The sequence below is a fragment of the Proteus faecis genome (assembly GCF_030286765.1).
GTDB lineage: Bacteria > Pseudomonadota > Gammaproteobacteria > Enterobacterales > Enterobacteriaceae > Proteus > Proteus faecis.
The window spans coordinates 1-57,671 of the sequence record NZ_JASVWV010000015.1 but is presented as its reverse complement, the minus strand read 5'-3'; the positions used below and the strand labels follow the sequence as shown (position 1 = coordinate 57,671).

Annotated in this window: 50 protein-coding genes and 10 tRNA genes (1 of these 60 running past the window's edge); 44 read left to right on the top strand and 16 right to left on the bottom strand. The window is 37.7% G+C overall.

The window, feature by feature from the left end:
* From zipA to QSH13_RS15885, 4 genes are all read left to right on the top strand, one after another.
* Positions 1 to 598, top strand: partial view of a cell division protein ZipA gene (gene zipA, locus QSH13_RS15900; protein ID WP_109396406.1) — the 3' portion only. It extends 431 nt beyond the left edge of the window; the window shows 598 of its 1,029 coding nt (coding positions 432-1,029); the start codon falls outside the window, past its left edge; the stop codon is at positions 596 to 598.
* A gap of 182 nt (positions 599 to 780) precedes the next feature.
* Positions 781 to 2,808: an NAD-dependent DNA ligase LigA gene (gene ligA / locus QSH13_RS15895; RefSeq protein WP_286039353.1), complete on the top strand. Its 2,028-nt coding sequence runs from the start codon at positions 781 to 783 to the stop codon at positions 2,806 to 2,808.
* Positions 2,809 to 3,036: 228 nt separating this feature from the next.
* The gene (locus QSH13_RS15890; protein ID WP_109396408.1) at positions 3,037 to 4,221 is read left to right on the top strand and encodes a NupC/NupG family nucleoside CNT transporter; all 1,185 of its coding nucleotides are present in this window, start codon (positions 3,037 to 3,039) and stop codon (positions 4,219 to 4,221) included.
* Between the two features lie 170 nt (positions 4,222 to 4,391).
* Positions 4,392 to 4,607, top strand: a complete 216-nt coding sequence (locus tag QSH13_RS15885; protein WP_023581656.1) for a DUF3820 family protein — start codon at positions 4,392 to 4,394, stop codon at positions 4,605 to 4,607.
* A gap of 2 nt (positions 4,608 to 4,609) precedes the next feature.
* Here the strand turns inward: QSH13_RS15885 and QSH13_RS15880 are convergent, their stop codons facing one another.
* Complete coding sequence (locus tag QSH13_RS15880; protein ID WP_109396410.1) at positions 4,610 to 5,050, bottom strand: MarR family winged helix-turn-helix transcriptional regulator; 441 nt, start codon at positions 5,048 to 5,050, stop codon at positions 4,610 to 4,612.
* Positions 5,051 to 5,234: 184 nt separating this feature from the next.
* Between QSH13_RS15880 and QSH13_RS15875 the strand changes: the two genes are divergently transcribed.
* Positions 5,235 to 5,987 (top strand): SDR family NAD(P)-dependent oxidoreductase, encoded by a 753-nt coding sequence (locus QSH13_RS15875; RefSeq protein ID WP_109407174.1) that lies wholly within the window; start codon positions 5,235 to 5,237, stop codon positions 5,985 to 5,987.
* A 60-nt stretch (positions 5,988 to 6,047) separates the two neighbouring features.
* Here the strand turns inward: QSH13_RS15875 and QSH13_RS15870 are convergent.
* The 3 genes from QSH13_RS15870 to gltX form a co-directional block, all read right to left on the bottom strand.
* Positions 6,048 to 6,123, bottom strand: a tRNA-Ala gene (locus QSH13_RS15870).
* A 27-nt stretch (positions 6,124 to 6,150) separates the two neighbouring features.
* Positions 6,151 to 6,226: transfer RNA gene (locus QSH13_RS15865), tRNA-Ala, on the bottom strand.
* 157 nt (positions 6,227 to 6,383) lie between these two features.
* Positions 6,384 to 7,802 (bottom strand): glutamate--tRNA ligase, encoded by a 1,419-nt coding sequence (gene gltX, locus QSH13_RS15860; RefSeq protein WP_109407173.1) that lies wholly within the window; start codon positions 7,800 to 7,802, stop codon positions 6,384 to 6,386.
* A 318-nt stretch (positions 7,803 to 8,120) separates the two neighbouring features.
* On the opposite strand from gltX, the gene QSH13_RS15855 reads away from it, so the two are divergent.
* The 8 genes from QSH13_RS15855 to QSH13_RS15820 all read left to right on the top strand — a co-directional run bounded on the left by QSH13_RS15855 (position 8,121) and on the right by QSH13_RS15820 (position 11,350).
* Positions 8,121 to 8,196 (top strand) — tRNA-Val (locus tag QSH13_RS15855).
* Positions 8,197 to 8,235: 39 nt separating this feature from the next.
* Positions 8,236 to 8,311, top strand: a tRNA-Val gene (locus tag QSH13_RS15850).
* 43 nt (positions 8,312 to 8,354) lie between these two features.
* A tRNA-Val gene (locus QSH13_RS15845) sits at positions 8,355 to 8,430 on the top strand.
* A 41-nt stretch (positions 8,431 to 8,471) separates the two neighbouring features.
* Positions 8,472 to 8,547: transfer RNA gene (locus QSH13_RS15840), tRNA-Lys, on the top strand.
* Between the two features lie 38 nt (positions 8,548 to 8,585).
* Positions 8,586 to 8,661 (top strand) — tRNA-Lys (locus tag QSH13_RS15835).
* A gap of 41 nt (positions 8,662 to 8,702) precedes the next feature.
* Positions 8,703 to 8,778, top strand: a tRNA-Lys gene (locus QSH13_RS15830).
* A gap of 14 nt (positions 8,779 to 8,792) precedes the next feature.
* Positions 8,793 to 8,868, top strand: a tRNA-Val gene (locus QSH13_RS15825).
* A 2,179-nt stretch (positions 8,869 to 11,047) separates the two neighbouring features.
* Positions 11,048 to 11,350 (top strand): helix-turn-helix domain-containing protein, encoded by a 303-nt coding sequence (locus QSH13_RS15820; protein ID WP_109396412.1) that lies wholly within the window; start codon positions 11,048 to 11,050, stop codon positions 11,348 to 11,350.
* Between the two features lie 887 nt (positions 11,351 to 12,237).
* Here the strand turns inward: QSH13_RS15820 and phsC are convergent.
* The 4 genes from phsC to QSH13_RS15800 all read right to left on the bottom strand — a co-directional run bounded on the left by phsC (position 12,238) and on the right by QSH13_RS15800 (position 17,556).
* On the bottom strand, positions 12,238 to 13,017 hold the full coding sequence (gene phsC, locus QSH13_RS15815; protein WP_196544369.1) for a thiosulfate reductase cytochrome B subunit: 780 nt from the start codon (positions 13,015 to 13,017) through the stop codon (positions 12,238 to 12,240).
* A complete protein-coding gene (locus tag QSH13_RS15810) occupies positions 13,014 to 13,592 on the bottom strand; it encodes a 4Fe-4S dicluster domain-containing protein (RefSeq protein WP_109407171.1) in 579 nt (192 codons plus the stop codon). Before QSH13_RS15810 ends, phsC begins: the two co-directional genes overlap by 4 nt.
* Before the next feature lie 14 nt (positions 13,593 to 13,606).
* Positions 13,607 to 15,886: a thiosulfate reductase PhsA gene (gene phsA, locus QSH13_RS15805; protein WP_196544370.1), complete on the bottom strand. Its 2,280-nt coding sequence runs from the start codon at positions 15,884 to 15,886 to the stop codon at positions 13,607 to 13,609.
* A gap of 863 nt (positions 15,887 to 16,749) precedes the next feature.
* Positions 16,750 to 17,556, bottom strand: coding sequence for a sulfite exporter TauE/SafE family protein (locus QSH13_RS15800; RefSeq protein WP_109396416.1), 807 nt, complete (start codon positions 17,554 to 17,556; stop codon positions 16,750 to 16,752).
* 104 nt (positions 17,557 to 17,660) lie between these two features.
* Between QSH13_RS15800 and QSH13_RS15795 the strand changes: the two genes are divergently transcribed.
* The 3 genes from QSH13_RS15795 to mlaA all read left to right on the top strand — a co-directional run bounded on the left by QSH13_RS15795 (position 17,661) and on the right by mlaA (position 19,987).
* Positions 17,661 to 18,431 (top strand): AraC family transcriptional regulator, encoded by a 771-nt coding sequence (locus QSH13_RS15795; RefSeq protein WP_109396417.1) that lies wholly within the window; start codon positions 17,661 to 17,663, stop codon positions 18,429 to 18,431.
* Positions 18,432 to 18,632: 201 nt separating this feature from the next.
* Positions 18,633 to 18,707: transfer RNA gene (locus QSH13_RS15790), tRNA-Arg, on the top strand.
* A gap of 542 nt (positions 18,708 to 19,249) precedes the next feature.
* The gene (gene mlaA, locus QSH13_RS15785; RefSeq protein ID WP_109396418.1) at positions 19,250 to 19,987 is read left to right on the top strand and encodes a phospholipid-binding lipoprotein MlaA; all 738 of its coding nucleotides are present in this window, start codon (positions 19,250 to 19,252) and stop codon (positions 19,985 to 19,987) included.
* A gap of 80 nt (positions 19,988 to 20,067) precedes the next feature.
* On the opposite strand, the gene fadL is transcribed toward mlaA, so the two are convergent.
* A complete protein-coding gene (fadL, locus tag QSH13_RS15780) occupies positions 20,068 to 21,423 on the bottom strand; it encodes a long-chain fatty acid transporter FadL (RefSeq protein WP_109396419.1) in 1,356 nt (451 codons plus the stop codon).
* Between the two features lie 345 nt (positions 21,424 to 21,768).
* Here fadL and QSH13_RS15775 point away from each other — a divergent pair, with 345 nt between their 5' ends.
* The 4 genes from QSH13_RS15775 (at position 21,769) to sixA (ending at position 26,624) form a co-directional block, all read left to right on the top strand.
* The gene (locus QSH13_RS15775) at positions 21,769 to 22,065 is read left to right on the top strand and encodes a YfcZ/YiiS family protein (RefSeq protein WP_006533378.1); all 297 of its coding nucleotides are present in this window, start codon (positions 21,769 to 21,771) and stop codon (positions 22,063 to 22,065) included.
* A 234-nt stretch (positions 22,066 to 22,299) separates the two neighbouring features.
* Positions 22,300 to 23,604 carry an acetyl-CoA C-acyltransferase FadI gene (gene fadI, locus QSH13_RS15770; protein ID WP_109396420.1) on the top strand — a complete coding sequence of 435 codons (1,305 nt, stop codon included), beginning with the start codon at positions 22,300 to 22,302 and terminating at the stop codon, positions 23,602 to 23,604.
* Complete coding sequence (gene fadJ / locus QSH13_RS15765) at positions 23,604 to 25,763, top strand: fatty acid oxidation complex subunit alpha FadJ (RefSeq protein WP_268842970.1); 2,160 nt, start codon at positions 23,604 to 23,606, stop codon at positions 25,761 to 25,763. Before fadI ends, fadJ begins: the two co-directional genes overlap by 1 nt.
* A gap of 387 nt (positions 25,764 to 26,150) precedes the next feature.
* Positions 26,151 to 26,624, top strand: coding sequence for a phosphohistidine phosphatase SixA (gene sixA, locus QSH13_RS15760; RefSeq protein ID WP_185901020.1), 474 nt, complete (start codon positions 26,151 to 26,153; stop codon positions 26,622 to 26,624).
* Between the two features lie 101 nt (positions 26,625 to 26,725).
* Here the strand turns inward: sixA and smrB are convergent, their stop codons facing one another.
* A complete protein-coding gene (gene smrB / locus QSH13_RS15755) occupies positions 26,726 to 27,268 on the bottom strand; it encodes an endonuclease SmrB (protein ID WP_109396422.1) in 543 nt (180 codons plus the stop codon).
* Between the two features lie 633 nt (positions 27,269 to 27,901).
* Here smrB and prmB point away from each other — a divergent pair.
* From prmB to QSH13_RS15720, 7 genes are all read left to right on the top strand, one after another.
* Positions 27,902 to 28,780: a 50S ribosomal protein L3 N(5)-glutamine methyltransferase gene (gene prmB / locus QSH13_RS15750; protein ID WP_235376248.1), complete on the top strand. Its 879-nt coding sequence runs from the start codon at positions 27,902 to 27,904 to the stop codon at positions 28,778 to 28,780.
* Positions 28,781 to 28,864: 84 nt separating this feature from the next.
* The gene (gene aroC, locus QSH13_RS15745) at positions 28,865 to 29,950 is read left to right on the top strand and encodes a chorismate synthase (protein ID WP_109396424.1); all 1,086 of its coding nucleotides are present in this window, start codon (positions 28,865 to 28,867) and stop codon (positions 29,948 to 29,950) included.
* 168 nt (positions 29,951 to 30,118) lie between these two features.
* Positions 30,119 to 30,919 (top strand): sulfite exporter TauE/SafE family protein, encoded by an 801-nt coding sequence (locus tag QSH13_RS15740; protein ID WP_109396425.1) that lies wholly within the window; start codon positions 30,119 to 30,121, stop codon positions 30,917 to 30,919.
* An 18-nt stretch (positions 30,920 to 30,937) separates the two neighbouring features.
* Positions 30,938 to 31,492, top strand: coding sequence for an elongation factor P hydroxylase (locus tag QSH13_RS15735; RefSeq protein ID WP_088495095.1), 555 nt, complete (start codon positions 30,938 to 30,940; stop codon positions 31,490 to 31,492).
* Between the two features lie 153 nt (positions 31,493 to 31,645).
* Positions 31,646 to 31,918: a YfcL family protein gene (locus QSH13_RS15730; RefSeq protein WP_006533359.1), complete on the top strand. Its 273-nt coding sequence runs from the start codon at positions 31,646 to 31,648 to the stop codon at positions 31,916 to 31,918.
* Positions 31,919 to 32,246: 328 nt separating this feature from the next.
* Entirely contained in the window at positions 32,247 to 33,143 is an 897-nt protein-coding gene (locus tag QSH13_RS15725) for a hypothetical protein (protein WP_109396427.1), read from the top strand.
* A gap of 109 nt (positions 33,144 to 33,252) precedes the next feature.
* Positions 33,253 to 33,801, top strand: a complete 549-nt coding sequence (locus QSH13_RS15720; protein WP_286039354.1) for a GNAT family N-acetyltransferase — start codon at positions 33,253 to 33,255, stop codon at positions 33,799 to 33,801.
* A gap of 94 nt (positions 33,802 to 33,895) precedes the next feature.
* Here QSH13_RS15720 and mnmC read toward each other — a convergent pair whose 3' ends face one another.
* A complete protein-coding gene (gene mnmC / locus QSH13_RS15715) occupies positions 33,896 to 35,944 on the bottom strand; it encodes a bifunctional tRNA (5-methylaminomethyl-2-thiouridine)(34)-methyltransferase MnmC2/FAD-dependent 5-carboxymethylaminomethyl-2-thiouridine(34) oxidoreductase MnmC1 (protein ID WP_109407166.1) in 2,049 nt (682 codons plus the stop codon).
* A 205-nt stretch (positions 35,945 to 36,149) separates the two neighbouring features.
* Between mnmC and fabB the strand changes: the two genes are divergently transcribed.
* Positions 36,150 to 37,361 (top strand): beta-ketoacyl-ACP synthase I, encoded by a 1,212-nt coding sequence (fabB, locus tag QSH13_RS15710; RefSeq protein ID WP_109396430.1) that lies wholly within the window; start codon positions 36,150 to 36,152, stop codon positions 37,359 to 37,361.
* 562 nt (positions 37,362 to 37,923) lie between these two features.
* On the opposite strand, the gene QSH13_RS15705 is transcribed toward fabB, so the two are convergent.
* Positions 37,924 to 38,844, bottom strand: a complete 921-nt coding sequence (locus tag QSH13_RS15705) for a DMT family transporter (protein ID WP_109407165.1) — start codon at positions 38,842 to 38,844, stop codon at positions 37,924 to 37,926.
* A 120-nt stretch (positions 38,845 to 38,964) separates the two neighbouring features.
* On the opposite strand from QSH13_RS15705, the gene QSH13_RS15700 reads away from it, so the two are divergent.
* From QSH13_RS15700 to QSH13_RS15650, 11 genes are all read left to right on the top strand, one after another.
* Complete coding sequence (locus QSH13_RS15700; protein ID WP_286039355.1) at positions 38,965 to 39,747, top strand: AraC family transcriptional regulator; 783 nt, start codon at positions 38,965 to 38,967, stop codon at positions 39,745 to 39,747.
* 149 nt (positions 39,748 to 39,896) lie between these two features.
* Positions 39,897 to 41,039 (top strand): 4-phosphoerythronate dehydrogenase PdxB, encoded by a 1,143-nt coding sequence (gene pdxB, locus QSH13_RS15695; protein ID WP_109396432.1) that lies wholly within the window; start codon positions 39,897 to 39,899, stop codon positions 41,037 to 41,039.
* 48 nt (positions 41,040 to 41,087) lie between these two features.
* Positions 41,088 to 42,098, top strand: a complete 1,011-nt coding sequence (locus QSH13_RS15690) for an aspartate-semialdehyde dehydrogenase (protein ID WP_109407163.1) — start codon at positions 41,088 to 41,090, stop codon at positions 42,096 to 42,098.
* Positions 42,098 to 42,982: a tRNA pseudouridine(38-40) synthase TruA gene (gene truA, locus QSH13_RS15685; RefSeq protein ID WP_228407178.1), complete on the top strand. Its 885-nt coding sequence runs from the start codon at positions 42,098 to 42,100 to the stop codon at positions 42,980 to 42,982. The genes QSH13_RS15690 and truA overlap by 1 nt, the downstream gene beginning before the upstream one ends.
* A gap of 24 nt (positions 42,983 to 43,006) precedes the next feature.
* Positions 43,007 to 43,708, top strand: coding sequence for a DedA family protein (locus tag QSH13_RS15680; RefSeq protein ID WP_098942343.1), 702 nt, complete (start codon positions 43,007 to 43,009; stop codon positions 43,706 to 43,708).
* Between the two features lie 169 nt (positions 43,709 to 43,877).
* Positions 43,878 to 44,840: an acetyl-CoA carboxylase, carboxyltransferase subunit beta gene (gene accD, locus QSH13_RS15675; RefSeq protein WP_072063195.1), complete on the top strand. Its 963-nt coding sequence runs from the start codon at positions 43,878 to 43,880 to the stop codon at positions 44,838 to 44,840.
* Complete coding sequence (gene folC, locus QSH13_RS15670) at positions 44,833 to 46,131, top strand: bifunctional tetrahydrofolate synthase/dihydrofolate synthase (RefSeq protein ID WP_286039356.1); 1,299 nt, start codon at positions 44,833 to 44,835, stop codon at positions 46,129 to 46,131. The genes accD and folC overlap by 8 nt, the downstream gene beginning before the upstream one ends.
* Positions 46,121 to 46,771 carry a cell division protein DedD gene (gene dedD, locus QSH13_RS15665; protein ID WP_196544383.1) on the top strand — a complete coding sequence of 217 codons (651 nt, stop codon included), beginning with the start codon at positions 46,121 to 46,123 and terminating at the stop codon, positions 46,769 to 46,771. The genes folC and dedD overlap by 11 nt, the downstream gene beginning before the upstream one ends.
* Positions 46,772 to 46,956: 185 nt before the next feature.
* Positions 46,957 to 47,448, top strand: a complete 492-nt coding sequence (cvpA, locus tag QSH13_RS15660; RefSeq protein ID WP_023581692.1) for a colicin V production protein — start codon at positions 46,957 to 46,959, stop codon at positions 47,446 to 47,448.
* A gap of 30 nt (positions 47,449 to 47,478) precedes the next feature.
* Positions 47,479 to 48,996, top strand: a complete 1,518-nt coding sequence (purF, locus tag QSH13_RS15655; RefSeq protein WP_109396436.1) for an amidophosphoribosyltransferase — start codon at positions 47,479 to 47,481, stop codon at positions 48,994 to 48,996.
* 119 nt (positions 48,997 to 49,115) lie between these two features.
* Entirely contained in the window at positions 49,116 to 49,697 is a 582-nt protein-coding gene (locus tag QSH13_RS15650) for a UbiX family flavin prenyltransferase (protein ID WP_109396437.1), read from the top strand.
* A gap of 113 nt (positions 49,698 to 49,810) precedes the next feature.
* On the opposite strand, the gene QSH13_RS15645 is transcribed toward QSH13_RS15650, so the two are convergent.
* Both QSH13_RS15645 and QSH13_RS15640 read right to left on the bottom strand, forming a co-directional pair.
* Positions 49,811 to 50,716, bottom strand: a complete 906-nt coding sequence (locus QSH13_RS15645; protein ID WP_109396438.1) for a TIGR01777 family oxidoreductase — start codon at positions 50,714 to 50,716, stop codon at positions 49,811 to 49,813.
* A 66-nt stretch (positions 50,717 to 50,782) separates the two neighbouring features.
* Positions 50,783 to 51,397: a glutathione binding-like protein gene (locus QSH13_RS15640; RefSeq protein WP_109396439.1), complete on the bottom strand. Its 615-nt coding sequence runs from the start codon at positions 51,395 to 51,397 to the stop codon at positions 50,783 to 50,785.
* Between the two features lie 198 nt (positions 51,398 to 51,595).
* Here QSH13_RS15640 and yfcD point away from each other — a divergent pair, with 198 nt between their 5' ends.
* On the top strand, positions 51,596 to 52,138 hold the full coding sequence (gene yfcD, locus QSH13_RS15635) for an NUDIX hydrolase YfcD (RefSeq protein WP_099073791.1): 543 nt from the start codon (positions 51,596 to 51,598) through the stop codon (positions 52,136 to 52,138).
* On the opposite strand, the gene QSH13_RS15630 is transcribed toward yfcD, so the two are convergent.
* The gene (locus tag QSH13_RS15630; RefSeq protein ID WP_109396440.1) at positions 52,135 to 53,181 is read right to left on the bottom strand and encodes a LacI family DNA-binding transcriptional regulator; all 1,047 of its coding nucleotides are present in this window, start codon (positions 53,179 to 53,181) and stop codon (positions 52,135 to 52,137) included. The two genes, yfcD and QSH13_RS15630, sit on opposite strands and share 4 nt — an antisense overlap.
* A 227-nt stretch (positions 53,182 to 53,408) precedes the next feature.
* Between QSH13_RS15630 and QSH13_RS15625 the strand changes: the two genes are divergently transcribed.
* The 4 genes from QSH13_RS15625 (at position 53,409) to alr (ending at position 57,003) form a co-directional block, all read left to right on the top strand.
* Positions 53,409 to 53,852: a PTS sugar transporter subunit IIA gene (locus QSH13_RS15625; protein ID WP_109396441.1), complete on the top strand. Its 444-nt coding sequence runs from the start codon at positions 53,409 to 53,411 to the stop codon at positions 53,850 to 53,852.
* 29 nt (positions 53,853 to 53,881) lie between these two features.
* Positions 53,882 to 54,169, top strand: coding sequence for a PTS sugar transporter subunit IIB (locus QSH13_RS15620; protein ID WP_069367973.1), 288 nt, complete (start codon positions 53,882 to 53,884; stop codon positions 54,167 to 54,169).
* Between the two features lie 10 nt (positions 54,170 to 54,179).
* Positions 54,180 to 55,436 (top strand): PTS ascorbate transporter subunit IIC, encoded by a 1,257-nt coding sequence (gene ulaA, locus QSH13_RS15615; protein ID WP_006533327.1) that lies wholly within the window; start codon positions 54,180 to 54,182, stop codon positions 55,434 to 55,436.
* 343 nt (positions 55,437 to 55,779) lie between these two features.
* Positions 55,780 to 57,003 carry an alanine racemase gene (alr, locus tag QSH13_RS15610; RefSeq protein ID WP_109396442.1) on the top strand — a complete coding sequence of 408 codons (1,224 nt, stop codon included), beginning with the start codon at positions 55,780 to 55,782 and terminating at the stop codon, positions 57,001 to 57,003.
* A 72-nt stretch (positions 57,004 to 57,075) separates the two neighbouring features.
* On the opposite strand, the gene QSH13_RS15605 is transcribed toward alr, so the two are convergent.
* Positions 57,076 to 57,219, bottom strand: coding sequence for a Hok/Gef family protein (locus tag QSH13_RS15605; RefSeq protein WP_071788551.1), 144 nt, complete (start codon positions 57,217 to 57,219; stop codon positions 57,076 to 57,078).
* Between the last annotated feature and the right edge of the window lie 452 nt (positions 57,220 to 57,671).

Genomic DNA, 57,671 nt, shown 5'->3' with positions numbered 1-57,671 from the left:
GGTTGATGTTGCGAGTGAAATAAAATCACACGTTAATACAGAAAACCCATCCGCAGGCTTTGAGCCTTCAATTTCAGAGACAGCGGCTCATGTGACTCCTGTTGAACCTGAGGTTTCGCATCATGCTCCTGCTGAAGAGTCAATAGTAGAATCAGCTCCGCAAGCATCAGAAGCAGAGAAAGAGCTGGTTATTGTTCTAAACGTAAGTGCACATCATGGTCAAATGCTGGATGGTGAAGTGTTAATGCAAAGTATCATTCAAGCTGGATTCCAGTTTGGTGAAATGAATATTTTCCATCGTCATCTTAATCCAACAGCTAATGGGCCTGTGTTGTTTAGTTTAGCGAATATGGTGAAACCGGGAACATTTAACATTGATACAATGGCGGAATTGACGACACCTGGTGTATCAATGTTTATGATGGTGCCATCTTATGGTGATGCTAACCAAAACTTTAAATTGATGTTACTTACAGCTCAACGTATCGCATCTGATGTAGGTGGTGTTGTGCTGGATGATGAACGTAAACTCTTAACGCCACAAAAAATTGAGCTTTATAAATCTAGAATTCGCAGGACGTTGGATCTAAATCAATAGCTTTATACTCGTCATACTTCAAGTTGCAGCGTTGTTGACTACGTTCATTCGCACTAGTCACATACTGATGTATGCTCCTAGCGATTCATTTACTTGTCGCCTAGCTGCACTTCGAATTATTTAGAGTATATATCTGTAAAAATACCCCCGCTTGCGGGGGTTTTTCTTCTTTGGTGATAATCATGAATAAAAACACTCAACAAAAAATTGATAAACTTCGCGTTACTCTACGTCACCATGAATATCTCTATCATGTCATGGATGCTCCTGAAATACCTGATGCTGAATACGATCGCTTAATGAATGAGCTAAAAGCATTAGAAGCTGAATATCCCGAATTAATTACCTCTGATTCGCCTACACAGCGAGTTGGTGCCTTACCTCTAACGGCATTTGAGCAAGTGAGACATGAAATTCCGATGCTCTCCTTAGATAATGCTTTTGATGAAACGAGCTATCTGGCTTTTGATAAGCGCTTACGTGAGCGTTTGAAAAATAGTGAAGAGATCACTTTCTGCTGTGAATTAAAATTAGATGGATTGGCAGTCAGTTTACTTTATGAAAATGGAATATTAGTGCAAGCTGCAACGCGTGGTGATGGTACAACAGGGGAAAATATCACTGAGAATGTGAGAACGATAAAAGCCATTCCACTACGCTTATATGGCGAAAATATTCCTGCTCGTATTGAAATTCGTGGCGAAGTCTTTATGAATGAAAAAGGGTTTGAATATTTAAATGAGGAAGCTCGTCGCACAGGTGGAAAAGTTTTTGCTAACCCTCGTAATGCTGCTGCTGGATCATTAAGACAGCTCGATCCCCGAATTACAGCAAAACGTCCATTAACCTTTTTCTGTTATGGTGTTGGGGTACTCGAAGGTGGAGAATTACCAACAAGCCACTATGCGCGTCTACAACAATTTAAAAAATGGGGATTGCCCGTTAGTGACGCTGTAAAACTTTGCACAGGTAGCAAGGCAGTACTTGATTTTTATCACCACGTAGAAGAGGTTCGCCCTAATTTAGGTTTTGATATTGATGGTGTTGTTATCAAAGTTGATGATATTGCACTGCAAGAAGAGCTCGGTTTTGTATCAAGAGCGCCACGTTGGGCCATTGCTTATAAATTCCAAGCTCAAGAGCAAATGACAATCATTAAAGATGTTGAATTCCAAGTAGGGCGCACTGGTGCTATTACACCTGTTGCACGTTTAGAACCTGTTCAAGTTGCAGGTGTTGTCGTGAGTAATGCAACATTACACAATGCTGATGAAATTGAACGCTTAGGGATACGCATTGGTGATACGGTAGTTATTCGCCGAGCAGGTGATGTTATTCCTCAGGTTGTTAGTGTGATTGAAGAAAAGCGCCCTAATGATGCTCAAGAAATTGTCTTTCCGACACATTGTCCGATTTGTGATTCTGATGTTGAGCGTATTGAAGGTGAGGCAGTTGCTCGCTGTACAGGTGGCTTAATTTGTGGAGCGCAACGTAAAGAAGCGCTTAAACATTTTGTTTCACGTCGAGCTATGGATGTGGATGGAATGGGCGATAAAATTATCGACCAACTGGTTGAGAAAGAATATGTCAAAACGCCAGCGGATCTGTTTCGTTTAGATGAAAAAATCCTATCGGGTTTAGAGCGAATGGGTGAAAAATCAGCTAAAAAATTGATCACTGCTTTAGACAAGGCTAAATCGACGACATTTGCGCGTTTTATTTATGCTCTTGGTATTCGTGAAGTTGGTGAAGCAACTGCAAGTGGATTGACAACACATTTCTCAACTCTTGATGCATTACGAAATGCGGATGTTGAAGCGCTAAAATTAGTCCCCGATGTGGGGGATGTCGTGGCTAAACATGTCGTTAATTTCTTCCAAGAGGAACACAATCGAACGGTTATTGATCAATTGATCAATGATGCTGGTATTACTTGGCAAGCACCTATTATTGTGACTCATGAAGTGGGTGAAAATCCTTTTGTAGGTAAAACCGTCGTGTTAACTGGCTCACTTTCACAGTTAACCCGTGATGAAGCAAAAGATAGATTAGTCGCGTTAGGTGCAAAAGTGAGTGGAAGTGTTTCTAAAAAAACTGATATGGTGATTGCGGGTGAAGCAGCTGGCTCTAAGTTAGTGAAAGCTAATGAATTAGGGATAACTGTTATCGATGAAGATGAGATGATACGATTACTTGAACAATCGAAATAATCATTCTATTATTTAATAAATGCTACTGGGAAACCGTCCTAGTAGCATTTTTCACTTAAGCTAAATTTACATTTAATGTTCCTTAAGTAACTTTAAAAGTGTGATCAACCTATCTTATTTAACAATTAGTGTGTATGTGGTTTCATGGTATTGTGACAAAAATCACATCCTAATGTTACGCGTTACATAAAATGCTCTACAAGATTTATTTTTATTTTTGGAGCATGCATGTCTTCTATCATTCACTTCGTTTTAGCACTCGCCGTTATTGGCGCATTAGCATTCGTTGCGAGTAACAACCGCAAAGGGATCCGTCTGCGTTATATTGTGCAGTTATTAGTTATTGAAATCGCATTAGCATGGTTCTTCCTCAACTCTGATGTTGGTGAAGGTTTTGTTCGTGGATTCGCTGGATTATTTGATCACTTATTAGGTTATGCCGCACAAGGTACTGAGTTTGTATTCGGTGGCATGATGAAAGGTGGCTTAGCATTCTTCTTCCTGAATGTTTTATGTCCAATTATCTTTATTTCTGCATTAATTGGTATTCTCCAACATATCAAAGTATTACCTTTCGTGATCCGTATTATCGGTACAGTGCTTTCTAAAGTGAACGGTATGGGGAAACTGGAATCATTCAACGCAGTGAGCTCACTGGTTCTCGGTCAATCAGAGAACTTTATTGCCTATAAAGATGTATTAGGCAAAATGTCTCAGCGTCGTATGTACACAATGGCGGCAACAGCAATGTCGACAGTATCAATGTCGATTGTTGGTGCATACATGACAATGTTAGAGCCAAAATATGTCGTTGCTGCTCTAGTACTGAATATGTTCAGTACTTTTATCGTCCTTTCTGTGATTAACCCATACTCTGTTGAAAATGAAGAAGACATCCAAATGGGGAATCTGCATGAAGGCCAAAGCTTCTTTGAAATGTTAGGTGAATACATCTTAGCTGGTTTCAAAGTTGCATTAATCGTTGCTGCAATGCTGATTGGTTTTATTGCATTAATCGCTGCAGTAAATGCGATTTTCAGTATGATTTTTGGTATTAGTTTCCAAGATTGCTTAGGCTATGTTTTCTATCCATTAGCATGGGTTATTGGTGTTCCAGAGCAAGATGCATTACGTGTTGGTAGTGTTATGGCAACTAAACTGGTGTCTAACGAATTTGTTGCAATGGGTAGCTTACAAGATATTGCGGCTGAAATTTCACCACGTTCTGTTGGTATCTTATCTGTATTCTTAGTTTCATTTGCTAACTTCTCTTCAATCGGGATTGTTGCAGGTGCGATTAAAGGTTTAAACGAAGTACAAGGAAACGTTGTTTCTCGTTTCGGTTTAAAATTACTGTTTGGTTCTACATTAGTAAGCTTTTTATCCGCAGCTATCGCAGGTCTGTTTGTTTAATCTCGAAAGATAAAATAGATAGGTAGCATGTGAATAAAATAACAATGTAAACTGCATCACTTGTTAAGCAAGTAATAGAAAATTAAGCAGTACCTTTTGGTACTGCTTTTTTTATCATTAAATTACCCTATAATTAACTCCATTCCTTCGATGACAATGTGGTAGAGAACATGTTAGAGAAACAGCACCTTATCGATATAGCAAACACACAAATGCCATTTGGCAAGTACAAAGGGCGTATGCTGGTTGATTTACCGGAAGAGTATTTATTGTGGTTTGCAAAGAAAGGCGAGTTTCCTGAAGGTAAGCTTGGTCAACTAATGGAGATGACCTTAGCAATTAAGATTGAAGGTTTAGAAGGGTTATTAAAGCCATTAAAGCGGTAATGTTAATTATTATCTATACCTGATTTTTCAGGTGTTAATGCATTAATAATTTTCTGACTTAATTCAATAAATAATGTTTGTTCTCCGAGTGTTAAACATTCACTTATTTTTTCTGCATTTTGTTTTCGACCTAATGCTGCTCTTGCTAAAAAAGCGCGACCCTCATCAGTTAAATGGGTAATAAATTCACGCTTATCTTTTTCAGAACGATTTTGTGCAATAAATCCTAAGGATTTTAATCCCCGCATAAATTTCGACAAATTTTGCCTTGAAATAGCTAAAGAATCACTCAATTGAGAAGGGGTTAAATCACCTCGTAAGCGTAATAATTCTAAAATATCATATTGACTCCACGTGACTTGCTCTGGGGTATAACGAGTTCGCTGCGCGACTAATGTACATTGTAATAATGACAATGCATTTTCTAATTCACACTTTTCCATAGCTACGCCACCTCATGAATAATATTAACTAAAGTTAATATTATCAGGTCATTCACTGCGAATAAACTTTATATTGATTAACCAAAGTTAATCAAATAGAATGATTATATAGTTAACTTTAGTTAACTACTTTTGGGGCATCTGATAAAATGCGATGCCATTGTTAAGAGGTAAAGTCGAAATGATGGACTACTTTAAAAATAAAGTGATTTTAGTTACAGGTGCAAGTACAGGTGTAGGTGAAGGTATTGCACAATTACTATTTCAACGTGGTGCAACGGTTTTTATTACAGGTCGGCATTTAGAGGAAATAACAAAAACAGCACAGTCAATTGATATAACAGGCAAGAAAGTCATTGCTTTACAGGCTGATATGACTTCTTTTTCTCAAGTTGAAGAAATGATTGAAACTATTATTGCTCAAGCGGGAGCATTACATGGCTTGGTTAATAATGCAGGGATCACGGGGCCTCACAATACATCTATCGTGGATTATGAGATTGAAGATTGGAAATCAGTAATTGATACAGATATCAATGGCGTATTTTATGGGTTGAAATATGGCATACCGGCAATATTAAAAAGTGGTGGCGGAAGTATTGTGAACCTTTCTTCATCTAATGGTATTGTGGGAATTGCGGGTATTTCAGCATATACAGCGGCTAAACACGCCGTGTTAGGGATCACTCGTTCAGCTGCGCTTGAGTTCGCAGACAAAGGAATTAGGATCAATGCCATTGGGCCTGGGTATGTTGATACACCAAGGATGCAGTTGTTACCAGATGAAGTACGTGAATGGATGGCGAATACACATCCAATGAAAAGGATGGCAACCAGAGAAGAAGTTGCTAAAACGGTTGCTTTTTTACTTTCAGATGAGAGCAGTTTCTCAACAGGGGCATTTTATGCCATTGATGGTGGTTACACTGCACAATAGAAATAAATAAAGTGAGAAAATAAAAAATCCCGAAGATTTCTCTTCAGGATCTTAAAATTCTGGTGGAGCTAAACGGGATCGAACCGTTGACCTCTTGCATGCCATGCAAGCGCTCTCCCAACTGAGCTATAACCCCACATATTGGATTGTTCTAGAAGTATATTGGTGGAGCTAAGCGGGATCGAACCGCTGACCTCTTGCATGCCATGCAAGCGCTCTCCCAACTGAGCTATAGCCCCAACATACTGGAACGGGCTTGATAATAGGCAACAAGCACAATACTGTCAATCAGTTAATCTCACATTATTTATTGATTGCTGAAAAAGAGTACAAAAAAAAGATACATTCCTTATTTTAGGGATGTATCTTTCTTGATAAGCAAGATTAACGAGTAAATTAAGCTTGGTTTTCTCTTTCAGTAATAAAGTCTAATGCTTTATTAATACGTGCAACGCTACGAGTTTTTCCAATCGCGTGAACGGTAACATCTAATCCTGGAGATTGGCCTGCACCAGTTACAGCAACACGTAATGGCATACCTACTTTACCCATACCTACTTCTAATTCATCAGCAGTATCTTGAATAGCTTGGTGAATATTTTCAGCTGTCCAGTCTGTAATTGCTGATAATTTATCGCGAACAACTTCTAATGGTTGACGAGCAACTGGGCGTAAATGTTTTTTCGCTGCTGTTTCTTCAAAGGTTTCGAAATCAACATAGAAGTAATGGCAACTTTCAGCCATCTCTTTTAATGTTTTGCAACGTTCACCTAATAATTTGATCAACTCAACTAATGATGGACCATTACTAGTATCGATATTTTGTTGTTTGATATGCCAATCTAAATGAACTGCGACTTTCTCTGCTGGCAGTGTATTGATGTAGTGATGGTTTAACCAGAGTAGTTTATCAGTATTAAATGCGCTTGCTGATTTACTGATAGCTTCTAAAGTAAAGTGTTCAATCATTTCATCAATAGTAAAGATCTCTTGGTCGCCATGAGACCAACCTAAACGCACTAAGTAGTTTAATAGTGCTTCTGGTAAATATCCTTCATCACGATATTGCATTACGCTGACAGCGTTATAACGTTTAGATAATTTTTTACCATCATCACCTAAAATCATTGATACGTGAGCATATTCAGGTACAGGCGCACCTAATGCTTTGAGAATATTGATTTGGCGAGGAGTGTTGTTGATATGATCTTCACCACGAATAACGTGAGTGATTTCCATGTCCCAGTCATCAATAACAACACAGAAGTTATAAGTTGGAGAACCATCAGTACGACGAATAATCAGATCATCAAGCTCATGGTTACTAAATTCAATTGGGCCACGAATTTTGTCATCAAAAATAACAGAACCTTCTTGTGGGTTTAAGAAACGCACAACATGAGGCTCATCAGCAGTGTGATTATGGTTACCACCACGGCAACAACCATCGTAACGCGGTTTTTCACCTTTTGCCATTTGATCTTCGCGGAGTTGTTCTAAGCGCTCTTTAGAGCAATAACAACGGTATGCAGTACCCGCAGATAACATTTGATCAATCACTTGGTTATAGCGATCGAAACGTTTAGTCTGATAATAAGGACCTTCATCCCAATTCAGATTTAACCAATTCATACCGTCCATGATTGCATCGATGGCTGGCTGTGTAGAACGTTCTAAGTCGGTATCTTCTATACGCAGTACAAATTCGCCCTTATTGTGACGGCTATATAACCAGGAATAAAGTGCGGTACGCGCACCACCAACATGTAGATAGCCAGTAGGACTTGGTGCAAAACGGGTTTTTATTTTACTCATTGGGATTGCCTTTGTACGTCTTACTTAATAGATAAGTAATCGTGATTATCAAAAAAACGAAATGGTTATCTTATTTTATCACTGGATGTTAATTCCTCAATGGCATTAAGCCTTTAACAGAGATAAAATTTTCAAATTGATGATTTTTTGTTTGACGAAGAGTATCCGTAGGATTATTTTGGTTAATTGCTGTGTCACTTATGGTGCTAAAAAAAGCATCTTGACTAAAAATAAAACGAACGATCATTTTCACAATAAAAAACTGATAAAAATCGTTGACTCATAGCGCAGTATCCCTATAATGCACCCCATCACGACGGGCGGTTAGCTCAGTTGGTAGAGCATCTCCCTTACAAGGAGGAGGTCGTTGGTTCGAGCCCAATACCGCCCACCATTATTTTCGTCGTGATAAGTTGTATGATTTAGTGTGATTGGGCGGTTAGCTCAGTTGGTAGAGCATCTCCCTTACAAGGAGGAGGTCGTTGGTTCGAGCCCAATACCGCCCACCAATTACACTAAAGCGTGGTAGTGAGAATTTAGTCATTATGAAGTGGGCGGTTAGCTCAGTTGGTAGAGCATCTCCCTTACAAGGAGGAGGTCGTTGGTTCGAGCCCAATACCGCCCACCACTTCATCCGGTTATTTCGCGCAATATCACACAGTTAGGTATGGGTCGTTAGCTCAGTCGGTAGAGCAGTTGACTTTTAATCAATTGGTCGGGCGTTCGAATCGCCCACGACCCACCATTCCTAAAAATACAACATAAAGTAGTGAACATTGTGACGGGTCGTTAGCTCAGTCGGTAGAGCAGTTGACTTTTAATCAATTGGTCGGGCGTTCGAATCGCCCACGACCCACCATTCACAAAATCACTTACAGATTTACGCAAAAATTATTAAATGGGTCGTTAGCTCAGTCGGTAGAGCAGTTGACTTTTAATCAATTGGTCGGGCGTTCGAATCGCCCACGACCCACCATTTAATAGTTCAGCGGGCGGTTAGCTCAGTTGGTAGAGCATCTCCCTTACAAGGAGGAGGTCGTTGGTTCGAGCCCAATACCGCCCACCACTTCTTTTTATACCTTCTTCTTTATTTTCCTCACGTTTCTCTAAGATAATCGATAAAAGCCATTTAGTTTTTAATAACTGTATGATGAAATCTAGTTATACTTTTAAACCTTAATTTTTCTCTCTCTGTGTCTGCTGCCTTATTACTTTGCTGACCGTCTTATCATGACTGTGTATTCCTACACGTGTATGCTTTCCTCCTCCTTATATTGAGCTCATTCCTTTATACCAAAGCAATACTTAGCTACTGCTCTTGTTTCTTTTGATCTATGAGTTACTAAGATTGTTTTAACTTGTTATTGCATTGTGCTTTCTGTGAAAAGAGAGCATAAGCCGGATTCTTTATTATTGCTTTTTTATCCAATCATGTTTTTAACATTTAAATTGGAGCGCTTAAAAAGAAGTTATTCTTTTATTGTTAAGTTAATCATTTTAGATCAGAGAGTTAACTCAGTAGAAGATATGTATTTATTTTTGAGTAGAGAACAAATTTTGAACTGAAAATATAAAAATAATGACTCTAATTGAAAAAGAAATATCTACTCCTTTTTAGTGTAAATATAGGTTTTTCCAGTTTATTCGTAAAATTAAACAACCTTAAATACACTGTTATCAATTATTTGAGCATTTTTTATGAGCAATATCTCTCATAAAATGAGTAAGTTAAAACATTTTAAGTCATCATATGAAAAATATGTGGTACACCTTTTTTAGGGAAAAGTTCAGAAGATGAAAAGACAAAAATTGGGTTTTATAGTTAATCTTTCTTACTTTTTATAACTCATTGAATGGCACTACCAAAAAGAAAGATTAATTATAATGATATTTTATCTTCTTTTTTAAAGATACGACAGAATGAGAGAGTTTACTTAACGTTTTAATTTAAAAGAGATTAGATTTAAAGTTTGATGTTTATCAATGTTTACATCATAATGCGCTGGATTATATATGATATAAAGCAAAAATCGCTTATTCCATCAGTAATTGATTTGTCCTAGAGTGGTTAATTTCATTTTTTACGAAAAATGGAGAAATTTGTGCATTTAGCAGGAATATAAATTATATAAAAATATTAATGTTTATTTTAGTCTAAGAATAACTCTTATATGGAATAGGTATAATTACTTAGGATATGAAATGGTTGATTTTTGTTTTTTTTAACAAAATTAGATCATGCTAAAGCTGATATTTAATAGTTCATTCCCTTGATGATTTGACTTAAGGTGTGATGATTGTTCTTTTTTTGCAATGTACCAAATGTGTGTATTTGAGTGAAAAAGAAAGAATAATATTGTGTCGTCATAACAAGAGCGGTTTTTATGATAATAAGTATGCTCTTCGAATAACTTACTGATAAAACAAAATATTTATATTAACACTCGACGTTTTTCTATTTCATAAAAAAGATTTTCAATCTAATTGAAAATTAAAATAAGTTATTCATTAATAAAAATTCAAAAAAAATGAGTAATTAGATCTATTCTTTATTTATTATAGTGTAATAAGGAATTGAGGAGCATGAAATATATTTAGCTGAAAGAGTAAGTGTTTATGCTTATATAAATTAATTAACAAATGTTTAAAATGTGATTTATATCTATATTTTAGTGTAAATCTCGTAACCTAATGATATTAAAGTGTAATATTGATTTTTTATAAACTTATCAGATTTCATTGATATTACTTAAGCTATTTAATAAAAATAAAAAAATCGTTACCTTTATGAGGTTAATTTATAATTTTAAATAAATTAGACTGACATAACTTGATTTATTTTTACACAATACCAATAATCATACTTTAAATTAATATAATTATAGATAATAATTCTAACTAATGAGTAAAATTTAAGAAAAAAAAAGCGTGATTTTATAAGTAAAATATTTTAACTACATGAAAATAAAGATAATATACCATTATCCTAAGTATTATTTACTAGTATGAGTAAATCATCTCACCTGTACTGTCTTTTTTTGACTGGTTGAAAGTGTTTGAATGCGTAGTATATTATTTACATATGATAAGTCATGTTTTGAATTGTAATATTTCTTATCTACTAAAAATAATATTTTATTAAAACAAAAAGGTGTCATCAATAATATATGTTTTTATATATTATTGCGCAGGAACACACCATTATAAATTAGATATCAATCAAAGTGAAAAGCGAGAACAATATTATGAGTAGCAAGTATCCAGTCGCTTATGCAGTTGGACAAAAAATTAAGTCATTAAGAAAATCTCAAGGTTATACTGTATTTCAGTTAGCAAAAGAGATTGATATTAGTGAACAACAGTTATTTCGTTATGAGCGTGGTGTAAACCGTATTGATATTGATTGCTTAGTTAGAGTACTTGAAGTACTAGGCGTTAATATTGGTAGCTTCTTTGAAGAAGTAACAGCTGGAATGTCTCAAGAAACTGAGCGTAATGAACAACATATTCCAGCTCATTTCGATAGCAAGGCTCTTTCTATTTTCTAATAATATTCTTAAATTAGAAAGTAACTCATTTTAGAATAGCTAATTTGAGTAAGATAATTCTTATATAAGTGTTTCTCTTTAGTTAGTTAATAATAAGAATTTTCTTAATGAATAAATAAAGCCTCTATATGAATTAAATGCCCTTATTAGGGCATTTTACGTTTATAGAGATAAATGTTTTTAATTTTCACAAAAAAAAGAATAAATTTATTGCAAATGAACTGAAATCTTTATGTTTAGAGAAATATATTATCATATTTATTTGTATGAGAAAAAAACAGCTAATTAATGCTTGTTTAGAATAAGCATCTCATAAAATTACCTCTTATATAACCCACCACTACTTTACTTCCTGATAACATTTTTAAAGCTATTAAACGTATAACTTATGTTTTTCACACCAATAAATTTAAAAAGAGTCCATTTAATATGATAAATGCAAAATATAGGTATTGCTGAAAATAGGTTATCAGATCAAAAGTCAAGTATTATCATTAAATGACTATTTATGATAATGGTAGTTAATATCATATCAGGATGGATTATTGTTTCCTTTTGTTCATGATTAAAAGGTAGTAACAATGAGTCTTTGAGCTATTTAAGAATATGTTTTAATTGCTGGTCGGTGTGGGGATATTAAAAATGCTAAGATCTCTTCTGTAGTGTTACGACATAGCCAACTTCAGCCTTTACGATTTGTATAAACTCGGTTTTTATGAATCGCAGTAATAGATAGCCATTTAGGCATATTTTTTAGCGCTGTGATTTGTGCATTAGATAGTTTTCTTGTTACAAAAAAAGTTATGAAATTCTGAATTAGGATAAAAAAATGCCCGTTTAAACGGGCATTTTAGGAAATAAAACGTAACAGAAGGGATATTGAGAAATTAATGTTCTGTTTTTTCTGCTACGGAACCATGATCATCATGTTTCTGATGACGATGATGACCATCGATCATGCTACGGAATGTTTGAGTAAACGTATCACCCAGTGTACATAAGTAGAAGTGTGCACAAATAAACATTAATGCCACGATCCCTAATACTAAGTGCGCTTTTAGCATCCAATAACCTTCACCAAGTACTTCAGGATATAAACATAATAATCCAGTAATAAGTAACAGTGGTACTAAACCAAACATCACACCTAAGTAAGCGAGCTGTTGAAGTGGATTAAATTTATCAGTTTCTGTGGCCGCGAAAGGATGTGGCTCGCCTTTCATTATACCGTAAAGATAAAAGCGGGCTTGTTTGATACAACGACCAATTAATCCGTTAAATCTTACTTTGTAATGTACGCCGTTACTGGTCGTTAGATTGATAAGAATAAAACCAATCCAGAATGCGATAAGAATAAAACCACAGATCTTATGTAACAGCACCATTGATGTAACATTACCAATAGAGAAATGCCCTAAAAAGCCACTTAATAGCAATAGGATAAACAGTAAAGCATTACCCCAGTGCCAAAAACGAATTGCTTTAGAGTATAAATAAACACGCTCTTCTTCATAGTGACCAGCGTGTTTTGGTGCAAGGGCGTAGCGTAGTAAGCCATGAATAACTAATACTGCTATCATAGCAACGATTAATAAACCAGCTGCCATTAACCATACAGGCCAATAATCTGGCGTATAATAGAGTTCTGCTCCCCAGATACTAGTCATGCTTTATCTCCCTGATGGATTTCTTTACGACGGAATAAACTTGGTTTTCCGACATTATCTAATTGGTATTGATAAACGGATTTTTGTTTGATCCAAGCCTGAATTTCAGGTGAGTCGATACGACCAAAAGCAAGTGCATCTGTTGGGCATACCGATACGCATGCAGGTAATTCCCCTTCAGCTAATCGAGTGTCAGAACAGAAGTTACACTTGTCTGCGATATGCGTTACTGGGTTGATATAACGAACATGGTAAGGACAAGCACCAACACAGTAATCACAGCCGATACACAACTCTTTTTTCACCTGAACGATACCGTTTTCATCAATGAAAGAAGCACCAGTAGGGCAAACAGAAACACAAGGCGCATCTTCACAGTGTTGGCAAGAAACACGGAAAAATTGGTAATGTGGATGGCCTGCTTCATCGTCATGAGGACCTTGTATTTGGACTTGAAGTCGGCTAAATCCTTCTGGAATGTCATTGATGACTTTACATGCAACAGTACAAGCTTGGCAGCCAATACAACGTTTCTCATCATGTAACATGACAAATTGTTTATCATTATTGTTCATCGTTATTTTTTTCCTTAAGCCCGACTAATTTTGACACCTGATGTATGCACATCAGTACCTGATACAGGGCTAATTTCATGATGTAATAAGTTGCCACAGTGAACGCCTGTTGTTGTCGCGGCTGTTTTCGCACCTGCTTTTGCACCTGATCCCATATAAACAAATACGGTGTCAGGGCGAATGCCTTCAGTGATCAAAGCATGTGCTTTTTCTTTACCAATACTGTTTTCTAGAATGATTTCATCACCATGTTTAATACCATGATTTTTAGCTGTTTCAGGGTGAAGCCAAACAGGGTTTTTCCACATTAATTCAGCTAATAATGGTACGTATTGTGTTGCACCATTAGTGTGAACGGCGACTTTTCCTTGGATAAAATAAAGCTCGTCTTTTTCTTTTAATGGGAAATTGTGGAAGCGTGGAATACCGTAGTTTTCTAAACGGCTTTCTAATTCTTCAGAGTAGATTTCAATTAAGCCACTTGGTGATTTAAATGACAGTGATTTTTCCATCATATTATTGCCATCTACATGCTTGATAGCATCAGGATATTGCTCAACAAAAGCTTTTACATAAGAAGGCTCACGCAAAAGTAATGGGATACCATAGGACAAATAGCCTTTTTTATGGATTTCCTTATACAGCGCTTCATCACCATTGACTTGATATAGCTGACGAACTCCCATATTTTCCCATGGGAAATATTGAGCTAGTCCCAGTTTTTTCCCTAATTCCATCCAAATTAACCAGCTTGGTTTTGTATCACCAATTGGTTCGACAACTTGTTGACGTAATGCATAAGCTGGGTTTAAACCTGAAACATCAGAAATCTCTTCATCGCGTTCTAAATAAGTTGTTTCAGGTAATAGATAATCGGCATAGGCGGCGCTTTCGCTTAAATAAACATCACAGCTAACAATTAAGTCTAATTTTTGTGCTGTTTTTTCTAGCTCAGGGCGACAACTTACTGTTTGAAATGGGTTATGGCGAGACATAATCCATGCTCTGGTTTGATACGGCACACCGTTTAATGTTGAATCAATAATAGATTGAACGATACCACCACCTTTATTGATATATTTAAATTGAGGTGCAGTAGCATCAATACGTTTTGCTGTAATTTCAGGCATTCCCTTAACGCTCGGTTTAGCGAGTTCAGGTGCAACATTAATACCCGCAAGTTTATTGTATTTTGATGCTGCTTTTTTCTGATACATGCCACCTTCACGTTCAAAGTTACCGAGCAATGCATTGAAGGTGAAGATCATTCTGCGCATATTAATTTCTTCTTTATTAAAGGTTGCGCGGTGACCTGGCATAATCAGTGCGTGAGGTGCTTGAGCTGCAATCTCACGGGCAATACGAGCAATATCTTTAGCTGGAACATCAGAATGTGCTTGAGCCCATTCTGGAGTTGTATTTTGTAGAACTTCTTTTAATTGTGGAAAACCAACTGTAAATTTCTCAATGAAATCTTTATCGTAAAGATCTTCTTTAATTAATATATGGCACATTGCCATTAGAACAGGTAAATCCCCGCCTGGGCGGATCGCGTACCACTCATCAGCTTTACTTGAAACAACAGATAAACGAGGATCAAAACTTACTAATTTCGCACCGCGTTCTTGTGCTGTCATTAGTTCATGAGTTTCTGCAACTTCAATACCCTCATAAAGATTATGACCAAAAGAGAGAATATATTTTGAATTTGCGAGATCCATTTTAAGATCGCCACCCATCATAACGGATGCTGCAATAGCTTTACCTGCAGGGCATGTTGATGCGTGTGTAAACGTATTGGGTGAGCCAAATGCAGCCGCTAAATGGAAAAGATGAGAAGAGAGCGATCCAGATTTTGAGGAAAAAGAGATGCTTTCTGCGCCATAGTTTTGTTTTATGGCATTCATTTTTTCGGCGATTTCGCTATAAGCTTGTTCCCAACTTATCACTTCCCATTCACCCGCACCTCTTGGACCTTTGCGCTTCATAGGTTTGACAATACGGTTTGGGTCATTAACTAGGCTAACGCCACTTCCGCCTCTTGCACAAACTCGGCTACTTTGGTGTTCTGCATTTCTATTTCCTTGGATAAAAACAGTCTTATTGTTAACAACCTGAGCTTCTATTGGACAACGATAAGAACACATTTCACACAGACTAGGTGTTAATTTTGACTGACCCTTAAGAGAATCTACAGGATTAAATGCAAGCGCACCTGGTGGTAAACTACTCACGGTACAACCCACACATCCTATCCCCATCCCCTTAATGAAAGAACGACGACTAATACTCATATAACCTCCAGTTTCTTCTTATAGCTAAATATTATATACGGACGGTTAAATAAATATTTGAAGGCGTCTCCATTTTATTAATCCATAAGTGATGAGTTAGTTGTAAATAATAAATAATAGAGAATAAGAAGTTAATAAATATCACTAAATAAATTAATTAAAATAGACAAAATCAAATGATAATTATTTTCTTCTCTTGAATGCTATTATAAAGTTTTGGAGAAGGAATAGAGGTTTTTTATAGATATGGTAGCTATAAATTGTTCTTTTAAATTCACTGGCTTATGTTATTAATCTATTTTATTAAAGTGTATTTTAAATATATGATTAATAATAATTATAATTTGACAAAAAAGCCTATCGATATATATATTATTATATATCGAATTTTGTTCACATTGTAATTAATTTGTTATTTAAAAATCAGGATAAATAATACTTTTGATGCTATTTAAATTTAGTTTTTCTTAAATTATCTTCTTGTGAAAAATAGCTAACTTATTATTTTGATAATAAATAAAATAGAAAAATAAATGAATGAGGTGTGGTACAAAAAACGTGCAGTTAAACATGATCAGACTGAGACTAAATATGAGACAGTTTATAAATTATTATTCATTATGTTTAAATATTAATTAATCATATTAATAGTTATGATACTGTGTCGTGATTGTCAAAATGAGATGTTTTTTGTTTTATGTGTCTTGATAGCATTAAAGCTAAGTGAAGGCGCGTAGGAAAAAATGGGGCGGAATGTTAAAAAATGGCGACTTATTGAATATTCAATGCCACCATTTTATATGTAGTCATTATTGTTTTTCGTTGTTTGTTACCTGTCTATTTTCTATATAAGAAGAAAGGATTTAAAACAACATGACAATTAAAACAAGGATCAGTAACAGAGGGTAAATTCTTGCATGCCATTTGTCAGGAATACGAGATAAAAAGCGTTCAGAGATCTTTAAACCAACCCAGGTGCTACAAATCAGAATAAGTGCAGCTTTTAGCCAAATATAACCAATAAAACCAGATTCACTATTTAAAGGTGAAGTAAAAGAAAGGGCGACGTAAGTGCATGTTGCTGTGAGTGCTAAAGGTAAGGTTAATGCATTTGCCATTGCTGCTGATTGTGCCATTGGTGTTCCTCTACGGCGCAATAGAGGAACAGTCATCACGCTTCCACCCACCCCAAGAAAAGTGGCAATAATACCGATCACAGTACCATTAATGCTCTCTTTTGCTTTGGTCACTTTTTTTGCATTGTGAGTAGTAGGAGCCATAAAACCGGGGCGAAAATAGCAGTCTAAAATAGTGACAAAAAGATAACCAATAAAAAACCATTTGATCCATGTACCTTCAACCGTTAAGGCGAGAAGAGCACCTACGATCCCGCCAAACGCGATACCAATAAACAGAATGGACATGATACTCCAATTAAGTCTTTTTGCTTTATGGTGTGTAATGGTTGTGACTGTCGCAGAAAACAACATAATTAATGCTGAAGTAGCAACGGCGATTTGCATAGCATGCTCAGCCGGTAAACTGTCTATTCCCCAGAGTGTTAAAATAAGTGTGTAGAGTAAAGGAACAGTAACAAAGCCACCACCAAAGCCAAATAACCATGTTGTAATGCCTGAAATTAAACCAAAAGAAATCAGCCAGAGTGTCATTTCAAATCTCCTGTTGAGTCAGGAGATTAACAATATAGAATAAAATGATGGCTAGCCCACGCGATAATGACAAGTTTATACGAATTTAGGACAATTTAATTATTATGCGTAATATCGATATCAACAGTGTGGATAATCTTCCTCGTGATATTTTGGCATTAGGCTCTGATTATCCTTATGACACATTACTTGAAGCTCACCATCATCGGCGAGCACAATTTTTATATGCCCCTAATGGTGTAATGAAAGTTAAAACAGAAGACGGTCAATGGATTGTATTACCTTACAGTGGCGTGTGGATCCCTGCAGAAAAAGTACATCAGGTGTTAATGTTGGGTAGTAGTACTTATAGTCTCTATATTGAGCCGAATAAAATTCCTCGTCACTCAGAATATTGTGAGGTTTTACAAGTTTCACCTCTGCTTCATCAGCTATTACTTTCAGCTAATGAGCTTCCTTTACTTTATGATTTAGGAGGACGAGACAGTGCATTATTAACTTTGCTTTGCCATGAATTAGCTCAGGCAAAGCCATTACCTTACTTTACGCCATTACCACAACATGCTTTATTAGATGAATTGTGTACTGAATTTATGTCAAAACCCAATATTCGCACGAGACCAGAAATGTGGGCTGAAAAATTAAATAAGAGCCTACGTACTTTTACCCGTTTTTTTCATAAAGAAACAGGCCTTTCTTTTCGAGATTGGCGACAAAAAGCGTGTTTAATGTATGCGTTAACTGCTTTAAAGAAAGGTGATTCAGTCACTGAAGTTGCTTTAGAACTGGGTTATGAAAATCCGAGCGCCTTTAGTGCGATGTTTAATAAAGAGATGGGATATTCACCTAAAGTGTTTTTAAAACAGTTGAAATAGTTTTAATAAAATAGACAGATATAAGCAAAAACATAATCATTGATTCTTGTATATATTAGGTGGTTTTTAAGTTAAATCACATTGTTCAAAAAAGAAACAAAAAAATTCCTTCCAATATCAGTGCGTTAAAACTTGATTAATAGAGAGTGAGGGAGGTAAAATATAGCCCGTCCATCAGTTACATTTGATTTTTCTACGTATGTTCCCTTAGTTAAATGGATATAACAAGCCCCTCCTAAGGGCTAGTTACAGGTTCGATTCCTGTAGGGAACGCCATCTATTACCCATGCTGTAAATCTAAACACTCCTCCTAGTGCTGTGCTTATTCAGTTCACGCTATTATGGTTATTATTTAACTTCCTTACTCAATGTTCGATAATAAATATAGGTTTTTATATGGACATAAAATCAATTAATAATATTTGATGTTTAAAGTTTTTATTACTTATGAGTGTATTAAGTGAACATATTGCCGTTTTTCTTAACGCTGGATATATCGTTGTTATAGATTTTCCTGCGAATACACCGAAGCCGAAAAATGATTAAAACCATTAGCAGATAATACGTGAATGTCTTATTTACTTGATGTATTGAAAGTAGAATATAATTAAATAACATCATATATTTTTATATTTCCCCATAATATCGGGTTAATATTTTAAATCAGCTCGATAAGGTAATCACAAAAACCGAATTATCTTATAAGATCAAAACCTAATAAAAGTACCACTTATTATACATTGACAGTATTATGTCTAGAATTTATGAATATGCGAACTATGATGCTGCTCATCATAAGATAATTAGCGGAGAACATTATGAAGTATCGCCTGTGCGGTGTTGCTCTTTCAGTTGCCTTACTTTCAGGATGTGCAAGTACCTCTAATAATGGGGAAGGGCGCTCAGACCCATTAGAAGGGTTTAACCGCCAGATGTTTGATTTTAACTACTATGTGTTAGACCCTTATATTTTACGTCCAGTTGCTGTTGTTTGGCGTGATTATGTGCCACCACCAGCAAGAAATGGTTTATCTAACTTTTTAGGTAATTTAGAAGAGCCAGCAAGTATGGTGAACAGTGTATTGCGTGGTGATTTTGAAAAAGGGGCTAAACATTTTGGTCGTTTCTGGATCAATACCGTTTTTGGTATGGGTGGCTTGATAGATGTTGCTGGCATGTCTAAAGAAACGATGGAAAAAGAAGTGCCAATGCGATTTGGTAGCACATTAGGTCATTATGGCATGGATTACGGCCCTTATGTTGTTGTACCAGGCTATGGTAGTTTTACTGTCCGTGAAGAAGGTGGTGATTGGGCTGATTTAACCTACCCTATGTTGAGCTATTTAACATTTTGGATGTCAGCGGGTAAGTGGGCATTAGAAGGCATTGAAACACGCGCGCAATTGCTCGACTCTGATGCGATTTTACAAAACTCATCTGATCCTTATTTAATGATGCGTGAGGCTTATTTCCAAAGTAATGACTTCCAAGCGGGTATAGTGAAAGAGAACCCTAATGCGAAAGCCATTGAAGATGATTTAGATTCCATTGATTAGTGAATTATCTTTTTTAGCTTAATAAATAAAAAAATGGTCTTAAAAAAGACCATTTTTTGTGTAGAACGTGCAGTGAGAAATTAGAAGCGGTAATTAAAGTTCATACCGTATAACCAGGCTTTACCTGATGATTCAAATTCGTAAGCCGGTAATGGTAAATCTTCAGATAATTTCTCTTTGATTGTGACTTTTTTACCGTGCATATACGCTAAGCCGACATCAACAGACATATCTTTGTTAAATGCATAAGTTGCCCCTGCACTTAACCAGAAACGATCTTGGTCTGGAATAGAAATAGAACGTTTATCTGCAGGAACTGGGCTATCATCGAAAGCGATACCGGTACGGAATGTCCAGTTATCATCGTGATAATAGGTTGTACCTAAAGCCACACGCCATGCATCACGGAAGCCTTCTTCTTTCTTGAAGAGTTGCTGACCATCACTTTTACGAGTGGCTTTTAACTCTTCGAATGCACTCCAGCTTGTATAAGCGAAATTATAATGAACAGCCCATTTTGGTGCTACACGGTGATAAGCGGCAAATTCCCAAATTTCAGGCAAGTTAAGGTCAAGTTTACCTTTAATGGTTTCGCCGTTAGTGCCTACAATACCCATTCCTTCAAGTTGTGGGATTGAACGCAAGTCACTTTGATAATCGCCATCTTTAAATTTCACTTTTACTTTAGAGCGATAAGTGAAACTCACACGATTATCTTCATCAAACTCATACAGTAAGCCCGCATTCCAGCCAAAGCCCCATGCATCACCTTTTAATTGAGCAAAGCGAGCATTTGCTGGCAGACTTGATAAATAACCACCTAATTGTTCCATACCAGGCTTTTTAGATAATGCGCCACCTAACACTTTACCCGCTTCACCAACATGTCGAGTAATTTCAGCATCAGCATAAAGAGCATTTAGCCCCAAACCTACGCTAAATTGGTTATTCACACGGTAGCCCGCACTTAAGTTTAGGTTCATGGTTTTCAAATCAGTTTTACCGCCGATAAGACCAGCAGGATAATCGTCTGGGAAATCTGTTGCTAAACCAAAGTTTGTTGTACCTGATGCACCGATAGCCCATTTATCATTAATTGGTGCTACAAAGTGGATATTAGGGACTAATGCACTGGGTGCGATATCTTTTGCAGTGGTATCCGTACCGGTAAGCGGTGATTTACCTTTAACATCAACGCCTGGGTTAATAAGGATAGCACCAACAGAAAACTCAGGGCGATCGAACATTGTGAGTGCCGCTGGGTTACGGCTACCTACGCTGGCGTCATCAGCAATAACGCCTTCCCCTGAAAATGCACGCCCTAGTGCTGAAGTAGAATATTCATTTAACTGAAAACCGGCAGCGCCTGCTTGAGAGGAAATTGTTCCTACAATGGCAGCTAGTGCTGTGCGAGTAAACAGGTTTTTACGGTTCATGACCTAAACCCTCATAATTTTTTTAAGTTAGTAACTTCTGATTAGAAGCGCTGGATTTTAGGTGCGGTTGTCGTTATGACAAATCAGACCAGTTGATTAAGTATAAAGTTGATTACCCTGAATGTTGCAAGTATGTTTTACAAATATTGCCATTTGGATTCAATAATTGGGATTTGGTTAACATATTTTTTACAAAACATCCCAATAAAGGTGTTTTTGATTGTTAAATAAACAGGGTAATCAATTATTTTTGTAAAATTGTAATAAAATTTGAGCTAAAGCAGTTTATTTTATTTTTTTGCGATTATGATAGATAATTAACATTTCTTTCGTTGGGAGACTAAAATGGCAGACGCAATTAATCGTTGTAGTGCAGAAGAAACCGCTGCTTGCTGTTGTGTAGATGTGGGTACTATTATTGACAATAAGAATTGCACAGCGTCATATCAGCATGTCTTCGCTGATAAAGTACAAGCGCAAGCAATGTTAGATCAACTTAGTGCAAAAGCACAATCTATCGCTTCAGAGCCTTGCAAAATCAATCAACAATTTGCTGATGTTGATGGTGGTGTTCAACTCACCGCTGATTTTACATTCTCTTGTGAAGCAGAAAACTTAATCTTTCAGTTGGGATTACGTTAATCCGCTGAAATGAATAGATTTAAGGCTGTTGAAATTCAACAGCCTTTTTTATATCCCTTCATCACGTTATTATCTTTTCTATCATTATTGTTAAGTTTCAGACATTTCATCGAAATATTGAGCGCTAACTCCCACTTCTTGTAAAATGACGTTTCTGAAAAGTGAATTTTTTGTTAACACTATTATCAGGTCAGACCTCTTTGGTGTTAGGAAATCATTTTGTCAGGAGCCGTTATGAAGTCATCAACGAACAGTGCTATGAAAGATCGCATCGCTATTGTCAGTGGGCTACGTTTACCTTTTGCTAAACAAGCGACTGCGTATCGAGGAATACCTGCGGTTGAGTTAGGGCGTTCAGTGGTTCAAGAATTAGTGACTCGCAATGAAATTCCTCCTGAAATTATTGATCAACTTGTTTTCGGGCAAGTGGTTCAAATGCCAGAAGCACCGAATATTGCTAGAGAAATTGTGCTTGGCGCAGGATTAAGCGTAAAAACAGATGCTTATAGTGTAACAAGAGCATGTGCAACAAGTTTTCAGGCGATAGCTAATGTTGCTGAAAGTATGATGGTCGGACATGTTTCTGTCGGTATTGCTGGTGGTGCAGATTCGTCTTCAGTGTTGCCTATCGGTGTGAGTAAAAAGCTTGCCGATGTTTTATTAAGCCTAAATAAAGCCAAATCATTAGGTCAACGATTAAGTTATTTAAGCCAATTACGATTTCGTGATCTCCTTCCTGTAGCACCAGCCGTTGCTGAATACTCAACTGGATTACGTATGGGAGATACGGCGGAACAAATGGCAAAGACGTACCATATTTCAAGAATAGCTCAAGATGAATTAGCGCATCGCTCTCATCAATTAGCAACGAAAGCATGGGAGATGGGTAAATTAGACGATGAAGTGATGACTGCGTTTTTTCCACCTTACAAAGAAGGCTTTCATCAAGATAACAATATTCGTAAAAACTCTGTTCTTGATTCTTACGCCAAACTCAAACCCGCTTTTGACCGTCGCCATGGTAGTGTCACTGCCGCAAACAGCACGCCATTAACCGATGGCGCAGCCGCTGTATTAATGATGAAAGAATCTGTTGCTAAAAGTCTTGGCTATCAACCTTTAGGTTATTTACGCAGTTATGCTTTTACAGCGACAGATGTCTGGAAAGATATGCTATTGGGGCCATCATATGCCACCCCACTTGCACTTTCTCGCGCAGGCCTTGCATTAAGTGATCTAACACTAATTGATATGCATGAAGCTTTTGCCGCACAAACACTCAGTAACTTGACACTGTTTGGTAGTGAGCAGTTCGCTAAAGAGCAACTAGGATTATCCAAGGCGATTGGAGAAGTGGATATGGATAAATTTAATGTGCTAGGTGGTTCTATTGCTTATGGACATCCATTTGCTGCAACTGGTGCAAGAATGGTCACACAGACACTGCATGAGCTTAAACGACGAGGGGGAGGGTTTGGATTGACTACTGCTTGCGCAGCAGGTGGATTGGGTGCAGCGATGATTTTGGAGGTGGAATAATGGAACAACAACAGACAACACTAGAAAAATCATCTGTTTTTCAGTTCTCAGTCCGCAATGACAAAGTGGGGGTTATCACGATTGATGTTATTGGTGACAAAGTAAACACGCTAAAAGCAGAGTTTGTGCAACAATTTCAAGATGTTTTAAAGCAAGCACAGCAACACTCTGGAGTAAAAGGATTAATTATCACCTCAGGTAAAAAAGAGAGTTTTATTGCCGGTGCGGATATTTCCATGATTGCGGATTGTAAAACCAAAGAAGAAGCGAGTGCACTCGCAAAAGCTGGACAAGATCTTTTTACTCAAATTGAAAACTATCCATTGCCTGTTGTGGCCGCTATTAATGGCGTATGCCTTGGCGGAGGGCTTGAGTTGGCCTTAGCCTGTCATGGGCGAATTTGTTCTGATAATAGTAAAACGCGTTTAGGACTTCCTGAAGTACAACTTGGATTATTGCCAGGTTCTGGCGGCACTCAACGCTTACCCCGTCTTATTGGTGTGACATCTGCGTTAGATATGATCTTAACGGGTAGACAAGTTAATGCGAAACGGGCCTTAAAATTAGGCCTTGTAGATGATGTTGTCTCACAAGATATTCTGTTAGATGTTGCTGCTAAATGGATCTTAGTGGGTAAAAAAGAGCAGAGAAAGCATTCGATGATGGATCGTTTTTTGGCAAACACGACTTTAGGTCGGAATATACTGTTTGGGCAAGCAAAAAAACGTACATTAGCTAAGACAAAAGGCCACTATCCAGCAGCAGAACGTATTCTTCATGTTATAGAACGTGGTCTTGAAAAGGATATTCAAACTGGGTTTAAAGAAGAGGCAAATGCATTTGGCGAACTCGCTATGACGCCGGTTTCATCTGCATTAAGACATCTCTTTTTTGCTTCTACGGCACTTAAAAATGAAACTGGCTCATCTGAAAAGCCAGATAATTTGCATCATATCGGTATCTTAGGTGGTGGATTAATGGGAGGAGGGATTGCCTTTGTTACAGCGACAAAAGGTAATTTACCAGCAAGAATTAAAGATATCAGCGATAAGGGAATTGCTCAGGCTCTGAATTATAGTTGGCAAGCACTTTCAGCCAAAGTGAGTAAAAAAAGATTATCTGTGCGCGAACGTCAGCGCCAAATGGGGTTGCTTTCGGGCTCTTTAGATTACAGCGGTTTTCATCAATCGAATATTGTTGTTGAAGCGGTTTTTGAAGATTTGGCTTTAAAACAAAAGATGGTCGCAGATATTGAAGAAGTGGGTAAAGGTAAAATTATTTTTGCTTCAAATACCTCTTCGCTGCCTATTCATAAAATTGCTGAAACGGCAAAATATCCAGAAAAAGTGATCGGGCTTCACTATTTTAGTCCTGTGGAAAAAATGCCTTTGGTTGAAGTTATTCCACATGAAAATACAGATGAAAAAACTATTGCTACAACAGTCAATTTTGCTAAAAAACAGGGCAAAGTTGCAATAGTTGTTGGTGATAAACCTGGATTCTATGTTAACCGTATTCTTGCTCCTTATATTAGTGAAGCATTGACATGTTTAGTACAAGGAGAGCCTATTGAACATATTGATAAAGCACTTGTTCAGTTTGGTTTTCCTGTTGGACCTATTCAGTTATTAGATGAAGTGGGTATTGATATCGGTACAAAAATAACGCCGATATTAGTGGATGCATTTGGTGAAAGATTTGCTTCTCCTCCTGCTGTCGATGCCATTATTGCTGATGATAGAAAAGGGCGTAAAAATGGACGAGGTTTTTATCTTTATGCAAAACATGCATTACCTTTCTCATTAGGTAAAAATAAAAAGCAGCCTGATCCAGCGATATATCGACTATTACAAATTAAGCCTAAAAACCAACACTCTTCCTCTGAAATTACAGAACGTTGTTTATTACTAATGTTAAATGAAGCCGTTCGTTGTTTAGATGAAAATATTATAAAGCAGCCACGAGATGGTGATATTGGTGCTGTATTTGGTATCGGTTTCCCTCCTTTTTTTGGTGGCCCATTCCGTTATATGGATAGTATGGGAACAACAAAGGTGGCAGAAAAGCTTAATCAACTCGCCGATAAATATGGAGAAAAATATCGCCCTTGTGAACGTTTAGTTGAAATGGCTAAACGAAATGAACGTTTTTACGATTAATATTATCTCTTACCATTGCTTTTTCCTTTTGTGACATTTGTTTTGATTGAGGCGCTTAGGCGCCTTTTTTTCTTGTCGTTTTTGCGTCAGATTAATAATTGATGAATTTTTAATGGAAAAAGAGGTCGAAAATGTCAATGATAGCCAGATATGGCAAAATGGTTATTTGAACATAAATTTAAAAACGAAGCTTTTTAAAATAAGATCCTGGCAATGATGTTAATTTGCAAACCAACAGTATGATCTTAAAAAGCTTAATAATACTATTGCAATTAGGGTATTGAAGATTTTAGATAGGGATATATTGATTTAAATTGAATTAAATTAAGTATCTTAAAAGTGTAAATACCAGTAATTACAAAAATAAAATAGGTTTAATAATTTACTATGCAAATTTTTATTATGCGCCACGGAGAAGCAGCCATTGATGCTGCTAGCGATGCACTAAGACCACTGACTGATCGTGGAAAAAGTGAATCAATAAAAATGGCTGAATGGATGACAAAGCAAGGACATACTATCGATTATGTTTTAGTCAGCCCTTATTTACGTGCTCAACAAACATTGGATGCAGTAAAAGTAGATTTAGCGCTACCTAGTAAAGTAGAAACTGATGATGGACTTATTCCCGGAGGGAATCCTTCACATATTGCACATTACTTACGTGCCTTGGGGGATGCAGGATATAAAAATATTCTTGTTATTTCTCACTTACCTTTGGTTGGCTATGTTGTGGCTGAACTTTGTCCGGCGGTATGTGCTCCTATGTTTTCAACATCAACTATTGCTTGTGTTGATTTTGATTTATCAAAAGGTGCAGGAGCGTTGCTATGGCAAGTGTCACCTTCGATATTGAAATAAAATTTGAATCAATTAGCTAAGCTCAATAAGCTAAGTAAGTAATTAATACCTTATTTCACCCGATAAGTGATTTAAGGGTTAATGCGATAGTATTTTGTGGTTTAGCGACGAGCAAGATCGTCGTTTTCCACTAATACTAATAATGCAGCATCGCCTCCCCATTCTTTTGGGGCTTGATGAAAAGCAATGACATCTGGATGTTGCGCTAACCAAAGTGGTGTTTGCTGTTTTAAAATATGTTTGCCATGCCCATGCATAATACAGGCACAATAAACATGTTCTCGTCTACATGCTGCAATCAATGCGCCAATCTCTTGTTTTGCAATTAGCTGTGTTAATCCATGCAAATCTAGAAAAAACTCAGGTACATAATCACCACGACGTAGCTTTTTTAATTCATAAGCATTAGCGCCTTCTCTTAAATAGCGCATTGGGCCTTCTGTCGCTAAGTTAGGCTGAAATTCATCTGAAAAATAATAAGAGGCATCAACTTGTTCTTGTTGAAGACGTTCAACAGCGTAGTGTGTCACTTTCTTACGTTTTGGTGAATGAAGTATTTTATCTTGAGGTAATTTCTTGGTGCCTTTTACCATCTCCTGAAATAACTCAATTTCAGAAGGTGGTAATGAAAATTTTTTATTCATTTTTTACGATTCTTCATAGTGTTACTGTTTTTATAAGGCAATAGTACATGAAATAGTGTCAGAGATAAAAAAGTATAAGTTATAAATTTAGCATAAAAAAAAGCAGGGAATTTACCCTGCCGAAATAGTCACTTAGTTAGCAAATATAGGTTAGTGAACAAGTTGCTCTACGCATGATATCTGTCGAACATAACACGTTGTTATATCTTCAGGTTGCGATAAAAAGATATCAACATAATCTTTAAAATTAGCCATCTGCTTTCAAGTAACTGCATATTGAATAAAAAACATCTATAGGCGCATTTGAGTACACAGTTAATTTTTTACACTCTAAGTATGGTTTAGAATCATTAAATTGCTAATAAAAGTTAAATTAAAAGTATAAAACACTAGCCTTTGTGTATGAATAGATCGTAAATTTTGCTTTTGATTACTTGATTGAAGTTTAAAACCATAACTAGTGTATGGTTATAGAAAAGAGAATAATAAGGTAGTGATGTTTTTTTATGGTTTCCCGCTGATTTATTACCATCTTCATGGCAAACTACAGACTTTCTATTTCTTCAGAGGACAACAGTTTTGGATATAACACTAAAAGAGGAAGCGGTTGCTGAGCTAAGCACGATCCTAGATATGTTACGTTGGGCTATGAGTCAGTTTAATTCATCTGATATTTATTATGGTCATGGTACAGATAACGCGTGGGATGAAGCATTACAGCTAGTGTTACCGACAATTGCACTTCCTTTAGATATTCCAGATGCACTGTTATCAACGAAGTTAACAACTTCTGAAAAGATGGAAATCATTACGCTTGTCGAAAGCCGAATTGAGCAGAAAATTCCCGTCCCTTATTTAACTCATAGCGCTTGGTTCTGTGGCCACGAATTTTATGTTGATGAACGTGTTCTTATCCCTCGCTCTCCTATTGGTGAATTAATCAATAACCACTTTGATGGTTTAATTCAGCAAGAGCCAACACGTATTCTCGACTTATGCACGGGAAGTGGCTGTATTGCGATTGCTTGTGCTTATGAGTTTGAAGAGGCTGAAGTCGATGCGGTTGATATTTCTGAAGATGCACTGGAAGTCGCTGAGTTTAACATTGAAAACCACGGTTTAGTGCATCGTGTTTACCCAATGCAATCAGATTTATTTAACGCTATTGTCCCAACGCCTTACGATATTATTGTGACAAATCCTCCGTATGTTGATGTCGAAGATATGGGGGATTTACCTGATGAATACCAAGTTGAACCTGAATTAGCATTAGCTTCGGGTATTGATGGCCTAGATATTACAAGACAAATTTTACTAAAAGCCCCTGAATATCTGAGTGAAAAAGGTATTTTAGTGTGTGAAGTGGGGAATAGTATGGTTCATCTTATTGAGCAATTCCCTGAGGTTCCATTTACATGGCTTGAGTTTGAAAATGGTGGAATCGGTGTCTTTATGCTGACTCGTGAACAGCTCGTCGAATATTCAGAGAGTTTTTCTATTGATAAACGTTGATGTCACAGTAATGAGACGGTAGATTGTTATTTATTGCAAATAACATATTGATAACATCACACAGTAAAAGATAGGAATAAAGGGATGGCAGGAAACAGTATCGGACAATTATTCAGAGTCACAACTTTTGGTGAGTCTCATGGTATTGCATTAGGTTGCATTGTTGATGGTGTACCTCCTGGATTGCCTTTGACAGAAGCTGACTTACAAGTTGACTTAGATAGACGCAGACCCGGAACATCACGTTATACCACGCAACGCCGTGAACCCGATCAAGTTCGTATTTTATCAGGTGTATTTAATGGTGTTACCACAGGGACAAGCATTGGTTTACTGATTGAAAACACGGATCAACGTTCTCAAGATTACAGTGAAATTAAAGATGTTTTTCGCCCCGGTCATGCTGATTATACCTATGAGCAAAAATATGGTTTGCGTGATTATCGTGGTGGTGGACGCTCTTCTGCGCGAGAAACAGCAATGCGTGTTGCTGCCGGTGCAATTGCCAAAAAATACCTAAAAGAGAAAATGGGCATTGAAATAAAAGGTTATCTTTCTCAATTAGGTCCAATTACTTGTGATCTTGTTGATTGGTCTATTGTTGAAACCAATCCGTTTTTCTGCCCAGATCCTTCTCGTTTAGAAGCACTTGATGAATATATGCGTGCACTTAAAAAAGAGGGGAACTCAATTGGTGCAAAAGTCACTGTGGTGGCAGAAGGGGTACCAGTAGGATTTGGTGAGCCTGTTTTTGACAGACTAGATGCAGATTTAGCGCACGCATTAATGAGTATCAATGCTGTCAAAGGAATTGAAATTGGTGATGGTTTCGGTGTTGTAACATTAAAAGGCACTGAAAATAGAGATGAACTTACTAAAGATGGCTTTACTAGTAACCATGCAGGTGGCATTTTAGGTGGAATTAGCAGTGGTCAGCCAATTGTTGCTCATATTGCTTTAAAACCAACATCTAGCATTACTATTGCAGGTAAAACGATTAATCGTGATGGCGAAGAGGTTGATATGATAACCAAAGGTCGTCACGATCCTTGTGTGGGAATACGCGCTATCCCTATTGCAGAAGCAATGATGGCAATTGTATTACTCGATCATGCATTGCGCCAACGTGGTCAATGTGGTGATGTTGTACCTCCGCTAATGCAATGGTAATCATTCTAAGTCAATAACGAAGTCAATAAACTGTTGTAAGTTTGATGTTAGCTTTAAAGGTGTGAGCGCCTAATTTTATCATGCTCAGATCGTGTTGTTGTGGTTTTTTAACATAAATGAGATAAACACAGCAACACGTCCTTCATTCCTAATAATTCGGATAGATAAATGGATTGGCTCTTTTCAGATGGCATCTACCTTCTTCTCTTCTTGGTGGCTTTAATCGCAGGTTTTATTGATTCAATTGCTGGTGGTGGTGGATTAATCACTATTCCAGCTTTGTTATCAGCTGGGATTTCGCCTGTTCAAGCCCTCGCAACGAATAAACTGCAATCAGTCGGTGGTTCTTTTTCGGCTACGCTCTATTTTATACGTCGAAAAGTGATTGATTTAAAAGCGCAACGATTTGCCATTTTAATGACTTTTATCGGTGCCGTTTCTGGTGCCATGTTGGTACAGTTTATTAATCCAGAAATCCTTAGACAAGCGCTTCCTATTCTTACCATAGCCATCGGTTTCTATTTTCTTCTCACTCCATCAATTGGTGCTCAAGACAGTAAACAACGTATTGGCTATTATACTTTTGGTGCAATATTAGGTGGAGGTGTCGGTTTCTATGATGGTATTTTTGGCCCTGGTACAGGCTCTTTTTTCGCTTTAGGCTATGTTATGTTGCTTGGATATAATCTTTCAAAAGCAACAGCTCATGCTAAGTTACTTAACTTTACCTCTAACTTTGGCTCGTTACTATTTTTTATCATTGGTGGGCAGGTTATTTGGACTATTGGTTTAGTTATGCTTTGTGGGCAGTTTATTGGTGCTCGCTTAGGTGCAGGTTTAGTCTTAACAAAAGGGCAAAAATTAATAAGACCTATGCTGGTCATTATCTCCTTTTTGATGAGCATCAAACTCATACATGACAATCATGGCGATACTATTGCACTTTGGTTTTCTGCACTTTTTAATTAGGAACAGATGGTTTTTTAAATGTCAGCACATCATTATCAACAGTTAATTGATATCTTTAATCAATGTTTTAGCGAAAGTTTCCAAACCCGTTTAGTTAAAGGGGATGATGAGCCAATTTATTTGCCTGCAAATGAAGAGACACCTTATCATCAAATTATTTTTGCTCATGGTTTTTATGCCAGTGCATTACATGAAATATCACATTGGTGTATCGCCGGAGAGGCTCGTCGGCAACAAGTTGATTATGGTTACTGGTATTGCCCAGATGGGCGAGATGAAACGACACAAGGGCAGTTCGAAGTTGTAGAAATTAAACCTCAAGCATTAGATTGGTTATTCTGCCAAGCTGCTGGTTATCCTTTTAATGTTAGTTGTGACAATTTAGAGGGTAACTTTGAACCTGATCGTTATGAATTTAGAAATAAAGTGAGAGAACAAGTTCTCGCTTATTTACGAGATAAAAACACCCCACCTCGTGCTCAGCTATTTATTAATGCGTTACATTTGTTTTACAATACTCCAGAGCTAACGGAAGAGATGTTTCCTTATCAGGAAAATCCTTTAGTTAATTAGGGATTGCGAGAATCACTATCGCCTATCCACTGTGAAGGTTTTACCCAATAGGGTGGAGTCTGAAGTAGTAAGGTTGCTGGAACACACATATTTATGCTTTGCTAATACAAGGTAAATAGAAGAGATAGCAACATTATATATTGAGGATAAATAATGCTTTCTGAGTATGAAGCGTACTTATTAGATAAAATTGATAGCCGTGTTGAGCATGCTACTGACGATGAGTTATTTGCAGGCGGGTATTTACAAGGCCACATTACACTGGCTATTGCTGAACTAGAGCAAGAAAATAACACCCAGTTAGAAGCGTTAAGAGCGCGTGTAGAAGAGAGCATTCAAAAGGCGATAAAAGCAGGAGAGCTTTCACCTCCAGATCAAGCATTAGTTTTATCTACATGGCATGATTTAGTTAACTCAATTAATTAATTTTGCATGTCGACTAAGAGAACAACCGGCATAAATCGGTTGTTTTTTTCTTTCTTAATATTTTATTAAAATCACGGTCTTTAAGTTATATTTAAGATATTTGCTGTTGAATTAGATTGGTTTTTATACAAAAATTGATCTTCACTATTTATCAATTGTTTTTATTTGATTTTTCAAAGTCGATGTATCTCTCATTGATTAAGCATAATAGTGCTATCTTTTGTAACTCCTTGCCATTTCTGTAAAATTACTTTTAAATGTTTTTTAGGAATGTTTCTCGGGATGCAAATGATTTGCATAGAATATTTATGATAAGGATAACGATACGATGAAAAATTTCTTTAAAATAGGTCTGTTGACTAGCGCTGTTTTATTTTTATCTGCTTGTGATCAATTTGATTTAGATAATAAAAAAAATAAGTTTTATTACAGTAATCCAAGCGAGAAAGCCATCAGTTTTAGCGTCGATGGTAAAGAATATCAGGTTGAGCCGGGTAAAAATGGTTACATAACGCTGCCTCCAGGTGAGCATAATTTAACAGATAGCGCCGGTAATAATGCTCGATTTATGGTTTATGACAACAATAATGGTGGCATATTAAATCCTGATAATTTTATGTATTACACTCTTTCTGAAGTTTATGCTGTAAAGGGAAAAACAGAGCAATTTAAACCTGTTGATTACCCAGTTATTATTAATGGCTATGAATTTGAACTTCCAGTGCGTAGTACTAATGCCACATTAATTGATGGTAATGTTTTTCAGTGTACTTATGCTTTAGGTGAGCCATTTCCTAATGAAATTCGCACCCGTAATAAAAATAATGACGGTAGCATAAAAAATAAATGCTTTGATAAACCTGAATTTATTAAATATATTTCGGCGGAATACAGTAAAGATCTAGCTCCGTTTACTCAAGAAGATGAATATAATGATTCTGTTAATCTTGATTTAGACTATATGTTACCGACAGCCGAATTTACCGATCCTGATATTCAAGCCGATGCAGAAGAGCTAGTTTCATTATTAAATCAAATTAAAGAAAGTAATGATCCAAAGATCCATAACGCATTAAAAGATAAACTTTATAAGGCGACACTTGCTGTCTCTAGCGCGTATGCTAATAGAGTGGTGAAAGACTCTGTAGAAGACAACAAATATTATAATCATTTTATGAAAGAGAGTGGTAAGTTTCAATCTTACGGTATATTACCTAAAGAGTAAGGTATTCAAAGAGTAAAAGCTATTTAATGCAATTATAAGCCATCCAATCGGGTGGCTTTTTTTAACGTATTTAAGTCACTAAAGAATAAGAACATAACTGGAAATCTCGATGACAATAACACAAACCAAAATAAAAAATAACGATATTACCCTTCGTCCCACACAAATTGATGATGCAATTAAATTACCTGCTATCGAGCAATCAGCAGGGCAATTATTTAGCACCTTAGAAGATTTAAGTTGGATAAGTGAAAGTGGCGTACAAAGTGTTGAAAAACATTTAGCCTTTATTAACCATAAAGGGCATTGGGTTGCGGTTAATAGTGATAATGAGCCGGTTGGTTTTATTATGACAACACCTTTACCAAACAGCTTATTTATTCATGAACTCTCAGTGAGTCAAGACTGGCAAAATAGGGGAATTGGTAAATTACTTATTCAAAAAGTCAAAGATGAAGCCAACTTACATAAGTTTGATGCGGTTACGTTGACAACCTTTCGTCATGTACCTTGGAATGCACCGTATTATCAGCGATTAGGTTTTTCTATTTTACCCGAAAGTGAAATTCCTCATTCTTTGCAAGAAATCTTAGATGATGAAGTTGAAAGCGGGGGATTTGTAAAAGAAATGCGCTGTGCGATGAAGTTTGAGCTTTAGCTTCTTTTAGCATGTGATGATGTTGGATCTCACAATGAGTGAAACAAAAAGCAAAATAAGCGAGCCAAGCAACCCAAGTCGGTTGCTTAGACATTTATTTTACTTCAATCGATTTTCCTCGCAGTAATGCTCTTACCCAAAAACGATTAGGGTGTAAGGCATTCAACACATTATCTTCAACTGGAAAAGGTTCATCAAAAATTTGGCTTGCAAGAATTTCGGCTGATAAAGGTGCTGAACATAAACCTCGTGAGCCTAATGCGCTAAAAACATAGAGCTGATGAAAAGCGGGAGCTAATGAAGGGATCTTTCTTCTACGCTTAAATCTATCTAGGTGCTTATATTCTACAACTAATCGCTCAAAGTCAGGCACCTCACCTAATAGTGGAAGATGATCTCGAATAGTACAACGAATGCCCACACGCGCCAGATTTTGGCTAAAATCAATATCTTGAGTCCATTTAGCTTCAGATAAACAGTGAGTGAGATGCCATTGATTATCTTCTTGTTCTTGACGCGATATTTCTAAATCTAATTTATCACGACGAAAACTCGCTCCGACACAATGCAAATTATCTTTAGGATCAACAGGAGTAAAATAACCGTCGTAACATAAAACAGTGCCGAGTTTTGATAAATTTTCGGTTGTTGGGATATGACTGACTTGCCCTCGAACTGCGCTAATAGGTAATTTCTCACATTGGGTAAAGTCTGTAATTCGATGTCCATTCGCTAAAATAATGCAATCATGTTTTGATTGAGAATGTGTGACATGTTGTTCATTGTGGTGAGTGATATTTAAGCACCAAAAAGTATCTTGTGCATTTATCTGGGTAACCTGATGATTAAATTGTAGCTTTAGGCCTAATTGTTGAGCATATTTCAGCACTTGAGTTGTTAGCTCTGTGGGAGACAGCCAACCCGCTTGAGGGTAAAAAAGTCCTTCGTAGTTAATATCTAATCCACAAAGGGTATTTATTTTATCTTGAGAAAGATAACGAGCTAATTCGTTAAATGGCACGGAGTGATTGATTATCCGTTCTGCTTTTTTTCGTATTCTTTCATTATAAATAAGCTGAGCAACACCAGACCATTGATGAGAGAATGCAATGCCAGCTTGACTTAGATTGTCATAAGTACGACGTGCAAATAAGAATGCCGCCGTAAAAAACTGTTCTATCTCGTCTGATTTGCCATTTAACAAAGGGTATAACACACCTTGTCGATTACCTGATGCATTGGTCGCTGGTTGTTTGTCTTCACAATATAAGGTGACATTAGCACCCCTTCTTAGGCAAGAAAGCGCCATTAATGCACTGGCAATTCCACCACCAATAATTGCAATATCCTTGTGTTCAGTGGCGCTAGGTCGTGCATAGTAAGGAACAAACTCGGTTGATGGTGAATGAGGAAATAATCCCGTGAGCATCTCTCTTTTCTCACCAAAACCTTTTACTTTTTTAATTTCAAAACCAACACGTTGTAGTCCACGTCTAACAAAACCGGCAACGGTAAAAGTAGCGAACGTGCCGTTTTCACGCATTGAATCAGCCATAGCTTGGAAGAGCGTTTCACTCCACATTTGTGGATTTTTAGAGGGTGCAAAACCATCAAGGAACCAAGCATCAATTTTGTTATGTAGTGTTTGGCGAGTTTGGGGCAATAAGGTGTTGATATCGCCAAACCATAAATCGAGGGTAATTGTCCCATCAGCAAGAATAATGCGGTGACAACCAGCAATAGGTTTAGGCCATTGAGAGCATAACTCTTGTGAATATTTTTCGAGTTCATGCCAGTGACTATGGGCAGCGTGTAAATCTTCTTTAGTGAGTGGAAATTTTTCAAAACTGACATAATGCAAACGTTGTAGTTTTGCATCAGGTGTTGTTTGACGAAACTGCTCAAATGCTTGCCAAAGAGTAAGAAAATTCAGTCCTGTGCCAAACCCTGTTTCTGCGATAACGCATTCAGAGCGTACATGTGTACCAAAACGTGATGGAAAATGATTTCCATGTAAGAATACATGTCGAGTTTCTTCTAGACCATCTTGGTTTGAAAAGTAAATATCGCCAAATTGTTCAGAGATAGGCGTACCAAGTTCATTCCAACTTAAAGACGCAGTATTTATCGGGCTATTATTCACGGAACTGCCTGTATTTCTCGAAAAAATTAACCAATATCTTAGCGCCGTTAGGTGGCTTGTGCCAGCCTTAAAGGGGAAAGTGTTTTATCGGCTTATCTCTATTTTTGTAAAAAAGATCCTGATCGGACTTGTTCGGCGTACAACTGTACGCTAAAGTGCTACTCAGAAATCCCGCAGCTACAACTATTATTGTAAAGAGGTATGAATGAAGCGCGCAGTGATCACGGGTCTGGGTATTGTTTCGAGCATTGGTAATAACCAGAAAGAAGTGCTGGATTCTTTAAAAGAAGGTCGTTCCGGGATAACTTTCTCAGAAGAATTTAAAGAGATGGGGCTTCGTAGCCACATTTGGGGCAACGTTAAGCTTGATACTGAAGGTCTTATTGACCGTAAAATCCGCCGTTTTATGAGCGACGCATCGGTTTATGCCTATTTATCTATGCAAGAGGCGATAGCTGATTCAGGTCTGACAGAAGACCAAGTTTCTAATATTCGTTCTGGCTTAGTCGTTGGTTCTGGTGGTGGTTCGCCACGTAACCAAGTTCAAGGTTCTGATGGCATGAGAGCAAAAGGTCTACGTGGCGTAGGTCCTTATATGGTAACTCGTGCAATGGCATCGGGTGTTTCGGCTTGTTTAGCAACCCCTTTCAAAATTAAAGGTGTTAACTATTCAATCAGTTCTGCTTGTTCAACATCAGCACACTGTATTGGTCATGCCGTTGAACTTATCCAGTTAGGCAAACAAGATGTTGTATTTGCTGGTGGTGGTGAAGAGTTAAGTTGGGAAATGACTTGCGAATTTGACGCAATGGGTGCACTTTCAACTAAATATAACGAAACCCCAACCAAAGCTTCTCGTACTTACGATAAAAACCGTGATGGTTTTGTTATCGCTGGCGGTGGCGGTATTGTGGTTGTTGAGGAGTTAGAACACGCATTAGCGCGTGGTGCTCATATCTATGGTGAAGTCGTAGGTTATGGTGCAACGTCTGATGGTGCAGATATGGTTGCACCTTCAGGTGAAGGCGCTGTACGTTGTATGCAAATGGCAATGCAAGGTATTGAGAAAGTTGATTATATCAATACACACGGTACTTCAACGCCAGTTGGCGATCTAAAAGAGCTTGAAGCTATCACGGAAGTGTTTGGTTCGCATACACCAGCTATTTCAGCAACAAAAGCAATGACTGGCCACTCATTAGGTGCTGCTGGTGTGCATGAAGCAATTTATAGCCTACTGATGTTAGAGCATGGATTTATTGCGCCAAGCATCAATATTGAAGAATTAGATGATAAAGCAAAGGGTATGAATATCATCACTCAACCAACAGAACAGAAGCTAGAGACGGTAATGTCAAATAGCTTTGGTTTTGGTGGTACAAATGCTTCATTAGTTATGAGTAAATATAAAAAATAGTTAGATATACTTATATTTTCTTATTAAAAAGCAGACTTCATTTTTAATGGGGTCTGTTTTTTTTATTTGAATTTTACTATGTAAAATAATTTTTTATTCTAATAAAGATATTATTTCTAATAAAAATCGTTAAAAAACTTTATATAAATAATGCTAAAAAATACATTTCTTAATAGTTGCTCATTTTATCACTCTAATTAAATAGACGATTTTGTTAATATGTTGTTTATATGAAGAAAGATAAAGTCTGTTCATTTTATTTCAATCGTTTAATTTAAATTTACTCAAAATCATTAAATGTTTTGTTTTATATGGAGTTAGATGAATAGAAAAGTTGAATAAGACAAAAAGAGCGCAAAAAAATTGATCTGGGTTATTTTATTACAAATAAGTAGGAGCTATTTAATATAAAAGTTGGTAATGTTTGCTTCGGATACTTGTATTACTTTATATTTTATACTTTGATTTCTTGTGTCAGTTTTATTTATTAAACCTAACATTATGAATGGACCGGCTAAGAATTTAGCCGGCGTTTTTTTATTGTTGTCTTTTTAACATTGACTCACATCTCCTGATGACAATCTGCTTTTTTCTGAGCAGACTGACGTCGGAAATTCAGTGGTGTTCTCAGTTGTTGCACTAAGAGTACACCCAGTAACACAATACCCCCACCCACTAAGTGATAACTATGCATTTCTTCACCAAGAAGTGCGATAGCAATCATTGCAGTAAATAATGGCATTAGGTTCATAAAAATAGAGGTTGTATTTGCACCTAATTTCATCACACCTAAAATCCACAAATAAGGTGCAAGAATAGAAGCTCCGATACCAGCAAAGATAACCAATCCAATATTATCTTTTGTTAATGCAACACTTTCAGCAAGAAAGAAGTTTGGCAATAATAACAGAACGCCAAATCCAATTTGCACATAAAGTGATTGCCAGTTAGGGAGTGTAATTGACCATCGTTTTGTTAATACACCATAAAGAGCGTATGACGCCGAAGCTATAAACATCATCAGTTCACCATAACCCAAGCCTTGGGAAAGTAACTGAGAGGGGTCGCCACGACTAATTAACCAAACTAAGCCACTAATTGAAAGCACTGTGCCTAAAACAATACCAACCGTAGGTACAACACGTAAAACAAAAATACTGATAATTACGGTTAATAATGGAATGAGAGAGTTTAGGATCCCCATAAATGTCGCACTAACATAATGAGCCGCATAATAAGCTAAACTTTGGTACATCACCATCCCTAATGCACCAAGAATAAATAACTTCCACCAATATTGCTTGACGGTTTTACGATGATGCCAAACAGGCATTATCAAAAAAGGTGTCATAATTAAAAAGGCGAGGAACCAACGATAAAAAGAGATTGCAGCAGGATCAATAACAGACGCTGCTGCTTTATTGACGACTGCATTAATGGACCAGATTAACACCGCTAAAAGCGGAAAAATTGCGTTTTTCATTGTTCTCACATCTATTTTAAACCAGGTCGCTATTGTAAGCCTGTCTGATTAGGTATATATAATGAAAACCAGACAACAGATAGACCAATAAAGACAATATGACAAGAGGACAACATAACGATGACAATTGAACAACAGAAAATGCAATGGTTATTGTCTGATCCAGATACGGTACGATTTCGTGATGAGCAACTATTAGCTGAAACTGAGTTTGTTTATCATCAACATGATTTTGGTCAGTTATTGTATGTGATTTCTGGTGTCATGGATTTAGAAGCAGGAGGACAGCGGTTTTTAGCGCCACCAGAGTTTAGTGTATGGATACCTAAAAATGTAGGGCATGCTAGCTACAATAAAAAGACACTCTCTTTTAAAGTGTTAGATATTTCACCAAGTTGGTGTGAAGGTTTGTTAGATAAACCGTGCTTAATTCAATTAAGTGCTATTTTTTCAACGATATTTTCCGATTTTTTTCATCGTAGTGTGTGTAAACCACAAACAGAAGAAGATTTTCGCTTAGCGCAAGTGTTGATAGATCAACTTAAAATTTCGCCGATTCATCATACTTACTTACCTTCTTCTAAAGATAAACTACTCGCCCCAATACTTTCTGCATTAGAGCAGGATCCGGCTGATAATACATCGTTAGAAGAGTGGGCTAAAAAGCGTTATACCTCAGAAAGAACACTCTCCCGTCGTTGCCAACAAGAATTAGGTATGTCATTTAGTGAATGGCGTAAGCGTCTACGCTTTTTACATGCAATTTCTTTACTAGAGCAAGGAAAAAGTGTGAATGAAATTGCATTTGATGTGGGATATAGCTCTTCATCTTCTTTTATTGCGATGTTTCAACAATTTGCTGGTACAACACCCGAACGTTTTCGTCGGTTACCCAATTGTTAAGCTTTCTTTTCATTTATTTACTTAAAATCTAGGCGGATTTTACTGTCAATAATAGGCTTTGCGGTGAATAAGTGGCAAAATAGGCCGCTTAATTTTATTTTTCGATTGATTGTTTACACATATAAATACCAAATCAGTGAGATAACACCGTGAAAATTCTGGTTGATGAAAATATGCCTTATGCGGAACAACTTTTCCGCCAATTAGGTGAGGTAAAAGCTGTTTCTGGTCGCCCATTACCTACTGATGAGCTTAATGATTCTGATGCCTTAATGGTGAGATCAATTACTAAAGTCAATGAATCCTTATTATCAGGCAAGCCAGTGAAATTTGTTGGAACGGCGACTGCGGGTTTCGATCATGTCGATATTGCATGGTTAGAACAGCAACAAATTGGTTTTTCATCAGCCCCTGGCTGTAATGCTATTGCGGTCGTTGAGTATGTATTTTCGGCACTGATGATGCTAGCAGAGCAAGATAACTTTCAATTAACTGATAAAGTTGTCGGTATTGTTGGTGTGGGAAATGTGGGTGGTCGATTAGCAACACGCCTTCGTGCATTGGGAGTAAATGTTTTACTTTGCGATCCACCAAGAGCAGATAATGGTGATGATGAAGCGTTTTATCCATTGGAAACATTGTTAGAAAAAGCAGATATTCTAACTTTCCATACACCTCTCAATAAATCAGGCTTATACAAAAGTTATCATTTAATTAATGAGAGCAACCTCGAAAAATTACCTGAAGGACGTATTTTAATTAATGCGAGTCGTGGCGAGGTTATTGATAATCAAGCATTATTGTCTGTACTTGAGAAAGGTAAATCCTTACGCGTTGTATTGGATGTTTGGGAGCCAGAACCAGATCTCTCTATTGAGTTATTAAATAAAGTCGATATCGCAACACCACATATTGCAGGTTATACCTTAGAAGGTAAGGCGCGTGGAACAACTCAAGTTTTTGAAGCTTATTGTGATTTTATTGGGCAGCCTCAAAAAGTTGAATTATCCACATTATTGCCAGCACCTACTATTTCCACTATTTCAGTACAAGGTGAGTTAACACAAACACTTTTAAAGCAACTTATTCATCTTGTTTATGATGTGCGTCGTGATGATGCACCATTACGAAAAGTGGCAGGAATAAAAGGAGAATTTGACAAATTACGCAAATTTTATCCTGTACGCCGTGAGTGGTCTTCATTGCACGTCATTTGTGATAATCAAATCACGGTTGATACATTAAATGCAATTGGCTTTAGTGCGACATATAAAAGTGCTACACACAAATAATAAAGCAAAATATTATTTTGAAAATTTTATGGTATTGGAGGATATCTTATGGGAGAAGGTTGGAATATTGCAGTTGTTGGTGCAACAGGCGCTGTTGGTGAAGCGATTTTAGAACTGCTACAAGAGCGTGAATTTCCCATTGGTGAATTAACTGCAATCGCAAGTGAAGATAGCATTGGGAAATCCGTGCGTGTAAACAGTAAAAGTGTTGCAGTTCAAGGTATTAACAATATCGAGTGGGCTGATATTCAGTTGGCTTTTTTTGCCGCGCCAACAGAAATCAGTGCGCAATACGCACAACAAGCAGCTGATGCTGGCTGTATTGTTATTGATTGTAGTGGCATCTTTGCAATGGATTGGGATGTGCCGTTGGTTGTTCCCGGTGTGAACAGTGCAATGCTAGCGGAATATCGTACTCGTAATATTGTTTCTATTGCTGATAGCATGGTGAGCCAATTATTACGTGCTATTAATCCATTAACAGAATCAGCGGGTTTAACGCGTCTTAGCGTGACAAATTTAATGTCTGTTTCCCGTTTTGGAAAACAAGCCGTAGATGAACTGGCAGGGCAAAGTGCTCGTTTACTTAACGGTATTCCTCCTGAATTAGGTCGTTTTAATAAGCAGTTAGCATTTAACATTTTACCTTTAATGGTTGATGACGAAGGCTCTATACAAGAAGAGCGTCGTATGGTTGATCAAATTCGTAAAATTTTACAAGATGAAGGCTTGCCAATTTCTGTTTCTACACTGCAAGCGCCTGTTTTCTATGGTAATGCACAGTCAGTACAATTAGAAACGTCACGTCCAATGGGAAGTGATGAAGCGCGTGAAACATTACAAGAAAATGAAGATCTTAATATCAGTGATGAAAATGACTTTCCAACTCAAGTCACTGATGCATCTGGTAATGTGAGTTTAAATTTAGGCTGTTTCCGTAATGATTATGGTATGCCAGAAGCTTTACAATTTTGGTCAGTAGCAGATAACGTGCGCTTTGGTGGGGCATTAATGGCTGTTGAAGTGGCAGAGCAATTAGTGCAGGAGCAGTTTTACTAATGAATGCGCAAGTGAGTGCTGAAGTGACAGAACAACCCTTGACTAAGTCAGCGGTTACTTCTGAAAGCACAACAATCAAAATTGCTTTAGGCGTTGAATATGATGGTAGCCGCTATTATGGCTGGCAACGCCAAAATGAAGTGCGCAGTGTGCAAGAACGGTTAGAAAAAGCTCTTTCACAGGTGGCTAATGAGCCTATATCTGTGTTTTGTGCGGGAAGAACTGATGCTGGCGTCCATGCAACGGGGCAAGTTGTCCATTTTGAAACAACTGCGCACCGCAAAGATCCCGCATGGACTATGGGGGTTAATACTCATTTACCGGCGGATATTGCTGTACGTTGGGTCAAAACTGTGTCTGATGATTTTCATGCTCGCTTTAGCGCAACGGCAAGACGTTATCGCTATGTGATTTTTAATCATCGTTATCGTCCTGCTATTTTGTCATCTGGAGTGACACATTTTCATTATCCTTTAGATGCTGAACGTATGCACCAAGCTGCGCAATGTTTACTTGGTGAAAACGATTTTACTTCTTTTAGAGCGGTTCAATGTCAATCGCGAACGCCATGGCGTAATGTTATGCATGTCAATGTTTCTCGATATGGTGACTATGTTGTTGTGGATATTAAAGCGAATGCATTTGTTCATCATATGGTGAGAAATATTGTTGGCAGCCTTTTAGAAATAGGGTGTGGCAATCAGGATATTACTTGGATGGCTGAATTATTAGCTTTAAAAGACAGAACTAAAGCGGCAGCAACAGCTAAAGCGAATGGATTGTATTTAGTCTCTGTCGATTATCCTGATCATTTTGAATTACCAAAACCTGCAATGGGTCCACTATTTTTAGCGGATAATCCTATTGAAATATCTCAATCATAAAGACACCCAGTTTTCTGAGGATTTATGGAAATATTAACACAATTTGTTGATTTAATTAAGTTTCTAATTGATTTTATTTTACATATTGATGCGCATTTAGCGGAGCTTGTTGCACAATATGGTACATGGGTCTATGCCATTTTGTTTCTGATTGTTTTTTGTGAAACAGGGTTGGTGGTAACGCCTTTCTTACCCGGAGACTCCTTATTATTTGTTGCTGGCGCTTTAGCTTCACTAGAAACTAATGATGTGAATGTTCATATTATTGTTTTACTGCTACTTTGTGCTGCCATTTTAGGGGATGCTGTTAACTATTCTATTGGGCGACTTTTTGGTGAAAAACTATTTAGTAAGCCCGATTCAAAGATTTTCCGTCGTGAATATCTAGATAAAACCCATGCTTTTTATGAAAAGCATGGTGGTAAAGCAATAATTTTGGCAAGATTTGTGCCGATTATCCGAACTTTTGCACCATTCGTTGCAGGAATGGGTAAAATGTCATATCGTCACTTTGCCTTTTATAATGTTACTGGGGCAATTGTATGGGTACTGCTATTTACTTATGCAGGATACTTTTTTGGTGACTTAGATATAGTTCAAAAGAACTTAAAATTGCTAATTGTTGCCATTATTGTTATTTCTATTTTACCGGGCGTTATTGAGATCTTACGCCATCGCAGAGCGAGTGCAAAAGCGAAGAAAGAAAGTGATAACAAAGAGGTTTGAGCAGTTATCACAAGTTTTTGCCGTAGAATAGCCATAATAAAGAGATGCGCTGAAATTCAGTAAGCGGTATCATCATAAACTTTGCTAACCACACAGCCAGTGTATTGTGGTTGATACGCTAACAATAATTTTACTGGCGAAGGTCAGATTCAGACGAAAAGGTCCATTAATGAGCTGGATTGAAAAAATTCTAAACAAAAGCACTATCACAAGTTCACGTAAAGCCAATATTCCAGAAGGAGTATGGACTAAATGTGACAGCTGTGGGCAGGTACTCTATCGCGCAGAATTAGAGCGTAATTTAGAGGTTTGCCCTAAATGTGATCACCATATGCGCATTTCAGCGCGCCGTCGCCTTGAGACTTTCCTTGATACAGGAAGCACTACAGAATTAGGTAGCGAATTAGAACCTAAAGATATTCTAAAATTCCGCGACTCTAAAAAATATAAAGACAGAATTAGTGCTGCTCAAAAACAAACGCAAGAAAAAGATGCATTAGTTGTTATGAAAGGAACGCTGAAAAAGATGCCAGTTGTTGCTGCATCCTTTGAATTTGCGTTTATGGGTGGTTCAATGGCTTCTGTTGTGGGGGCTCGTTTTGTTCGTGCTGTTGAACAAGCACTAGAAGATAACTGTCCATTAGTTTGCTTCTCTGCAAGTGGTGGCGCTCGTATGCAAGAAGCGCTGATGTCATTAATGCAAATGGCAAAAACGAGTGCAGCATTAGCAAAAATGCAGGAGCGTGGCTTACCTTATATTTCCGTCATGACAGACCCTACAATGGGCGGTGTTTCTGCAAGTCTTGCAATGTTAGGTGATATCAACGTTGCTGAACCTAAAGCACTAATTGGTTTTGCTGGTCCTCGTGTTATCGAACAAACAGTACGTGAAAAACTACCTGCTGGTTTCCAGCGTAGTGAGTTTCTGTTAGAAAAAGGGGCGATTGATATGATTATTCGCCGCCCTGAAATGCGTGATGAGCTAGCTGAATTACTGGCTAAGCTGACTCAGTATGATTTAGTCGAAGATGAAGATGAAATCATTAGTGAAGAAATGATTGCTGATGAAATTGAGTCTACAGACAACGAGCCAGAAATTAACATCGAAACGAATAAAAAAGAAGATGTCTAATATCATAACTGCTCCTAAAGCCACATCGCCTTTGTCGGTGTGGCTTTCTTATCTTGAACACTTACACTCCAGTGCCATTGATATGGGGTTAGAGCGAGTAGGCAAGGTAGGAAAAGTATTAAACGTGTTACGTCCCGCACCTAAGGTAATTACTGTCTCAGGTACAAATGGAAAAGGCACAACCTGTCATATGCTAGAGTCAATCTTGATGGCATCAGGATTGAAAGTCGGCGTTTATAGTTCCCCTCATCTTGTTCGTTATACAGAACGCGTTCGTATCCAAGGCAAAGAGCTCTCCGAAAGTGCTTTTTGCGAAGTTTTTGCAGAAATTGAACAAGCTAGAGGCGATATTTCGCTGACCTTTTTTGAATATGGCACTTTAGCTGCGCTGAAGTTATTTCAACAAGCACAACTTGATGTCGTTATTCTTGAAGTAGGATTAGGTGGTCGGTTAGATGCGACAAATATCGTTGATGCGGACGTTGCTGCTATTACAAGTATTGCCCTCGATCATACTGATTGGTTAGGTGCCGATAGGGAGCATATTGGTCACGAGAAAGCTGGTATTTTTCGATCCAATCACTATGCTGTTGTAGGTGAACCGGATATGCCTCATTCCATAGCCCAAGTTGCTAATGAAAAACAAGCTAAGCTTTTTCGCCGAGGAGCAGATTGGTCTTTTGCTATTGAAGGTGAGCATTGGCATTGGCATTGTGTTGACTGTGAATTTGATGCATTACCAATCCCTAATATTCCGCTAGCCAATGCTGCAACTGCAATGGGTGTTATTCGTTGCTTACTCCAATCTGATGATAAAATCAGCCAAGCAATAACACAGCACAGTATTGTTGAAGGTATGTCTCGTGCTCAATTGCCGGGGCGTTTTCAGGTAATTTCGCAACATCCTCTGGTTATCTTTGATGTGGCTCATAATCCTCATGCTGCAGGATATTTAGCGGAAAAATTATCACAATTACCGAAAAAATCTGATACTCAAGTACGTATTGTTGTTGGTATGCTGGGCGATAAAGATATTGCAGGAACATTAGCGTGCTTAACACCATTAGCTGATCATTGGTATGTTGCTCCACTTAATGAATTTCGTGGTGCTTCTGCTGAGGTGTTAGCTCAGCATCTTGAGAAACCAATGGTATTCGATAGTGTTGAAAATGCATGGCAACAAGCCATCTCTGATGCTGCACCTAACGATATTGTTGTGGTTTGTGGTTCATTTCATACAGTCGCACATGTAATGGAACTTTTGGAAAAGGAGCGTGTGGGTGGCAAGTAAATTTCAAAATCGCTTAGTCGGTGCCGTTGTATTGGTGGCAGTAGGGGTTATTTTTTTACCTGCTCTACTCGACGGCGATAAGAAATATAACGAAGACCAGTTCGCCTCTATTCCTTTAGTACCCAAACCAGGTGATGAGCAAGAAATAGAATCTATCGCCCCGATAGAGCAAACCTCTGTGCCTTCGACTCCATCAGAAGGTGCATCTGAAGGTATGATTTCTGAAGCAGTGACTGGCGTTGAGCAACCTGCCGTTACAACCCCTGAATCACCTGCTGTTGTACCTGTTACACCAGTAGAACCATCACCACAACCAACCCCTACACCAGAGCCTCCTGCTGTGGTTACGCCACCGGTACAACCATCCACACCGCCAGTGCAAGAAACTAAGCCACCAAAAGGTGAGGCTTGGGTTGTTCAATTGGGTGCGTTGAAAAATGCGGCGAAGGTAGAAGAAATTATTGCGAAAATGCATTTCTCAGGTTATCCAGTATATACCGTACCCGCTCGCCCAGTTGCAGGACAAGTAACTCGAATTTACATTGGTCCTAGTGCATCTAAGTCAGAATTACAGGCTATTTTGCCTCATTTAAAAGAGCTTACTGGGTTACAAGGTGAGGTAAGAGCATATAAGCCTTAATTTTTTCTAAACGAGTCATCAGATGAGTGATGTAACAAAGCGTTAACTTATTGCGGCGATTATGATTTTTCATATCGCCGTAAATTATTTTGAAATTAGCGAAAATTAGCATTACGCAAACGTTTTCGTTTTCTGTTAGAATGCTTCCGTATTAATGCGGAGCATCATTATTGGATAAAAAATTTATGGTCTGGATAGATTACGCCATCATTGCCATTATTGGTTTTTCCGCATTAGTCAGCCTGATCCGTGGCTTTGTTCGTGAAGCATTGTCACTCATCACCTGGGGTTGTGGTTTCTTTGTTGCTAGTCAGTTTTATCCTTATCTTGCCGTCTATTTTACCCGGTTTGAAGATGAGCTGGTTCGTAACGGGATTGCAATAGTCACGTTATTTATTGCGACACTGATTGTCGGTGCTGTAGTGAATTATGTGATTAGCTCTCTTGTTCAACGCACAGGGTTATCAGGTACAGATCGTGTATTGGGGGTCTGTTTCGGGGCTTTAAGAGGCGTGCTGATAGTTTCAGCATTACTTTTTGTTTTAGGCGCGTTTACGCCTATGGCAGATAGCGCTGATTGGCAACGTTCTGAACTTATTCCTCAATTCAACCATATTATTAGGTGGTTCTTTGACTACCTACAAAATGCGTCAAGTTTCGTGTCGGAGAGAATATAACCTCTCCGTCTGGCTGATGAGGATCTATTCATGTGCGGTATTGTCGGTATCGCTGGAGCTAATCCAGTAAACCAATCAATTTATGATGCGTTAACGGTGTTACAACACCGAGGTCAAGATGCAGCAGGCATTGCAACGATAGACGGTAACAATGGTTTCCGTCTTCGTAAAGCAAACGGACTGGTTAAAGATGTGTTCGAAACCCGTCATATGTTGCGTTTAAAAGGTACTATCGGGATAGGGCATGTCCGTTATCCAACAGCGGGTAGTTCTAGTGCATCAGAAGCGCAGCCTTTTTATGTGAATTCCCCTTTTGGTATTACGTTGGCGCATAATGGTAATTTAACCAATGCGCATTTATTACGTCGCCAATTATTTGAAACAGCGCGTCGCCATATCAATACCACCTCTGATTCTGAAATCCTGCTTAATGTATTGGCATATGAATTAGACCGTTTTGACCATTTCCCGCTTGAGCCTGATAATATTTTTGCAGCCGTTGCAGCAATGCATAAAAAACTCCGCGGTGCTTATGCTTGTGTTGCTTTGATCATCGGTCACGGTTTACTGGCTTTTCGTGATCCTTTTGGTATCCGTCCGTTAGTATTGGGTAAACGTACTTTAGATGATGGTCGCCATGAATATATGGTCGCATCTGAAAGTGTTGCGCTTGATACTTTAGGTTTTGAATTCTTACGTGATGTTGCGCCGGGTGAGGCGATTTATATCACAGAGCAAGGGCAACTGTTTACTCGCCAATGTGCCGAAAATCCGCAGTTAATTCCTTGTTTATTTGAGTATGTTTATTTTGCTCGCCCTGATTCCTTTATCGATAAAATTTCGGTTTATAATGCACGTTTACGTATGGGGCAGAAATTAGGCGCTAAAATTGCCAAAGAGTGGGATGATTTACAGATTGATGTTGTGATCCCCATTCCTGAAACATCTTGCGATATTGCCTTAGAAATTGCGCATATTCTCAATAAACCTTATCGCCAAGGTTTTGTCAAAAATCGCTATGTTGGTCGTACTTTTATTATGCCAGGTCAGCAAGAGCGCCGTAAGTCAGTGAGACGTAAACTGAATGCAAATCGCGCAGAATTTCGTGATAAAAATGTTCTGTTGATTGATGATTCTATTGTACGTGGTACAACGTCAGAGCAAATTGTCGAACTTGCAAGAGAAGCGGGTGCGAAGAAAGTCTATTTTGCTTCAGCTGCGCCAGAAGTTCGCTTCCCGAATGTGTATGGCATTGATATGCCAAATGCCAATGAGCTTATTGCGCATGGACGTGAGGTGGATGAAATTCGTAAATTAATTGGTGCTGATGGACTTATTTTCCAAGATCTCACTGATTTAATCGCTGCGGTACAAGAAGAGAATCCTGATATTAATCAGTTTGAATGTTCTGTATTTGACGGTGTTTATATTACGAAAGATATTGACCAAGATTATTTGGATTATTTAGAAAATCTACGTCGTGATGATGAACATAAGATCCGTGATCAGAATGAAATAGAAAATTTGGAAATCTATAACGAAGGCTAATTTTTCGGTAAAATATCTCCCTTATAAAGCGTCGATGCTAGTGTGTTCTGCATCGACGCTTGTTTTTTGAGGGTTAATCATCATAATGATTAATAAAGATATATATTCTGAGGATTATAATGAAAAAGCTGATAGTTGGGCTAACCGGCGCCAGCGGTGCAATTTATGGTATACGTTTATTAGAGATACTAAAATCTGTGCCATCAGTTGAAACCCATCTAGTGATTAGCCAAGCTGCACGCCGTACTATTTCATTAGAAACCGATTATTCGCTGAAAGATATTTATGCTTTAGCGGATGTGATTTATGACGATCGCGATATTGGGGCATCTATCTCTTCTGGTTCATTTCGTGTCAATGGAATGGTCATATTACCTTGCTCTATCAAAAGTCTATCAGGTATTGTTCATAGTTATACAGATACGTTAGTCACTCGTGCAGCAGATGTTGTACTTAAAGAAGGGCGTAAACTAGTCTTGTGTGTGCGTGAAACACCACTTCATTTAGGGCATCTACGATTGATGACACAAGCATCTGAACTAGGTGCTGTTATTATGCCACCTGTACCTGCATTCTATTTTCAGCCTAAAACTATTGATGATATTGTTAATCAAACTGTGAATCGTGTGCTTGATCAGTTTGAGATTGATTTACCTGATGACTTATTTCAACGGTGGGAAGGGGATAAGCCTGCTCGCTAAAGATATTCGTCATAGTTCAAGATGCAACGTAGTCAACAACGTTGCATCTTGAATTATTTAGAGCATCTATTCAGTAGAGTATTTATTCCAACTATTGAGAATAGAAAAAGAGATCATTTTCCTGTGGTAATAATATCTTTTAGTGCCTCTTCTAAGTGTGGGTAACGAAATTCAAAGCCAGCACTGAGTAATTTTTCAGGTATCGCTTGCTGTCCACCTAACACCAATGTAGCACTTTCTCCCATCACTAGACGTAATACACTTTCAGGAACTGTCATTAAGGCTGGGCGATTAAACGCTTTTCCTAACAGGCGAGTAAACTCTTTATTTTGTACTGGGTTAGGCGCTGTTAAGTTAAAAGCGCCTTTAGCATCTTGGGTCTTAAGCAAGAAAACAATTGCACTGACCATATCATCAATATGGATCCACGGCATATATTGTTTTCCACTTCCCAATTTGCCACCTAATCCTAATTTAAAGGGTTTACTCATTTTAGGTAGTGCGCCACCGAGAGTTGAAAGTACAATCCCTGTACGCAACAAGCAAACTCGAGTTAATGGTGTTTGAGCTTCAAGCGCAATACGCTCCCATTTTGCACAAAGCTCATGTGTAAATTCAGGATTTGCAGGTGTCTCTTCTGTGACTCGTGTATCACCTTGATCACCATAAAAACCGACGGCTGAGCCAGAAATAAAAACAGCGGGTGGGGAGTCGCTAGCATTAATCAAATCAACCAATTTCTGGGTTAAATGACAACGACTATTAACCAGCTTTTGTTTTTGAGAAGGTGTCCAACGATTATCAGCAATCGGCTCTCCAGCAAGATTAATAACTGCATCAAACTCATTGAGATCCTGTTTATCGTTGAGTTGAGTCCAACAGGTGATTTCATTACAAAAATGCGAATAAACTTTTTGAGGCGAACGAGAAAGCACCGTAATGTCATTATTGGCAAGTGCTAGCTCACAAACTAGTGCTTTGCCTATTAATCCTGTACCACCAGTGATAAGTATTTTCATCACAATCCTCCTGATCTGCTTGCTTGATAAAGAATAAATATCATCCTGATATATGAATTGATTATATTATCCAAAGATTTTTTTTGTTGCTGGACGCTGATTAATGTTGTTTAGCCATTTATTAATTGCAGGATAATTTGTTAAATCAATATTGTGGTGATCGTGCAAACGAGCCCATGTATATGTAGCGATATCTGCAATGCTGTACTCTTTTCCACCAAGATAAGGTGATTGCGCTAATCGTTTCTCTAATACGCTATATAGACGTTGTGTTTCTTCAGTATAACGCTTAATTGCATAAGGGACTTTTTCTGTGGCATAACGGGTGAAGTGGTGATTTTGTCCTAACATCGGACCAAATCCACCTACTTGCCAAAACAGCCACTGTAGTTGTGTTGTTTTTTCTCGTAAATGTTGACTGAGTAGTTTGCCACTTTTTTCAGCTAGATAGATAAGAATAGCACCTGATTCAAAAATAGAGATAGGTTCACCTCCATCAATAGGTGAGTTATCTACAATTGCGGGAATTTTATTATTGGGCGAAATGGCTAAAAATTCAGGTTTAAATTGATCGCCTTGACTAATATCGATGCGATGTAACTGATAAGGTATGCCTGTTTCTTCAAGAAAAAGCGTTATTTTTTGGCCATTTGGGGTATCTGCATAATATAAGTCAATCATTAAAAGCTCCAAAATAAAGTAGGCACTAAATACACAACATAATCACAGTCTGCCTTCTAACATCATAAAAAGCAAAAAAGTGCAAGATGGATAAAATAAGTCACGTATGATTATTGTAGTGGTGAAAAATAGTGATTTTGGTATATTCAGGATAAAAATTACGATCGTTTAGTATCGGTTAAAAAAGGTTTGTTGAGGATGGAACAAGAAAAGACGGCATTGGTTGAATGGGTTGATATTGTTGATGATAAAAATGAAGTTGTTGCACAAGCAACACGTCAACAAATGCGAGCTGAAAATCTAAGACATAGAGCAACTTACATCGTTGTTCATGATGGCATGGGAAAAATTTTGGCACAACGTCGAACTGAAATAAAAGATTTTTACCCTGGTTGGTTAGACGCTACTGCGGGTGGTGTGGTTCAACAAGGTGAGAATTTACTTGAAAGTGCGCGTCGTGAAGCAGAAGAAGAGCTAGGTATTGCTGGAGTCCCATTTGCTGAGCATGGTCAATTTTATTATGATGATGAAAGTTGTCGTGTATGGGGAAGTTTGTTTAGCTGTGTTTCTCATGGGCCTTTCGCTCTGCAAGCAGAAGAAATTGAGGAAGTATGTTGGCTAACTCCCTCTGAAATTACTGAACGCTGTGATGAATTCACACCTGATTCATTAAAAGCCCTTTCTCTTTGGTTAACGCGTAACAATAGTACACGTTTAGAAAGTAGGGAAACCGTAGACTAAGGGGTGCTTTGCCCTAACTCAAATCGATAAGCATAGTTGATAACGGTATCTTCGAATATAGCGTTATCATCTTCGTCTTTTAAACGATGTAAAAGTGCAATCAGATGTTTTCCTGCTTCTTTTCCCATTTTGTGATAATCAAAATGAATTGATGTGAGGGAAGGTGAGATCTGATCGCTATTTTCAGAGCCTTCTAAACAAGCAATGGCCAGATCTTGAGGGATCTTAATCAATCGACGTTGACACTCAAAAATCATACCCAGCGCAATGCTCTCATGACTACAAATAACCGCATCTAGCTCCGGTTGGCGCAATAAAATCTCCGTTAATGCTTGCCGACCGAATGCCATAGACGCGGGATCTGGCGTAGTGACACTTTGCTCAGCATTTAAATAATTTTTAAGTAACGCACGTGACCAACCTGTTATTTGCTGGTGGTGCGAGCGCTGCCCTTGTAACGCACCAATATAACCAATGCAACGCTTTCCTTGAGTGACTAAATGGTTTGTTAAATCATATGCAGCTTGCTCATAAGAGCAATCAATACTAATAGCCGCTTGCTCATCTGATTGACTGGCAACACTGACAACAGGCACATTGGCATTACTAATATGTAAAAAATGCGTTGGGCTCAGCTGTGAACCAAAGGCAACTAATGCAGCAGGATTACTTTGCAATAGCATGTTAATCACATCATTGGCTTTATGAGGTTGATGTTCATAGCAACCAACTAAAATTTGATACTGATGGCGATTGAGTATTTGTTGTAAAGACTGCATAAAATCTGTACTGGCTCTATCTGTAAAAGAGGGCAACAGGACTGCAATAATATGACTTTGTGCTGAAGCCAAAGCACCGGCCGAAGCATTAGGAATATAGCCAAGTTCCTCTACTGCTTGATTAACTTTTTCTCGTAATTTATCAGAAACTAGTTCAGGGGTGCGCAATGCACGAGAGACGGTCATTGAGCCGACTCCTGCATGTTTAGCGACATCTTGTAATGTGACGCGACCTGTATTTCGGCGCTTACGTGTTTTGATCATCTGTAATTATGCTTGCTTAGCCTATTTGATTAACGGCAGATCCTACCTGAAATCTTCCTATTATGCTGAAACAATACAGTGTCAATTGTTGGCATTTTCTGCAATTAACATTTCATTAAAATGATAGCGCTATCACAATTACGAATGATCTATCTAGATAGCGCTACCATTAATGATTACTATCCTTAATAACAAAGCTCAAAGAGAGTCTGATCGAGGTTATAAATATGCTTAAAACGTTATTAACACCGGATGTGGTGCAAGTGATCCCAAACGTTAGTGATTGGCGAGAGGCTGTAAAAGTGGCGTGTCAGCCATTAATAGATAAAGGCTATATTGAACCTCGTTATATTGATGCAATCTACAAATCACACGAGGAAATAGGTCCATATTATGTATTAGGTCCTGGGATTGCTATGCCTCATGCGCGCCCCGAAGATGGTGTTAATCAACTTTCACTTGCTTTAACTATTGTTGAGCAAGGTGTTGAGTTTGGTGCAGACGAAAACGATCCAGTGAAATTACTGATTGTTTTGGCTGCAACAGATAACGATAGCCATATTAATGCCATTATGAAATTAGCAGAACTTTTTGATAACGATACAGATATTCAAAAGCTATTTAATGCGAAAAGCAAAGTGGATGTCTTATCTGTTATCAACAACTATTAATAACAATTTAAATTACCAAGGGGAATATCATGAAAATTACTGTTGTGTGTGGAAATGGTTTAGGTAGTAGCTTAATGATGGAAATGAGCATCAAAAGCATTTTAAAAGATCTTTCTGTAAATGCTGAAGTCGATCACGTTGATCTGGGATCAGCAAAAGGTACACCAAGTGATATCTATGTCGGTACGCGTGATATTGCAGAGCAACTTAATTCACAAGCAGTAAATGGAAAGGTTGTTTCACTGGATAACATGATTGATAAAGTGGCGATGAAAGAGAAGCTTTCAGTCGCGTTACGTGAATTAGGCGCGTTATAAGGAGCCTATCATGGACTTTTTCCGCTTTCTAATGAGTGATGTGCTTTCAGAGCCAGCTATTTTAGTCGGCTTGATCGCATTGATTGGTTTAATTGCCCAAAAAAAACCAGTTACAGAATGTATTAAAGGTACCGTAAAAACCATTATGGGTTTTGTGATTTTAGGTGCGGGTGCTGGTCTTGTGATTAACTCACTGGGTGATTTCTCAACGATTTTCCAACATGCATTCGGTATTCAAGGCGTTGTGCCTAATAATGAGGCAATTGTCTCTATTGCACAAAAGAGCTTTGGTAAAGAGATGGCATTAATTATGTTTTTTGCCATGTTGATTAATATCTTAATTGCACGTTTAACGCCGTGGAAATTTATTTTCTTAACAGGTCACCATACATTATTTATGTCGATGATGGTGGCGGTTATTTTGGCAACTGCGGGCTTAGAAGGTACAGTATTAGTTGCGGTAGGTTCATTAGTTGTTGGGATTTCAATGGTGTTTTTCCCAGCCATTGCACATCCTTATATGAAAAAAATTACTGGCTCCGATGATGTTGCATTAGGGCACTTCTCTACTATTTCTTATGTCGTTGCTGGTTTTATCGGTAGTAAATTTGGTAATAAAGAGCATTCAACAGAAGAGATGAATGTTCCTAAAAGCCTACTATTTTTACGTGATACACCCGTAGCTATTGCTTTCACTATGGGCATTATTTTTATCATTACATGTTTATTTGCGGGCGATACTTTTGTTCGTGAAGTCAGTGGTGGTAAAAACTGGTTTATGTTCTCATTGATGCAATCGATAACCTTTGCAGCAGGGGTTTATATTATTCTGCAAGGTGTGCGTATGGTTATTGCTGAAATTGTTCCCGCATTTAAAGGTATTTCAGATAAGTTAGTACCTAATGCCAAACCCGCGTTAGATTGCCCAGTAGTATTTCCTTATGCACCAAATGCCGTATTAGTAGGCTTTTTAAGTAGTTTTGCAGCCGGTGTTATTGGCATGTTTATTCTGTATGCCTTAGATTGGACAGTGATCATTCCGGGGGTTGTTCCTCATTTCTTTGTGGGCGCAACAGCAGGGGTATTTGGTAATGCAACTGGTGGACGTCGCGGTGCAATTTTAGGCGCTTTTGTTCAAGGTTTATTAATTACATTCTTACCTGTATTCCTTTTACCAGTACTTGGCGATATCGGTATTGCTAATACCACATTTAGTGATGCAGACTTTGGTGTTATTGGTATCCTGTTAGGTATTATTGTTCGTTAATAATATTTATTAATAGAATTTTATTAGATGCCCGACTTTTTAATTAGTCGGGCATTTTTTTGTAGAAATACTGTATTTAAATTTTCTATATAGATTCAATCGAATATGAGCAGCGTGTTCCTTATATGCTCAGGAATAAACTGCATTTTTACAGAAATTACACCTATAATTCCTTTCCCTTTCTCTCATCATTATCACTTATTTCACTATTTCACTTTTATGAATTTATATGTTTATTTTGTGAATAATAATGCTATCATCCTGAGTGAATATTCACATTGTGAATATTTTCGCACCTAATTATAAAAATAGGTTTATCATCACAATCACTAAGGAAAAGAAGATGTCTTTCGGTATTCGATATCTTGCGTTGTTACCACTTTTTATTATTACTGCTTGTCAACAACCAGTTAATCACAATCCACCAGCGACTGAAACGGCTCAAGTTCAACCAGCAATCGTGAATAATTCATGGATTGAAATCTCACGTAGTGCGCTCGATTTTAATGTGAAAAAAGTCCAATCACTGTTAGGTGATAAATCCTCTCTTTGTGCGGTGTTAAAAGGCGATGCATATGGTCATGATTTATCATTAGTTGCACCTGTTATGATTGAAAATAATGTGCAATGCATTGGTGTAACGAATAACCAAGAGCTAAAAGAAGTTCGAGATCTAGGATTCCAAGGTCGTTTAATGCGTGTGCGTAATGCCACAGAGCAAGAAATGGCTCAGGCGACAAGCTACAACGTGGAAGAATTGATTGGTAACTTAGATATGGCTAAAAAATTAGATACTATTGCTAAACAACAAAATAGAATTATTCCTATTCATTTAGCTTTAAATTCAGGTGGAATGTCTCGCAATGGGTTAGAAGTTAATAACAACGCAGGGCTTGAAGAGGCGAAGCAAATTGCCCAATTAGCTAACTTAAAAGTGGTTGGCATAATGTCTCATTATCCTGAAGAAGATGCTGATAAAGTAAGAGAAGATCTAGCTCGTTTTAAACAGCAATCACAAAAAGTATTGGAAGTTACTGGGCTAAATCGTCAAGATGTCACTCTGCATATGGCAAATACGTTTGCCACAATTACTGTACCTGAATCATGGCTAGATATGGTGCGTGTAGGCGGAATTTTTTATGGTGATACAATTGCAAGTACAGACTACAAACGTGTTATGACGTTTAAATCTAATATTGCTTCAATTAATTATTATCCTAAGGGCAATACTGTTGGTTATGACCGCACTTACACATTAAAACGTGACTCTGTGCTAGCGAATATTCCTGTTGGTTATGCAGATGGCTATCGCCGCGTTTTTAGTAATGCAGGACATGCTTTAATTGGTGGTCAACGTGTGCCTGTTTTAGGTAAAACGTCAATGAATACGGTGATTGTTGATATTACCGATCTTAAAAATATCAAATCAGGGGATGAAGTTGTATTCTTTGGTAAGCAAGGTAATAGTGAAATTACCGCTGAAGAAGTTGAAGATATTAGTGGTGCACTATTTACAGAGATGTCGATTTTATGGGGTGCAACCAACAAACGGGTATTAGTGGATTAAAGTAGGGTGCTTGTAACCACAAAACGCAACAACGTGTCATGAGAAATTGTGGGGGAACTTTCCCCCACAAAGCTATTTATCGCAAGATAAAGTCGCTTGAACTACTGTATGACCACTACGAATATTGAAAGAGCATAATCTTTCATGTCTAAGTAATGATAAACACAGTGCTGTCATGCAGACAGCAATCAGCCCTATCAGGGCAAATTTAGTCATTTCTCTTGACTCTCCTTTTTAAAGGAGACAGAATCGACGTTGTGTGGCGTTGAGACTGCCTCGGATTTTAATAAAATAGAATTCGGGGCTTTCGTCTTTTTGGCGCTCGCAAATGCTTGAACCAAAATGATCCAAGCACCCACCTGCATACTAACAGAAATCGACCTCATTCCTATCTTTTTTTGAATAAAAACAATATAAATAAACGATTAAAATCAATATGTTAGTTTTTTTTATGTGGGGTGTTTATAGGTGGGGTTTCTCTTGACATTCCTTTATAAAGGAGACAGAACTGACGTTGTTGAGTGTTGAAATTGCTTCGGATTTTAGCGAAAAACGCCGTAAACCCTCGCCCAATGCGAGCGGGGATATAAGGCGAAAAGCCCGCAGGGCTTTAAAGATCAATCAGACGTTGACTGACTCTGAACGTAGGCTCTGAGCGTTTCAATCGT

Bases quoted from the DNA above. Each gene is read 5' to 3' on its own strand.
- ligA (WP_286039353.1), top strand. From the start codon at position 781: ATGAATAAAAACACTCAACAAAAAATTGATAAACTTCGCGTTACTCTA.
- QSH13_RS15890 (WP_109396408.1), top strand. From the start codon at position 3,037: ATGTCTTCTATCATTCACTTCGTTTTAGCACTCGCCGTTATTGGCGCA.
- QSH13_RS15885 (WP_023581656.1), top strand. From the start codon at position 4,392: ATGTTAGAGAAACAGCACCTTATCGATATAGCAAACACACAAATGCCA.
- QSH13_RS15880 (WP_109396410.1), bottom strand. From the start codon at position 5,050: ATGGAAAAGTGTGAATTAGAAAATGCATTGTCATTATTACAATGTACA.
- QSH13_RS15875 (WP_109407174.1), top strand. From the start codon at position 5,235: ATGGACTACTTTAAAAATAAAGTGATTTTAGTTACAGGTGCAAGTACA.
- gltX (WP_109407173.1), bottom strand. From the start codon at position 7,802: ATGAGTAAAATAAAAACCCGTTTTGCACCAAGTCCTACTGGCTATCTA.
- QSH13_RS15820 (WP_109396412.1), top strand. From the start codon at position 11,048: ATGAGTAGCAAGTATCCAGTCGCTTATGCAGTTGGACAAAAAATTAAG.
- phsC (WP_196544369.1), bottom strand. From the start codon at position 13,017: ATGACTAGTATCTGGGGAGCAGAACTCTATTATACGCCAGATTATTGG.
- QSH13_RS15810 (WP_109407171.1), bottom strand. From the start codon at position 13,592: ATGAACAATAATGATAAACAATTTGTCATGTTACATGATGAGAAACGT.
- phsA (WP_196544370.1), bottom strand. From the start codon at position 15,886: ATGAGTATTAGTCGTCGTTCTTTCATTAAGGGGATGGGGATAGGATGT.
- QSH13_RS15800 (WP_109396416.1), bottom strand. From the start codon at position 17,556: ATGACACTCTGGCTGATTTCTTTTGGTTTAATTTCAGGCATTACAACA.
- QSH13_RS15795 (WP_109396417.1), top strand. From the start codon at position 17,661: ATGCGTAATATCGATATCAACAGTGTGGATAATCTTCCTCGTGATATT.
- mlaA (WP_109396418.1), top strand. From the start codon at position 19,250: ATGAAGTATCGCCTGTGCGGTGTTGCTCTTTCAGTTGCCTTACTTTCA.
- fadL (WP_109396419.1), bottom strand. From the start codon at position 21,423: ATGAACCGTAAAAACCTGTTTACTCGCACAGCACTAGCTGCCATTGTA.
- QSH13_RS15775 (WP_006533378.1), top strand. From the start codon at position 21,769: ATGGCAGACGCAATTAATCGTTGTAGTGCAGAAGAAACCGCTGCTTGC.
- fadI (WP_109396420.1), top strand. From the start codon at position 22,300: ATGAAGTCATCAACGAACAGTGCTATGAAAGATCGCATCGCTATTGTC.
- fadJ (WP_268842970.1), top strand. From the start codon at position 23,604: ATGGAACAACAACAGACAACACTAGAAAAATCATCTGTTTTTCAGTTC.
- sixA (WP_185901020.1), top strand. From the start codon at position 26,151: ATGCAAATTTTTATTATGCGCCACGGAGAAGCAGCCATTGATGCTGCT.
- smrB (WP_109396422.1), bottom strand. From the start codon at position 27,268: ATGAATAAAAAATTTTCATTACCACCTTCTGAAATTGAGTTATTTCAG.
- prmB (WP_235376248.1), top strand. From the start codon at position 27,902: ATGTTACGTTGGGCTATGAGTCAGTTTAATTCATCTGATATTTATTAT.
- aroC (WP_109396424.1), top strand. From the start codon at position 28,865: ATGGCAGGAAACAGTATCGGACAATTATTCAGAGTCACAACTTTTGGT.
- QSH13_RS15740 (WP_109396425.1), top strand. From the start codon at position 30,119: ATGGATTGGCTCTTTTCAGATGGCATCTACCTTCTTCTCTTCTTGGTG.
- QSH13_RS15735 (WP_088495095.1), top strand. From the start codon at position 30,938: ATGTCAGCACATCATTATCAACAGTTAATTGATATCTTTAATCAATGT.
- QSH13_RS15730 (WP_006533359.1), top strand. From the start codon at position 31,646: ATGCTTTCTGAGTATGAAGCGTACTTATTAGATAAAATTGATAGCCGT.
- QSH13_RS15725 (WP_109396427.1), top strand. From the start codon at position 32,247: ATGAAAAATTTCTTTAAAATAGGTCTGTTGACTAGCGCTGTTTTATTT.
- QSH13_RS15720 (WP_286039354.1), top strand. From the start codon at position 33,253: ATGACAATAACACAAACCAAAATAAAAAATAACGATATTACCCTTCGT.
- fabB (WP_109396430.1), top strand. From the start codon at position 36,150: ATGAAGCGCGCAGTGATCACGGGTCTGGGTATTGTTTCGAGCATTGGT.
- QSH13_RS15705 (WP_109407165.1), bottom strand. From the start codon at position 38,844: ATGAAAAACGCAATTTTTCCGCTTTTAGCGGTGTTAATCTGGTCCATT.
- QSH13_RS15700 (WP_286039355.1), top strand. From the start codon at position 38,965: ATGACAATTGAACAACAGAAAATGCAATGGTTATTGTCTGATCCAGAT.
- QSH13_RS15690 (WP_109407163.1), top strand. From the start codon at position 41,088: ATGGGAGAAGGTTGGAATATTGCAGTTGTTGGTGCAACAGGCGCTGTT.
- truA (WP_228407178.1), top strand. From the start codon at position 42,098: ATGAATGCGCAAGTGAGTGCTGAAGTGACAGAACAACCCTTGACTAAG.
- QSH13_RS15680 (WP_098942343.1), top strand. From the start codon at position 43,007: ATGGAAATATTAACACAATTTGTTGATTTAATTAAGTTTCTAATTGAT.
- accD (WP_072063195.1), top strand. From the start codon at position 43,878: ATGAGCTGGATTGAAAAAATTCTAAACAAAAGCACTATCACAAGTTCA.
- folC (WP_286039356.1), top strand. From the start codon at position 44,833: ATGTCTAATATCATAACTGCTCCTAAAGCCACATCGCCTTTGTCGGTG.
- cvpA (WP_023581692.1), top strand. From the start codon at position 46,957: ATGGTCTGGATAGATTACGCCATCATTGCCATTATTGGTTTTTCCGCA.
- purF (WP_109396436.1), top strand. From the start codon at position 47,479: ATGTGCGGTATTGTCGGTATCGCTGGAGCTAATCCAGTAAACCAATCA.
- QSH13_RS15650 (WP_109396437.1), top strand. From the start codon at position 49,116: ATGAAAAAGCTGATAGTTGGGCTAACCGGCGCCAGCGGTGCAATTTAT.
- QSH13_RS15645 (WP_109396438.1), bottom strand. From the start codon at position 50,716: ATGAAAATACTTATCACTGGTGGTACAGGATTAATAGGCAAAGCACTA.
- QSH13_RS15640 (WP_109396439.1), bottom strand. From the start codon at position 51,397: ATGATTGACTTATATTATGCAGATACCCCAAATGGCCAAAAAATAACG.
- yfcD (WP_099073791.1), top strand. From the start codon at position 51,596: ATGGAACAAGAAAAGACGGCATTGGTTGAATGGGTTGATATTGTTGAT.
- QSH13_RS15630 (WP_109396440.1), bottom strand. From the start codon at position 53,181: ATGATCAAAACACGTAAGCGCCGAAATACAGGTCGCGTCACATTACAA.
- QSH13_RS15625 (WP_109396441.1), top strand. From the start codon at position 53,409: ATGCTTAAAACGTTATTAACACCGGATGTGGTGCAAGTGATCCCAAAC.
- QSH13_RS15620 (WP_069367973.1), top strand. From the start codon at position 53,882: ATGAAAATTACTGTTGTGTGTGGAAATGGTTTAGGTAGTAGCTTAATG.
- ulaA (WP_006533327.1), top strand. From the start codon at position 54,180: ATGGACTTTTTCCGCTTTCTAATGAGTGATGTGCTTTCAGAGCCAGCT.
- alr (WP_109396442.1), top strand. From the start codon at position 55,780: ATGTCTTTCGGTATTCGATATCTTGCGTTGTTACCACTTTTTATTATT.
- QSH13_RS15605 (WP_071788551.1), bottom strand. From the start codon at position 57,219: ATGACTAAATTTGCCCTGATAGGGCTGATTGCTGTCTGCATGACAGCA.